The 54,163-nt window shown below is 73.7% G+C and carries 52 protein-coding genes (1 of these 52 only partly in view); 26 read left to right on the top strand and 26 right to left on the bottom strand.

Features of this window, described 5'->3' with window-relative positions; translation table 11 throughout:
- From ACGFZP_RS35390 to pdxH, 8 genes are all read right to left on the bottom strand, one after another.
- On the bottom strand, window positions 1-2,192 hold the 5' portion of the coding sequence (locus ACGFZP_RS35390) for an FxsB family cyclophane-forming radical SAM/SPASM peptide maturase (protein WP_392940792.1). Its footprint begins 199 nt before the window's first position; only the first 2,192 of its 2,391 coding nucleotides appear in the window; the start codon lies at window positions 2,190-2,192; the stop codon falls past the left edge of the window.
- 63 nt (window positions 2,193-2,255) lie between these two features.
- Window positions 2,256-2,387, bottom strand: a complete 132-nt coding sequence (locus ACGFZP_RS35385) for a hypothetical protein (protein WP_392940790.1) — start codon at window positions 2,385-2,387, stop codon at window positions 2,256-2,258.
- Between the two features lie 735 nt (window positions 2,388-3,122).
- Window positions 3,123-4,193 (bottom strand): aKG-HExxH-type peptide beta-hydroxylase, encoded by a 1,071-nt coding sequence (locus ACGFZP_RS35380; RefSeq protein ID WP_392940788.1) that lies wholly within the window; start codon window positions 4,191-4,193, stop codon window positions 3,123-3,125.
- A gap of 70 nt (window positions 4,194-4,263) precedes the next feature.
- The gene (locus tag ACGFZP_RS35375; RefSeq protein WP_392940786.1) at window positions 4,264-5,445 is read right to left on the bottom strand and encodes an FxsB family cyclophane-forming radical SAM/SPASM peptide maturase; all 1,182 of its coding nucleotides are present in this window, start codon (window positions 5,443-5,445) and stop codon (window positions 4,264-4,266) included.
- Window positions 5,446-5,502: 57 nt separating this feature from the next.
- Window positions 5,503-9,513 carry an FxSxx-COOH system tetratricopeptide repeat protein gene (fxsT, locus tag ACGFZP_RS35370; RefSeq protein WP_392940784.1) on the bottom strand — a complete coding sequence of 1,337 codons (4,011 nt, stop codon included), beginning with the start codon at window positions 9,511-9,513 and terminating at the stop codon, window positions 5,503-5,505.
- Window positions 9,503-10,891, bottom strand: coding sequence for a TIR-like protein FxsC (locus ACGFZP_RS35365; RefSeq protein ID WP_392940782.1), 1,389 nt, complete (start codon window positions 10,889-10,891; stop codon window positions 9,503-9,505). The genes fxsT and ACGFZP_RS35365 overlap by 11 nt, the downstream gene beginning before the upstream one ends.
- 132 nt (window positions 10,892-11,023) lie before the next feature.
- Window positions 11,024-11,221: an FxSxx-COOH cyclophane-containing RiPP peptide gene (fxsA, locus tag ACGFZP_RS35360; protein WP_392940780.1), complete on the bottom strand. Its 198-nt coding sequence runs from the start codon at window positions 11,219-11,221 to the stop codon at window positions 11,024-11,026.
- A 155-nt stretch (window positions 11,222-11,376) separates the two neighbouring features.
- Complete coding sequence (gene pdxH / locus ACGFZP_RS35355) at window positions 11,377-12,009, bottom strand: pyridoxamine 5'-phosphate oxidase (protein WP_392940843.1); 633 nt, start codon at window positions 12,007-12,009, stop codon at window positions 11,377-11,379.
- A gap of 417 nt (window positions 12,010-12,426) precedes the next feature.
- Between pdxH and ACGFZP_RS35350 the strand changes: the two genes are divergently transcribed.
- Both ACGFZP_RS35350 and serC read left to right on the top strand, forming a co-directional pair.
- Complete coding sequence (locus ACGFZP_RS35350; protein ID WP_392940778.1) at window positions 12,427-13,527, top strand: citrate synthase 2; 1,101 nt, start codon at window positions 12,427-12,429, stop codon at window positions 13,525-13,527.
- Between the two features lie 132 nt (window positions 13,528-13,659).
- A complete protein-coding gene (gene serC / locus ACGFZP_RS35345; protein WP_392940777.1) occupies window positions 13,660-14,778 on the top strand; it encodes a phosphoserine transaminase in 1,119 nt (372 codons plus the stop codon).
- A 191-nt stretch (window positions 14,779-14,969) separates the two neighbouring features.
- On the opposite strand, the gene ACGFZP_RS35340 is transcribed toward serC, so the two are convergent.
- Window positions 14,970-15,737 (bottom strand): SDR family oxidoreductase, encoded by a 768-nt coding sequence (locus ACGFZP_RS35340; RefSeq protein WP_392940775.1) that lies wholly within the window; start codon window positions 15,735-15,737, stop codon window positions 14,970-14,972.
- An 85-nt stretch (window positions 15,738-15,822) separates the two neighbouring features.
- Here ACGFZP_RS35340 and ACGFZP_RS35335 point away from each other — a divergent pair, with 85 nt between their 5' ends.
- Together ACGFZP_RS35335 and ACGFZP_RS35330 are read left to right on the top strand one after the other, a co-directional pair.
- Window positions 15,823-16,419: a TetR/AcrR family transcriptional regulator gene (locus tag ACGFZP_RS35335; RefSeq protein ID WP_392940773.1), complete on the top strand. Its 597-nt coding sequence runs from the start codon at window positions 15,823-15,825 to the stop codon at window positions 16,417-16,419.
- Window positions 16,420-16,530: 111 nt separating this feature from the next.
- Window positions 16,531-17,775 (top strand): hypothetical protein, encoded by a 1,245-nt coding sequence (locus tag ACGFZP_RS35330; RefSeq protein ID WP_392940771.1) that lies wholly within the window; start codon window positions 16,531-16,533, stop codon window positions 17,773-17,775.
- 41 nt (window positions 17,776-17,816) lie between these two features.
- On the opposite strand, the gene thpR is transcribed toward ACGFZP_RS35330, so the two are convergent.
- Window positions 17,817-18,404 carry an RNA 2',3'-cyclic phosphodiesterase gene (gene thpR, locus ACGFZP_RS35325; RefSeq protein WP_392940769.1) on the bottom strand — a complete coding sequence of 196 codons (588 nt, stop codon included), beginning with the start codon at window positions 18,402-18,404 and terminating at the stop codon, window positions 17,817-17,819.
- A gap of 45 nt (window positions 18,405-18,449) precedes the next feature.
- Here thpR and ACGFZP_RS35320 point away from each other — a divergent pair, with 45 nt between their 5' ends.
- Entirely contained in the window at window positions 18,450-18,968 is a 519-nt protein-coding gene (locus ACGFZP_RS35320) for a GNAT family N-acetyltransferase (protein WP_392940768.1), read from the top strand.
- 60 nt (window positions 18,969-19,028) lie between these two features.
- Here ACGFZP_RS35320 and ACGFZP_RS35315 read toward each other — a convergent pair whose 3' ends face one another.
- Together ACGFZP_RS35315 and ACGFZP_RS35310 are read right to left on the bottom strand one after the other, a co-directional pair.
- Window positions 19,029-20,612, bottom strand: a complete 1,584-nt coding sequence (locus ACGFZP_RS35315) for an MFS transporter (RefSeq protein WP_392940766.1) — start codon at window positions 20,610-20,612, stop codon at window positions 19,029-19,031.
- A 60-nt stretch (window positions 20,613-20,672) separates the two neighbouring features.
- Window positions 20,673-21,107, bottom strand: a complete 435-nt coding sequence (locus tag ACGFZP_RS35310; protein WP_387942234.1) for a MarR family winged helix-turn-helix transcriptional regulator — start codon at window positions 21,105-21,107, stop codon at window positions 20,673-20,675.
- A gap of 222 nt (window positions 21,108-21,329) precedes the next feature.
- Here ACGFZP_RS35310 and ACGFZP_RS35305 point away from each other — a divergent pair, with 222 nt between their 5' ends.
- Together ACGFZP_RS35305 and ACGFZP_RS35300 are read left to right on the top strand one after the other, a co-directional pair.
- Window positions 21,330-21,734, top strand: a complete 405-nt coding sequence (locus ACGFZP_RS35305; RefSeq protein WP_392940765.1) for a VOC family protein — start codon at window positions 21,330-21,332, stop codon at window positions 21,732-21,734.
- Window positions 21,735-22,091: 357 nt separating this feature from the next.
- The gene (locus ACGFZP_RS35300) at window positions 22,092-22,892 is read left to right on the top strand and encodes an MHYT domain-containing protein (protein ID WP_392940763.1); all 801 of its coding nucleotides are present in this window, start codon (window positions 22,092-22,094) and stop codon (window positions 22,890-22,892) included.
- Window positions 22,893-23,037: 145 nt separating this feature from the next.
- Here the strand turns inward: ACGFZP_RS35300 and ACGFZP_RS35295 are convergent, their stop codons facing one another.
- On the bottom strand, window positions 23,038-24,750 hold the full coding sequence (locus ACGFZP_RS35295; protein WP_392940762.1) for a hydrogenase maturation protein: 1,713 nt from the start codon (window positions 24,748-24,750) through the stop codon (window positions 23,038-23,040).
- Window positions 24,751-25,161: 411 nt separating this feature from the next.
- Window positions 25,162-26,085: a DUF4231 domain-containing protein gene (locus ACGFZP_RS35290; RefSeq protein WP_392940760.1), complete on the bottom strand. Its 924-nt coding sequence runs from the start codon at window positions 26,083-26,085 to the stop codon at window positions 25,162-25,164.
- Between the two features lie 131 nt (window positions 26,086-26,216).
- Here ACGFZP_RS35290 and ACGFZP_RS35285 point away from each other — a divergent pair, with 131 nt between their 5' ends.
- Entirely contained in the window at window positions 26,217-26,669 is a 453-nt protein-coding gene (locus ACGFZP_RS35285) for a VOC family protein (protein WP_392940758.1), read from the top strand.
- Window positions 26,670-26,831: 162 nt separating this feature from the next.
- Here the strand turns inward: ACGFZP_RS35285 and ACGFZP_RS35280 are convergent, their stop codons facing one another.
- Window positions 26,832-28,292, bottom strand: a complete 1,461-nt coding sequence (locus tag ACGFZP_RS35280; protein WP_392940756.1) for an NCS2 family permease — start codon at window positions 28,290-28,292, stop codon at window positions 26,832-26,834.
- Between the two features lie 223 nt (window positions 28,293-28,515).
- Between ACGFZP_RS35280 and ACGFZP_RS35275 the strand changes: the two genes are divergently transcribed.
- Genes ACGFZP_RS35275 through ACGFZP_RS35265 form a run of 3 tightly spaced genes read left to right on the top strand, consistent with a single transcriptional unit; the run spans window position 28,516 to window position 31,675 of the window.
- Complete coding sequence (locus ACGFZP_RS35275; protein WP_392940754.1) at window positions 28,516-28,875, top strand: DUF2530 domain-containing protein; 360 nt, start codon at window positions 28,516-28,518, stop codon at window positions 28,873-28,875.
- Between the two features lie 52 nt (window positions 28,876-28,927).
- On the top strand, window positions 28,928-31,444 hold the full coding sequence (locus tag ACGFZP_RS35270; protein ID WP_392940752.1) for an HAD-IC family P-type ATPase: 2,517 nt from the start codon (window positions 28,928-28,930) through the stop codon (window positions 31,442-31,444).
- 18 nt (window positions 31,445-31,462) lie between these two features.
- Window positions 31,463-31,675 (top strand): hypothetical protein, encoded by a 213-nt coding sequence (locus tag ACGFZP_RS35265; protein ID WP_392940750.1) that lies wholly within the window; start codon window positions 31,463-31,465, stop codon window positions 31,673-31,675.
- A gap of 96 nt (window positions 31,676-31,771) precedes the next feature.
- On the opposite strand, the gene ACGFZP_RS35260 is transcribed toward ACGFZP_RS35265, so the two are convergent.
- Both ACGFZP_RS35260 and ACGFZP_RS35255 read right to left on the bottom strand, forming a co-directional pair.
- Window positions 31,772-35,089, bottom strand: coding sequence for a sacsin N-terminal ATP-binding-like domain-containing protein (locus ACGFZP_RS35260; RefSeq protein WP_392940748.1), 3,318 nt, complete (start codon window positions 35,087-35,089; stop codon window positions 31,772-31,774).
- Window positions 35,090-35,411: 322 nt separating this feature from the next.
- Entirely contained in the window at window positions 35,412-36,293 is an 882-nt protein-coding gene (locus ACGFZP_RS35255; protein ID WP_392940842.1) for a DUF3027 domain-containing protein, read from the bottom strand.
- 586 nt (window positions 36,294-36,879) lie between these two features.
- Between ACGFZP_RS35255 and ACGFZP_RS35250 the strand changes: the two genes are divergently transcribed.
- The 4 genes from ACGFZP_RS35250 to ACGFZP_RS35235 all read left to right on the top strand — a co-directional run bounded on the left by ACGFZP_RS35250 (window position 36,880) and on the right by ACGFZP_RS35235 (window position 40,455).
- Complete coding sequence (locus ACGFZP_RS35250; RefSeq protein ID WP_392940840.1) at window positions 36,880-38,208, top strand: MFS transporter; 1,329 nt, start codon at window positions 36,880-36,882, stop codon at window positions 38,206-38,208.
- Between the two features lie 115 nt (window positions 38,209-38,323).
- Window positions 38,324-38,857 (top strand): hypothetical protein, encoded by a 534-nt coding sequence (locus ACGFZP_RS35245; protein WP_392940746.1) that lies wholly within the window; start codon window positions 38,324-38,326, stop codon window positions 38,855-38,857.
- 10 nt (window positions 38,858-38,867) lie between these two features.
- Window positions 38,868-39,617, top strand: a complete 750-nt coding sequence (locus ACGFZP_RS35240; protein WP_392940744.1) for a futalosine hydrolase — start codon at window positions 38,868-38,870, stop codon at window positions 39,615-39,617.
- Window positions 39,610-40,455, top strand: a complete 846-nt coding sequence (locus ACGFZP_RS35235) for a 1,4-dihydroxy-6-naphthoate synthase (protein ID WP_392940742.1) — start codon at window positions 39,610-39,612, stop codon at window positions 40,453-40,455. The genes ACGFZP_RS35240 and ACGFZP_RS35235 overlap by 8 nt, the downstream gene beginning before the upstream one ends.
- A 49-nt stretch (window positions 40,456-40,504) precedes the next feature.
- On the opposite strand, the gene ACGFZP_RS35230 is transcribed toward ACGFZP_RS35235, so the two are convergent.
- Window positions 40,505-40,888, bottom strand: coding sequence for a cold-shock protein (locus tag ACGFZP_RS35230; protein WP_392940740.1), 384 nt, complete (start codon window positions 40,886-40,888; stop codon window positions 40,505-40,507).
- A gap of 492 nt (window positions 40,889-41,380) precedes the next feature.
- Between ACGFZP_RS35230 and ACGFZP_RS35225 the strand changes: the two genes are divergently transcribed.
- Window positions 41,381-41,629 (top strand): hypothetical protein, encoded by a 249-nt coding sequence (locus ACGFZP_RS35225; protein WP_387942260.1) that lies wholly within the window; start codon window positions 41,381-41,383, stop codon window positions 41,627-41,629.
- Window positions 41,630-41,638: 9 nt separating this feature from the next.
- Here the strand turns inward: ACGFZP_RS35225 and ACGFZP_RS35220 are convergent, their stop codons facing one another.
- Complete coding sequence (locus ACGFZP_RS35220; protein ID WP_392940738.1) at window positions 41,639-42,286, bottom strand: HAD family hydrolase; 648 nt, start codon at window positions 42,284-42,286, stop codon at window positions 41,639-41,641.
- A 92-nt stretch (window positions 42,287-42,378) separates the two neighbouring features.
- Between ACGFZP_RS35220 and ACGFZP_RS35215 the strand changes: the two genes are divergently transcribed.
- The 4 genes from ACGFZP_RS35215 (at window position 42,379) to ACGFZP_RS35200 (ending at window position 46,413) form a co-directional block, all read left to right on the top strand.
- Window positions 42,379-43,449, top strand: coding sequence for a FecCD family ABC transporter permease (locus tag ACGFZP_RS35215; protein ID WP_392940736.1), 1,071 nt, complete (start codon window positions 42,379-42,381; stop codon window positions 43,447-43,449).
- On the top strand, window positions 43,446-44,519 hold the full coding sequence (locus ACGFZP_RS35210; protein ID WP_392940734.1) for a FecCD family ABC transporter permease: 1,074 nt from the start codon (window positions 43,446-43,448) through the stop codon (window positions 44,517-44,519). Before ACGFZP_RS35215 ends, ACGFZP_RS35210 begins: the two co-directional genes overlap by 4 nt.
- Window positions 44,519-45,355 carry an ABC transporter ATP-binding protein gene (locus tag ACGFZP_RS35205; RefSeq protein WP_392940732.1) on the top strand — a complete coding sequence of 279 codons (837 nt, stop codon included), beginning with the start codon at window positions 44,519-44,521 and terminating at the stop codon, window positions 45,353-45,355. The genes ACGFZP_RS35210 and ACGFZP_RS35205 overlap by 1 nt, the downstream gene beginning before the upstream one ends.
- Before the next feature lie 83 nt (window positions 45,356-45,438).
- Window positions 45,439-46,413 (top strand): ABC transporter substrate-binding protein, encoded by a 975-nt coding sequence (locus ACGFZP_RS35200; RefSeq protein ID WP_392940731.1) that lies wholly within the window; start codon window positions 45,439-45,441, stop codon window positions 46,411-46,413.
- Window positions 46,414-46,493: 80 nt separating this feature from the next.
- On the opposite strand, the gene ACGFZP_RS35195 is transcribed toward ACGFZP_RS35200, so the two are convergent.
- The gene (locus ACGFZP_RS35195; RefSeq protein WP_392940729.1) at window positions 46,494-47,231 is read right to left on the bottom strand and encodes a TetR/AcrR family transcriptional regulator C-terminal domain-containing protein; all 738 of its coding nucleotides are present in this window, start codon (window positions 47,229-47,231) and stop codon (window positions 46,494-46,496) included.
- A gap of 105 nt (window positions 47,232-47,336) precedes the next feature.
- Between ACGFZP_RS35195 and ACGFZP_RS35190 the strand changes: the two genes are divergently transcribed.
- Window positions 47,337-48,062, top strand: coding sequence for a DUF4386 domain-containing protein (locus ACGFZP_RS35190; protein ID WP_392940727.1), 726 nt, complete (start codon window positions 47,337-47,339; stop codon window positions 48,060-48,062).
- Between the two features lie 60 nt (window positions 48,063-48,122).
- On the opposite strand, the gene ACGFZP_RS35185 is transcribed toward ACGFZP_RS35190, so the two are convergent.
- Entirely contained in the window at window positions 48,123-48,569 is a 447-nt protein-coding gene (locus ACGFZP_RS35185) for a MarR family winged helix-turn-helix transcriptional regulator (protein WP_392940725.1), read from the bottom strand.
- A gap of 105 nt (window positions 48,570-48,674) precedes the next feature.
- Here ACGFZP_RS35185 and ACGFZP_RS35180 point away from each other — a divergent pair, with 105 nt between their 5' ends.
- From ACGFZP_RS35180 to ACGFZP_RS35170, 3 genes are read left to right on the top strand one after another with little or no spacing between them, the layout of a single operon-like run.
- Window positions 48,675-49,424: an SgcJ/EcaC family oxidoreductase gene (locus ACGFZP_RS35180; RefSeq protein WP_392940724.1), complete on the top strand. Its 750-nt coding sequence runs from the start codon at window positions 48,675-48,677 to the stop codon at window positions 49,422-49,424.
- Entirely contained in the window at window positions 49,421-49,888 is a 468-nt protein-coding gene (locus tag ACGFZP_RS35175) for an SgcJ/EcaC family oxidoreductase (protein WP_392940722.1), read from the top strand. The genes ACGFZP_RS35180 and ACGFZP_RS35175 overlap by 4 nt, the downstream gene beginning before the upstream one ends.
- Before the next feature lie 46 nt (window positions 49,889-49,934).
- Complete coding sequence (locus ACGFZP_RS35170) at window positions 49,935-50,702, top strand: SDR family NAD(P)-dependent oxidoreductase (RefSeq protein WP_392940720.1); 768 nt, start codon at window positions 49,935-49,937, stop codon at window positions 50,700-50,702.
- A gap of 42 nt (window positions 50,703-50,744) precedes the next feature.
- Here ACGFZP_RS35170 and ACGFZP_RS35165 read toward each other — a convergent pair whose 3' ends face one another.
- The 5 genes from ACGFZP_RS35165 to ACGFZP_RS35145 form a co-directional block, all read right to left on the bottom strand.
- The gene (locus ACGFZP_RS35165) at window positions 50,745-51,092 is read right to left on the bottom strand and encodes a DUF6879 family protein (protein ID WP_392940718.1); all 348 of its coding nucleotides are present in this window, start codon (window positions 51,090-51,092) and stop codon (window positions 50,745-50,747) included.
- A gap of 303 nt (window positions 51,093-51,395) precedes the next feature.
- Window positions 51,396-51,704 carry a hypothetical protein gene (locus tag ACGFZP_RS35160; protein WP_392940716.1) on the bottom strand — a complete coding sequence of 103 codons (309 nt, stop codon included), beginning with the start codon at window positions 51,702-51,704 and terminating at the stop codon, window positions 51,396-51,398.
- Complete coding sequence (locus tag ACGFZP_RS35155; protein ID WP_392940714.1) at window positions 51,701-51,940, bottom strand: hypothetical protein; 240 nt, start codon at window positions 51,938-51,940, stop codon at window positions 51,701-51,703. The genes ACGFZP_RS35160 and ACGFZP_RS35155 overlap by 4 nt, the downstream gene beginning before the upstream one ends.
- Window positions 51,928-52,188, bottom strand: coding sequence for a hypothetical protein (locus ACGFZP_RS35150; protein WP_392940712.1), 261 nt, complete (start codon window positions 52,186-52,188; stop codon window positions 51,928-51,930). The genes ACGFZP_RS35155 and ACGFZP_RS35150 overlap by 13 nt, the downstream gene beginning before the upstream one ends.
- Window positions 52,185-52,565 carry an ATP-binding protein gene (locus ACGFZP_RS35145; protein WP_392940711.1) on the bottom strand — a complete coding sequence of 127 codons (381 nt, stop codon included), beginning with the start codon at window positions 52,563-52,565 and terminating at the stop codon, window positions 52,185-52,187. Before ACGFZP_RS35145 ends, ACGFZP_RS35150 begins: the two co-directional genes overlap by 4 nt.
- A 306-nt stretch (window positions 52,566-52,871) precedes the next feature.
- Between ACGFZP_RS35145 and ACGFZP_RS35140 the strand changes: the two genes are divergently transcribed.
- Together ACGFZP_RS35140 and ACGFZP_RS35135 are read left to right on the top strand one after the other, a co-directional pair.
- Complete coding sequence (locus ACGFZP_RS35140) at window positions 52,872-53,738, top strand: helix-turn-helix domain-containing protein (RefSeq protein WP_392940709.1); 867 nt, start codon at window positions 52,872-52,874, stop codon at window positions 53,736-53,738.
- Window positions 53,731-53,934 (top strand): DUF397 domain-containing protein, encoded by a 204-nt coding sequence (locus ACGFZP_RS35135; protein ID WP_392940707.1) that lies wholly within the window; start codon window positions 53,731-53,733, stop codon window positions 53,932-53,934. The genes ACGFZP_RS35140 and ACGFZP_RS35135 overlap by 8 nt, the downstream gene beginning before the upstream one ends.
- The last annotated feature ends 229 nt before the right edge of the window (window positions 53,935-54,163 follow it).

The raw sequence follows: 54,163 nt of genomic DNA, 5'->3' as shown, positions 1-54,163 counted from the left end.
TCGGCCGCCGCGCCCGGCAGGCCGTCGTAGGCCAGGGTCCGGGCGCCCCAGAACTCGGTGACCGCCAGGTGCGCGTAGGTGCCCTGGAGCAGCCCTTCGAGCGGACGCGGGTCCGGACGCCAGGGGGCGAGGTACAGCGAGTCGTCCGCCGGGTCGTAGAGGTCCAGCAGGTCCAGCACCGCGCCCAGCTTGACGTGTTGGAACTCGTGGGCCAGCAGCAGCCCCAGGATCGGCGCGGTGGCGGGCCTGGCGATGCCGACCGCCCCGAAGGCCTGCCGGGCCGCCGCGCTGAGGTCCCGCCCGGCCGGTCCGGGCCGCAGCGGGGTCACCGTGGTCAGGCCCGCCCGGACGCCCTCGGCGTAGCTCGGCAGGTGGTGGCCGAGCAGCTCCCAGGCCTCGCGCAGCGCCCCCGTCCAGTTGAGGCGCTCGGCCTCGGACAGCCGCTCCTCGACCGGGTGGTCGTGGCTGTCGCGCTGCGGGTCGGTGTCCTCCAGGGCGACCGTCCAGCCGTCGGCCAGCCGGACCCGGTGGACGGGCTGCCAGCGCGGGTCGGCCCGGGTGATCACCTCACCGGAGGCGGTGCGGACCGTGAAACCGCCCGCCGCCCCCGTGACGACCGCCTCCCCGTCCGGGAGTCCCGTCAGCCGCCCCAGGGTCGGCAGTGCCAGCACCCCGCCCCGGACGGGCACGGCCAGCGCGTCCCCCTGCCCGGCCCGGACGGCGGCCGCGGCGGCCAGCGCGGCCAGCGGCCCGAGGCCCGAGCCGAGGTCCCCCGCGAGCCGCCGGGCTGCCCAGGCCCGCGCGTACGGGTGGGCCAGGACGGCGTCCAGGGCCGCGGGTGCGGTGCGGTCGAGGGTGGACAGCTGCTCCCACGCGGCCGAGTGGCGCAGGCCCGAGGCGCCCCAGGCGGCGGCCAGCATCGCCCTGGTCAGGGCGAGTTGGGAGCGGGCCAGGGCCAGGACGGTCTCCGTGCCGCCGTGGCCGCGGGCCAGTTCGTCGAGCTGTTGCCCGGTGAGCGCCGTCGGCACCACCGGCTCGGTTCCCTGCGCGGGCACGGCGGGCAGCGGGTTTCCCCGGCCGGCGATGCCGTTGATGAGCGTCATGAGGTCCCCGCAGTAGACGGAGGGATGGTCGAAGCCGCCGCCCTCATCGTCGTCGCGGTAGCGGTGGGCGTACAGACCGCCTCCGCAGGACCGCACGACGGGACAGCCGCGGCAGGTCTCGCTCAGGCCGTCGAGCCCCGCCTGCCGGACGGCGATGCCGGGGTGCCGGGCGACCTGGTCGAGGCTGTGGGTGAAGACGTCGAGGCCGGTCGCGGGCGCGCCGTCGTAGGCGGTCTTGAGGCTGTCCGCCTGTTCGAAGGTGCCGTCCGTCTCCAGCACCACCAGGTCGGACGGCTCCAGGCCGAGCGACTCGGTGAGGCTGGTCAGGCCGCGGAGCGTGCGGTGGACCGATTCGAACGTGCGGACGGCGAACGGGCGCCCGTCGGCCTCCCACCGGTCGTAGACGGCCAGCAGCCAGTCCGCGTAGGGGGCCTCCCCGGCGCCGGCCGGGCGTTTCGGCGGCTCGTCCCAGGTGGCGTGCGGCAGCAGGAAGTCGACGGCCGGGGGCTGGAGTTCGGCCAGCGCGCGGTAGACCGCGACCGGGTCGTTCTCGACGTCGATCGTGCAGAGCAGGCCGGCGAACAGGTGCCGGTACGCGGGCAGCCGCAGCAGGCCAACGGCCCGCAGCACCTGGGGGTGGCTGCTGCGGCCGTCGGCGTAGCGGCGGTGGCGGTCGTTGGCCGCGCGGTCGCCGTCCAGCGAGACGCCGACCTTCACGCCCAGTTCGCCGAAGAGTTCACAGAACGCGCGGTCCAGCAGCACGCCGTTGGTGTGGATCCGCAGGTCCAGGGCGCAGTCGGGCGCGAGCGCCGAGCGGAACGCCTCGACCGCACGGCGCAGCCGGTCCGGGCCGGCGAGCAGGGGTTCTCCCCCGTGCAGGACGACCCGGACGGCGGACAGCCGGTGCGTGGCCGCGTGCTCGCCGATGCGTTCGGCGGCCTTGGCCAGGACCTGGTCACCGATGACCTTGGGCCGCCCGCGCCAACTGGTGTCCGCATGCTCGTAGACATAGCAGTGATCGCAGGCTAGGTCGCAACGGCTGTGCATCTTGACCACGAATTGCGTTAATGGCTGCGGAATTCGCGTCATCACAGGATCTGATTCAATTGGATTCGCTCTGGGGAAACCCGGGCCGGTAAAAGAACGGGTCGGTCAGATCGAGGAATTGAAGGCCGCGACCGAGACCAGACCGGAGTCCGCCCCGGGCAGGGCGCGGCGCAGCCGGGCGGCGAGCTCCTCCGCGCCCAGCGCGGCCAGGTCGGCGAGCGAGGGGCGATCCAGCATGTCCTGAGGGTCCGTCAGTTCGCTGGTTGGCCGGGTGCTGGTTACCGGTGTCATATTCGTTCCTTCTGGCGCGGTTAGGCCCTGGCGAGGATGGGTAGCCTCGGTCGACCAATCTAGCTCCAGCAGGGCTCGCGCGATGCCCATGCGCGGCAGCTTCGCCGGGCAAGTTGGCATCCGCCCAGGAACTGGGCGCCTCGTTGCCCAAAATTCACCCGTTCAGCGGTCGCGCACTCGCCGTTCCACGCGCCGAGAGGCCTTCCGGGCCGATGGATCCGGCCCGGAAGCCCCCTCACTCAGTGCTGGCCGAGGTATCCCCAGGCCGCAGTGGCGACCTGGCTGCCCAGCGCGCCGGCCGCTCCGGCGCAGGCCGCGAGGACCATCGCCTCACCGATCCGGCGCAGCATCGTCGGCCGGCGCGGGCCGCCCGACGGCCCCGGTTCCGGCCCCGAATCCGGCCCCGAATCCGGCCCCGAATCCGACTGCGACTCCGACTGGTCGCCCCCGCTTGTACCCTGGTTCATTGGAGTACCCCTCCTGATAGAGACCGGTGCTCAGGGGGGCCCTGTGGCTGTCAGGCGGCAACCTGACCAGTCGCCAACAGGGCTCCCCGTTCTTTTTCCTGACGGGAAATGAGCCATTTCTTCGGTGACCGCGGCGCCGCGCTCCTCCCCCATTTTATCCGCCGCGGGCACCCCCCTGTCGTCTCGTCACCCGACCGGTGGACGCGACCACCACTCACTCGAACCCGCGTACGGTCCGCGCGAGTTCCGCGGTGAACTCCAGACCGGCGGCGGTGAGTTCCCCACAGCTCGCCAACGTGGCGGCGGCGATGCCCGTGTGCACCCGCCATAGGGCGAACTCCCGTTCGGCCCGGGCCCGGTCCGGCGTACCGGCGGCCAGCTCGCCCCGCCAGAAGTCCGCCACGCCCAGGTGCGCATAGGCGCCCTGCAGCAGGGCCCCGACCGGTCGGAGGTCGGGGCGCCAGGGGGCGTGGTAGACGGCGGCGCCGTTGGGCTGGTGGAGCGGTACGAGGTCCAGCAGGGCGCCGAGTTGGACGTGCAGGAACTCGTGCACCAGGGCCAGCGCCAGCAGCACCGGGTCGGCCGGGAGCGAGGCCGCGACCGCGCCGTACGCCCGTCGGGCCGCCGCGCTGACCGCCGACCCGTCGGGGGCCGGGTGCAGCGGCACGAGGGTGCCGACACAGGCCGCCACCGCCTCCGCATGCCGGCGGTGGCGACGCACCAGGATGCGCCACGCCTGCGCCAGCGTGGCTTTCCACTCGGCGAGTTCGGCCGAGGTCAGCGGCCCGGCGACCGGTCGACCGTAGCCCGCTCGGCGCGGTCCCGCATGGTCGATCACGGGCGTCCAGTGAAGCCCGTCGCACTCCAGCGGCACCGGCTCCCCCGCGGGCCCGCCCCGGACGAACTCGCCCAGCGCCGCGAGCGGTGCGGCCGTACCGGCCGCCAGACCGCGCAGGCAGTCGGCCGCCCAGGCGTCCAACTCCGGGCGCAGCAGGGCCCGCTCCCAGCCGTCCCGGTCCGTCGACCGCAGGGCACGCAGCTCGGCGTACGCCGCCGCGAAGGCGTCCTCACCGGGCGGCAGCGCCCGCCGCAGCGCCAGCAGCAGCAGCGCCCGCTTGCTCAACTGCCCGGCGCGCAGCAGCCGTACGGCCTCCGCTCCACCGCGGGCCGCCGCGATCGCCCGGAAGACCTCCCGGTCCACGCCGTGCCGCGGCAGCCCGGCCGCGGCTCTGGCGCCCGGCACCCCGGCCGCCACCACCTCGCCCGCACCCGTGTCCACACCCATCGCCCACACTCCCGTCCCTAACCCGTCCCGAATCAGCAGCGCGTCCCGAAGCGGCCCGCACCGGCCCGGCTCACCCAGCCGCCCCCGCCGCCGGGGCGGCGCCGAGACCGGCCACATCCGCCCGGAGCCGGGCCGCAATGTGGCGAATCAGCCGGTCCAGGTCCGCGCAGTACACCGAAGGCCGGTCGAAGCGCCCGTCCCCGTACCGGTGGGCGTAGAGGCCGCCGCCGCACACCGCCGCCAGCGGGCAGCCGGCGCAGACCGGGCCGAGGCCCTCCAGCCCGCGCTGGCGGGCCTGGAAGGCGGGGAGGGCGGCGGCCTGCGCGAAACCGTGCCGCCAGACGTCCAGGCCCGTCCCCGGCGCCCCGTCGTAGGCGGCCTTGAGGCTGTCGGCCTGCTCGATGGCACCGTCCGTCTCCACCACCACCAGGTCGACCGGCGCCAGCCCGACGGACTCGCTGGCGGCCCGGCCGCCGAGCAGCAGCACCGCCAGCTCCTCGAACAGCCGGATGCCCGTCTCCCGGCGCGGCGCGCCGTACCAGCGGTCGAAGGCGGCGATCAGCCACTCCCCGTACGGGGCCGCCTCGGCACCCGTCGGGGGCGCCGGCGGCGGTGAGCGCCGCACACCCGGCGGCTGCGCCTCCCAGGTGCCGTGCGGCAGCAGCAGGTCGATCCGGGGCGGCGCGAACTCCAGCAGCGCCTCGTAGGTGGCGACCGGATCCGCGGCGAGGTCCACCACGCAGAGCAGCCCGGCGAACAGCTCCCGGTGCGCGGCCGAGCCCAGCAGCCGGATCGCCTCGGCCGTCCGCGCCCAGCTGCCGGCGCCGGAGGGAAGGCGCCGGTGCCGGTCGTGGTCGGCGGCGGTGCCGTCCAGCGACACCCCCACCGCGACCCGGTACCGGTGCAGGACGTCCAGCAGCGCGGGCTCCGCCGACAGCCGCAGCCCGTTGGTCTGCAGGCTGAACCGCACCCGGGCCCCGGCGCCGCGGGCCAACTCGCCGAGCAGCGCGTCGAGGTGGTCGGCGCCGACGAGCAGCGGCTCGCCGCCGTGCAGGATCACCCCGACCTCGTCCAGCCCGTACCGCTGCGCGTGCTCGGCGATCCGCCGGGCGGTCCGCCGGACGGTGGCCAGCTCCATCCGCCGCGGCCGCCCGCGCCAGCTCTGGTCCGCCGCCTCGTACATGTAGCAGTAGTCGCAGGCCAGGTTGCACCGACTGTGGATCTTCAGCAGATACTGCCGGAACGGCACCATGCCGGCGAGCCTAGCGCCCCCCTGACGAGCCGCCAGGGGGGCTTCACACGGACGGCGTCACACGGACGGCGGTTCGATGTCCGAGTCCAGCCGCTGCCGCGCCTTCACCGCCACCGTGGTCGGGTGCTCCTCCCCCAGGGTCTGCCGGGCCCGCCGGACGCAGTCGGCGTGCAGCCGGGCGGAGCGCTCCCCCTCCCCCTCCGCGGCCAGCGAGAGGGCGAGGTTGGAGTTGATGCCGATGGTGTCGTAGTGGTCCGCGCCGAGGGTCGCGGCCATCATCGGCGCCCCCTGCTCCTCCAGCGCCAGCGCGGCCGGCCCCTCCCCCGCCAGCACCAGGTCGTTGGCGTGGTTCATCATCGCGATCGGGATGTACAGGTGGCTGTCGCCGAGCACCGCCCGGAACTGCCGCAGGGTGCGCGCCGACAGCTCCCGCGCCTCCACGATCCGCCCGGCCAGCCGCAGGTAGACGGAGAGGTTGTTGGCGCCGGCCAGGGTGACGGGGTGGTTCTCGCCGAGGTAGTCCCGGTAGCGGGCGAGGGCCCGCTCGGCGAGCTGGATGGCCCGGTCGGTGTCGCCGAGCGCGTTGAGGTCGCTGGCCAGGTTGGTGGCGGCGGCCAGGGTGTCGGGGTGCTCGGCCCCGTTGATGTCCAGGTAGCGCTGGTAGATGTCCTCGTCGATCTCCAGCGCCTCGTTGTACCGGCCGGCCCGGCGCAGCGCGACGGCGAGGTTCTTGCGGGCGCGCAGGGTGTCGGTGTGGCCGTCGCCGATGGTCTGCTGGTAGATCCGGACGGTCTCCTCCAGCAGGTCCAGCGCCTCCCGCAGCCGCCCGGTCTCGCGCAGGTCGCGGGCGTAGTTGCTGGCCGAGGACAGCGCGTACAGGCTGTGCGCGCCCAGTGCGTCGCGCTGCTGGAGGTAGTTGCTGCGGTGCCGTTCGAGCGCGGCCCGGCGGTCCCCGGCGAGGTAGTCGGAGACGGCCAGGTTGTTGGTGATCATGAGGGTGCGCGGGTGGTCCGGGCCCAGGGTGCGCCGGGCGGCGTCCAGGGTCCTGCGGTCCATCGCCCTGGCCTCCTCGTAGCGGCCCAGGAAGCGCAGGTCGGCGCCGAGGCTGTTGGCGACGGCGAGGGTGTGCGAGTGCTCGGGCCCGAGGGTGGCGGTGAAGCGCTCCAGGATGTCCTTGTCCATCTCGTACGCCTCCTGGAGGGCGCCCTGGGAGCGGCGGATGTTGCTCAGCTGGGTGCGCAGCATCAGGGTCTGGGCGTCGTTCTCGACGTCGAACCCGGAGCCGCCGTACCCGTCCTGGCGCCAGTGCTCCAGGGTGCGCTCGGCGAGCTCCCGGCCGGACTCGTGCAGGCTGCGCTTCCACTGGTAGCGGACCGAGTCGATGATCCACTGCCGGACGTCCTCGTCGCCGCTGCTGGCGGCGCCGGACGGCCAGAGGTGGGGCAGGAGTTCGGCGTACTGCGGCCAGTTGGCGGGGATGTCCGGGTCGCCGGGGTTGGCGGTGGCCAGCGCGGCGTGCACCACCGCGCGGATGTCGGCGCGCTGGCCGCCGGCGACCTGGTCCCGGAGCACGGCCTGGACCAGCCGGTGCACGGTGATGGTCTCGCTGCCCTGGTCGGTGCGGGCCAGGCCGTACCGGTTGATGGCGCGCAGGAACTCGCCGATCGCCAGCTTGTCCCGGGGCGCGCGCGGGGGCAGCCGCAGCGCGTGGGTGACGGCCCGGCTGTACAGCAGCCGCATCGGGATGGCGTCCGGGCCGAAGAAGGCGCAGATCTCCAGGATCTGGGCGGCGGGGGCGTTGACCCCGCGCAGCTCCTCGACCGAGATCCGCCAGGTCGCGGCGGCGGAGTGCGGGTACTCGGCGGGGCGCAGCCGGGTGCGTTCGAGCATCTCGGTGAGCGCGTCGTCGAGCAGTTCGAGGTAGGTGGAGACCGGCATGGAGGTCTCCTGGAGCCAGACGGCGGCCTGGCCGACGGCGAGCGGGAGGTCCCCGAGCCGGTCGGCGACCTGGTCGGCGTCGGCCTGGGCCAGACCGGTGTTGAAGCGGCGCAGCAGCCGGACGCTCTCCTCGCGCAGGAAGACGTCGACCTCGACCAGCCCGGCGTGCTTGGACCAGCCCTGGTTGCGGGAGGTGATCAGCACGTGTCCGCCGGAGGAGCCGGCCGGCAGCCAGGGCGCCAGCTCGTCCGGGGTCCCGGCGTTGTCGTAGACCAGCAGCCAGCGCCGGTACGGGTGTCCGCGGCGCAGCGCGTCGAGCACGGCGGCGGCGGTGTGCGCGACGTCGTCGCTGCTCTGGACCCCGAGCCGGGGAGCGAGCTCGGCGAGCTTCTGCGGGATGTTGGCGGCCTCCTCGGCGGGCACCCACCAGACCACGTCGTAGGCGGCCTTGAAGCGGTGCGCGTACTCGGCCGCGATCTGCGACTTGCCGGCGCCGCCGAAGCCGTAGAGGACCTGGCTGAGCACCGCGGTGGGCCCGGCGGTGAAGCGGTTGCGGAGCAGTTCGAGCAGTCGGCCTCGCCCGGTGAAGGAGGCGTTGCGCGAGGGCGCGTCCTGGACCTGCGGGGCGGTGCCGGGGAAGCGGGCCGGCGCAGCGAACTCCCCGCTCTCGGTGTCGGGTTGGCGACTGGCTCCGGGCGGCGGGCCCAGCTCGCTGTAGAGCTGGGACTCCGCGAGGACGGCGGAGGAGCGGACCAGGTCGGGGGCGGCCGGGCCGACGAACGGGCGGGGCACCGGCTCGTCCGAGCCCTGCAGCCGCAGGGCGACCAGCAGCGGTGAGCCGCTGGTGAGTTCGCGCCCGCCCAGGAGCTGCCAGACCTCCGCGGCGCGGGGCAGCGCGGTGTACTCGGGCGAGAGCAGGGCGAGCATCCGGCCCTGCCCGTCGAGCGGGCCGGCCGCCTCGGCGGGCAGGCCGCTGTACGGCTCGGCGGCGTTGTGCAGCGAGGTCTGGTAGCCGAACCCGGTGAGCGTGGCGGAGGCCCACTCGGCCCACATCCGGTCCTCGGGGGCGTAGCTGACGTACACCTGGCGTGGCATGGTGCGGGTGGCGCGCAGGTAGGCGCCGTACAGCCGGCGGCGGGCCTCGCCGCTGAGCGGCCGCAGCGCCCGGACCCGGCCGTCGGTGATCCACCCGGCCAGCCGTTCGAAGGCGTTGAGCAGGCTGCGCGCCTCCTGCGGCCGGTCGGCGACGGTGGCGGGCACCTCCTCGTAGGCGTAGAAGGGCTTGTACGGGACTTCGACGTCGCTCCAGTAGCCGGCCCGGCGCTCGGCGGGCAGCCAGCGGCCGAGGTAGGGGGCGAAGGCCTCGCGGGCGAAGTCCCGGCCGGCCTCCAGGCGCTCCTGCTCGGCGTCCTCGACCCGCATCGGGACGGGCAGCACCCGGATCGCCCGCTCCTCGGCCTCGGCGATGGTCCGGGCGGCGTCGACGCCGCCGCGGATGTTCTGGGCGCTGAAGGTGAAGCAGTCGACGACGGTGTCGGGCATCAGCACGGTGCAGATCCCGGAGGTGTCGCTGACCCCGGTGCGGCTGTCGATCAGCACGTAGTCGTAGCTGCGGGCCCAGCGTTCGCGCAGCTCGCGCAGGAACTCCCCGCCGCGGATGTCCCGACCGTGGTAGAAGCTGCGCCAGTTGAAGCTGGTGACGGCGGCGGAGTAGGCCGCGTTCTGCCGGCCGGCGGGCAGGAAGTCGAGCCGGCCGCCGGGCGGCAGGTCGAGGGCGAGGCCGCAGATGTAGCCGTCGAGGCGGCCGGGCTCGTCCAGCCAGGCGCCGGGGGTGACCCCGGACGGCCCGGCCGCGGAGGGCAGCGCCTGCTTGACGTAGGAGCGCAGCAGGTCGATCAGGCCGTCGGTGGCGTGCAGCTCCGGGTCGACCAGCAGCGGGTGGTAGTAGCGGTGCAGGCCGGGCGCCTCCAGGTCCCAGTCGACCACCAGGACCCGCAGGCCGCGGCTGGCGAGGATCCAGCCGACGTTGGCCAGCGCCATCGTTCTGCCGGTGCCGCCCTTGAAGGAGTAGAACGTGACGACCGAACCCGGTCCGGTCCGCTCCGACTCGACACCGGGCTCAGCGAACATCGTCCTGCTCCCCCCTCAGCGGCACGGCAGCGCCGTCCGGGCTGCGGCGCGGGCCTGGCGGCCACGCCGGGATGGCCAGCCCGGGCATCACCGGGCCGGCTTCGTCACCGCCGGGGCCGAAGCCGAAGGCAGCGCCGTCGACATCGTCCCCCCAATCGAAGTTGTCGTCCATCAGCTTGTTCTGAGCAACCGTCACCATGATGGTGAGCTGGTCGTCGAAGCTCTCCCGGGGCACCGCGACCCGGAACAGGTGCTCCGGATCGCTCCGGCGCAGCCAGTTGCGGCGGAACACGCCGCGCACGCCGGCCCACAGCGCGTCGCGCTCCGGACCGCCGCTCGGGTCGTCGCTGCCGGAGGGCACCATCACGCCGGTGACCGGGTGGTTCTGGTCGTCGTACTCGCGCAGCGCCGACCGGTAGCGGTCGCTTCCGGCCATCCACGGGTCCACCAGCAGCACGCTGATCTGGTTGTCCTCGCGGGCCTGGTCGAGCTTCTCGCCGAGGCCGGTGCCGATCTCCTCCAGGGTGGTGGTGTGCCCGGCCGAGGTGATCACCTGCTGGGCGCGGACCACCAGGGACGGCTGGGTCGGCGGGTGGTAGGGCGCCCAGTGCCAGGGCTTGGGGCCGTACCAGCCCCCGCGGTGGGCGCCGCCGCCCTCCGGCGCGCCCACGGCGGCGGGGACGGGCGGACCGACGGCCTCGGGGGCCCGTGCGGCGGGCACGTCCGAGGCACGGCCCGCCGCGACGAACAGCCGGACCATCCCGGCGGTGGGCGCGGGCCGGACCGGCGCCGCCACCGGGAAGTAGCCGCGGACCGCGCCGAGGTCGAAGTCGGGCAGCTCGGTGAGCCGGCGGGCGGCCGCGTCCCGGATCCGCTCGGCGACCACCCGGACGACCTGCCGGTACTCCGCCCCGAGCGGGTCGGTGCGCAGCAGGTCGCGCAGCCCGGAGCGGACGTAGGTCTCGCCCATGCCGAGCTGGACGTACTGGATCTTCAGGACCTCGTCGGGCAGTTCGTCCGGCAGGGACTCCCAGAGCACCGGGATCAGCGCCGGGACGATGTCGCCCGCCAGCTCCTGGTGGCGGCGGACCCGGCCGCGGAAAGCCGTCCACTCCTTGCCGCAGTACAGGCTGGCGAAGTACGCCGGGGAGTAGAGCGCGACCATCGTGCGGCAGCGGGCCAGCATCTGGGCCAGCTGCTGCTCCCAGTTGTCGCCCAGCCGCAGCCGCTCGGTGTCGCGGTACGCGAGCTCGTCGGCGCCCGCGACGGACTCGATCCGGCCGAGTTCGTCCCGCAGGTCGTTGAAGAACTGGTCGACGAAGGCGTCGCCCGCCTCGTAGTCCCGCCGCGCGTAGCTGAAGAAGAAGTACGGCCGCACTGCACCCCCCGGGCCCGTTCACGCTGCGACTGCGCTGCTGTCATACCCAGCATGTCGTGAAGTCAGCCGGTCGCGCCGGGGAGTTGGCGAAGACCGTGGCCAGTGCCCGGCCGCGGGGCCCGCCAGGACGTTCTAGAGCGCGGACTGGAACGCGGCGACCGGCTCCGCGCCGGGGACGAGGGCGTCGCCCACCACCCGGCGGAGCAGTTCGCCGAGGACGGTGTCGGGCAGCCCGTCGAGCCCGTCGAGGGGCAGCGCGGTGACGTCGACCAGGTCGGAGCCGAGCCCCGAGCAGGTTCCCGAGCCGATTTCCGCATCGGTGACGCCCATCAGTCCCTCACTCGGTCTCGCGGCCCAGCGGGCTCGGTTCGGATTCGGCCCGGTCCGCGACGCGCATCCTACACCTGACCGATCCTCAGAACCCCTGTCGCGCCGCGCTGCTGTCATCCGTCCAGCCGTCTCCTGCGCCGTTCCCGGGGCCCGGCTCACGGGCAGAGCCGCTCCACCCGCCAGCCCGTCGGGGCGGACGGGTCGGCGAGGTAGCGCAGCCGGTCGTGCAGCCGGTTCGACCGGCCCTGCCAGAACTCCACACTGGCCGGAACCACCCGGTAGCCTCCCCAGAACGGGGGCACCGGAACGCCCTCGCCCTCCGGGTAGCGCCGCTCCAGTTCGGCGTACCGCTGCTCCAACACCTCGCGCCCGCCGATCGGGCTGGACTGCTCACTGGCCCAGGCACCGAGCTGCGAGCCGTGCGGGCGGGTGCGGAAGTAGGCGGCGGTCTCGTCCCGGCCGACCTTCTCCACCCGCCCCTGGACGATCACCTGGCGGGCCAGCGCGATCCACGGGAAGAGCAGCGCGGCGTGCGGGTTGACGGCCAACTCGGCGCCCTTGCGCGAGCCGTAGTTGGTGAAGAAGACGAAGCCCCGCGCGTCGAAGCCCTTCAGCAGGACGGTCCGCGAGCTGGGCCGCCCCTCGGCGTCCGCGGTGGAGAGCACCATCGCGTTGGGCTCCACCACCCCCGCGTCGTCCGCCTCGTGGAACCAGCGGGTGAACTGGCCGATCGGCTCGGCGGTGAGCTGCTCCTCGACCAGGCCCTCATGGCTGTAGTGCTCGCGCATGACGGTGAGGTCCGGCCCGGGCCGGACCTCGTCGGCGAGGTTCCGGGTGGCGGGGCTCAGGGGCGTCGGGTGGGCGCGTTCCGGGTTCTGCACGTCAACATCATCCCGTACGACAAGCAACCGGCACCGCTACGTCCGGACAAACCCCGGTGGGAGATAAGGTGTCTCGCCACCGCTCGACTGTCCGCCGTACGGTGAATTGTCCGGAAGCGCGCCTTTGGTTCCGGAGAATTCCCGGGCTCGACCGGCCCTCGACGGAAAAGTCAAGCGGGCCCCGGGGAAACATCACCACGGTGGTGTATGGCGCAATGCACCCCGTGCCTGTCACTCTGGCACCGAGTGCCAACCACCCATCGGTCACCGGTGAACCGCCCCACCTCGGCGGCCCGCCCATCGCAGAACTGAAGGAGCCGTCGCATGTCCGACTTCGTACCCGGGCTTGAGGGAGTCGTCGCTTTCGAGAGCGAGATCGCCGAACCCGACCGGGAAGGCGGCGCCCTGCGGTACCGAGGAGTCGACATCGACGACCTGGTCGGCCACGTCTCCTTCGGCCACGTCTGGGGCCTGCTGGTGGACGGCAAGTTCAACCCCGGCCTGCCGGCCGCCGAGCCGTTCCCGATCCCGGTCCACTCCGGTGACATCCGGGTCGACGTGCAGTCCGCCCTCGCCATGCTCGCCCCGGTCTGGGGCCTCAAGCCGCTGCTGGACATCTCCGCCGAGCAGGCCCGCGACGACCTCGCGCGCGCCGCCGTCATGGCGCTGTCCTACGTCGCCCAGTCCGCCCGCGGCCAGGGCCTGCCGATGGTCCCGCAGAGCGAGATCGACAAGGCCGAGACGGTCGTCGAGCGCTTCATGATCCGCTGGCGCGGCGAGCCGGACCCGAAGCACGTCAAGGCCATCGACGCCTACTGGACGTCGGCCGCCGAGCACGGCATGAACGCCTCCACCTTCACCGCCCGCGTCATCGCCTCCACCGGCGCCGACGTGGCCGCCGCGCTCTCCGGCGCCGTCGGCGCGATGTCCGGCCCGCTGCACGGCGGCGCGCCGTCCCGCGTGCTCGGCATGATCGAGGAGATCGAGCGCACCGGCGACGCCACCGCCTGGGTCAAGAACGCGCTGGACAAGGGCGAGCGCCTGATGGGCTTCGGCCACCGCGTGTACCGCGCCGAGGACCCGCGCGCCCGCGTGCTGCGCCGTACCGCCAAGGAGCTCGGCGCGCCGCGCTTCGAGGTCGCCGAGGCGCTGGAGAAGGCCGCGCTGGAGGAGCTGCACAACCGCCGCCCCGACCGCGTGCTGGCCACCAACGTCGAGTTCTGGGCCGCCATCATGCTGGACTTCGCCGAGGTCCCGGCGCACATGTTCACCTCGATGTTCACCTGTGCGCGCACCGCCGGCTGGTCGGCGCACATCCTGGAGCAGAAGCGCACGGGACGGCTCGTGCGCCCCGCCGCGCGCTACATCGGCCCCGCCCCGCGCAGCCCGCGCGACATCGAGGGCTTCGACGCCATCGCGCACTGACACACCACCGCTGAGCAGCGGGTTCGGCCTTCCGCCGGACCCGCTGCCGGTGTGTCTCGCGGCCGTGGAGATCACATCTCAGCGGGCGGACTGCCGTTCCGCCCGCGCAATCGCGGCCGGTAGGCTGCGCCCGTGGCTCAGATCCAGATCCCCGCTGACATCAAGCCCGCAGACGGCCGTTTCGGCTGCGGCCCGTCCAAGGTGCGCCCCGAGGCCCTGAGTGCCCTCGCCGCGACCGAGACCTCCCTGCTCGGCACCTCGCACCGCCAGGCCCCGGTGAAGAACCTGGTCAAGCGCGTGCGCGAGGGCGTGAGCAGCCTCTTCTCCCTCCCCGAGGGGTACGAGGTGGTGCTCGGCAACGGCGGCTCCACCGCCTTCTGGGACATCGCGGCCTTCGGCCTGGTGCGGGAGAAGTCCCAGCACCTCGACTTCGGCGAGTTCTCGTCCAAGTTCGCCTCCTCGGTCAAGGCCGCCCCCTGGCTGGCCGAGCCGACCGTCATCAAGACCGCCCCGGGCACCCACCCGCTGCCGGTCGCCGAGGCGGGCGTGGACGTCTACGGACTCACCCACAACGAGACCTCCACCGGCGTCGCGATGCCGATCAGGCGCCCGGTCGGTGCGGACCAGGGCTCGCTGGTCCTGGTGGACGCCACCTCGGGTGCCGGCGGCCTGCCGGTCGACATCACCGAGACCGACGTCTACTACTTCGCCCCGCAGAAGTCCTTCGCCTCCGAGGGCGGCCTCTGGCTGGCGGCCTTCTCCCCGGCGGCCCTGGAGCGCGCCGCCGAGATCGCCGGCTCCGGCCGGTACATCCCGCCGTTCTTCGACCTGCCGACGGCCATCGACAACTCGTCGAAGGACCAGACGTACAACACCCCGTCGATCGCCACCCTGTTCCTGCTGGCCGACCAGCTGGAGTGGCTGAACGGCAACGGCGGCCTCGACTGGGCCGTCGCCCGGACGGCCGACTCCTCGGGCCGCCTGTACGGCTGGGCCGAGAAGTCCTCGTTCGCGAACCCGTTCGTGGCGAACCCGGCCGAGCGCTCCCAGGTGGTCGGCACGATCGACTTCGACGACGCGGTGGACGCGGCCGCCGTCGCGAAGGCACTGCGTGCCAACGGCATCGTCGACACCGAGCCGTACCGCAAGCTCGGCCGCAACCAGCTGCGCGTCGCGATGTTCCCGGCCATCGAGCCGTCGGACGTCGAGGCGCTCACCGCCTGCATCGACTACGTGGTCGAGCAGCTCTGACCGGGCGGCACACACACGGCTGAGGGCCACCGCCTGCGGGCGGTGGCCCTTCGTCCTTTTTCGGCCGTGCTACCTGTTGATCAGCGAGCCGATCACCACGACGGCCAGCAGCAGCACCAGGGCGCCGGTCACGATACGCATGCGAGTCTTGGGGTCCACGGTCAACGAGCGTACCCGCGCCCCGGCCGGGGCTAGACGCCGAGGTTGGACCCGCCGGTGGCATCGAGCTGCTGGCCGGTGATCCAACGGGCGTCGTCCGAGGCCAGGAAGGCCACGATGTCCGCCACGTCGGCGGCCTCGCCGACCCGGTCGAAGGCCGAGTACCCGGCCGCCTGGGCCCGCGCCGCCGGATCCGCCAGCCAGGGGTTGATGTCGGTGGCGACGATGCCCGGCAGCACCGCGTTGACGGTGATCCCGCGCGGCCCGAGCTCCTGCGCGAGGGTCAGCGTGAAGGTGTTCAGCGCGCCCTTGGTCATCGCGTAGGAGACGGCCGTCGGGAACGCCACCCGGGTGACCCCGGAGGAAACGTTGACGATCCGGCCGCCGTCCCGCAGCCGGCCGAGGCCCTGCTGGACGATGAAGAACGGCGCCTTGACGTTCACCGCGAACACCCGGTCGTAGCCCTCCTCGGCCACCTCGTGGACCCGCCCGCTCAGGCCGATCCCGGCGTTGTTCACCAGGATGTCCAGCCCGCCCCCGGCCCCGCTGCGGGCCAGCCCCTCGTCGAACGCCGCCCAGAGCGCCTCGGCGTCCCCCGGCACGCCGAGCTCGGCCCCGATCGCGAAGGCCCGCCCGCCGGCCCGCCCGATGGCCTCCACCACCTCGGCGGCGGCCGCCGCGTTGCCGCCGTAGTGGACGGCGACCAGTGCGCCCTCGCGCGCCAGCCGCTCGGCGATCCCCCGCCCGATCCCCCGGCTGCCGCCCGTCACCAGTGCCGTCCTGCCCGCAAGCGCGCCCATGGCCACGCCCCCTCATTTCTGTAGCGGTCGCTAATGAATGGAACCGTAGCACGCCTTCTGTAGCGGCCGATATAAAATGGTCCGCATGGCCACCAGCACCCCCCAGCGCGGACGACCCCGCTCCTTCGACCGCGACGCCGCCCTGGAGCAGGCCCTGCGGCTGTTCTGGGAGCGCGGCTACGAGGCGACCTCGGTCGCCGACCTCACCGCCGCGATGGGCATCCGCCCGCCGAGCCTCTACGCGGCCTTCGGGGACAAGCGCTCGCTGTTCGACGAGGTGGTCGCCCGCTACCGGGAGGGCCACGGCTCCTACGCGACCCGCGCGCTCGCCGAGGAGCCCACCGCCCGGGCGGGCGTGGCCCGGATGCTGCGCGAGGCGGCCGCCGAGGCCACCGACCCGGAGCACCCCTGGGGCTGCCTGCTGATCAGCTCGACGGTGAACTGCACCTCACCGGAGGTCGCCGAGGCCGTCCGCCTGCTGCGCAACGCCAACGTCCGGGCCCTGGAGTCACTGATCCGGGCCGACGTCGCGGCCGGCCGCGAGCCCGCCGAGACGGATCCGGCCGCCCTCGCCCAGTTCACCGCGACCGTCCTCCAGGGCATGTCCCAGCGCGCCCGGGACGGCGCCACCCGCACCGAACTGGAGCGCGTCGCCACCGACGCGATGCGGGTCTGGCCCTGACCGAACGCCTGCTGGAGGCCCCGGACTTATCCCGTTGACCGGCGCCGCGCGGGTGCCGCTAACATGCCCCCACGATCTAACGATCTTCATACCATTGGGGGACCTCCACACATGCGCGCCTCCCGCGCCGCGGCCTTCGCCGCGCTCATGCTCGCCGCAGTCACCGCCCTGCCCGCCGCGCCCACCGCCGCGGCCGCCACCACCGGCCAGGTCGGTCCCGCCGGCACCTGGTACTCCATGTCGAACTACCGGGTGCTGGACACCCGGGTGGGCAAGAACGTCCCGGTGGGCACGGTCGGCCCCGACAGCATCACCCGGCTCGACGTCACGAAGGTGCTGTTCGGCATCACGCCGACCGCCGTGGTGATGAACGTGACCGCGGTCGACGCGACCGACAACAGCTTCATCACCGCCTTCCCCGACGGCCAGGCCCTGCCGACGGTCTCCAACCTCAACGCCACCCCGAACCACCGGGTCACCTCCAACCGGGCGACGGTGCAGGTCGGCGCCGACGGTGTGGTCAACATCTACAACCACGTCGGCCGCGTCCACCTGGTCGTCGACCTCCAGGGGTACTACAGCGACCGGGACGGGGGCGGCGACGGCGGCCGCTTCGTCGTCGGCGAGCCCACCCGCCTGCTGGACACCCGCACCGCCATCGGCGGCCACCCCGGCAAGCTGGTCGGCGGCACGGCGGGCGTGATCAACCTGGACGCCTCCTCCGTCGGGTCCCCGAGCGACAACATGGTCGTCCAGGCCACCGTCACGGAGCCGACCGAGAGCGCCCACCTCACCATGTACCCGGCGGGACAGTCCCCCTGGAACACCTCCGACCTCAACTTCGACCCGGGGCAGACGGTCACCAACCTCTCCTACGCCTACACCACGGGCGACCGCCGGCTCGCGCTCTACGCCAACAGCGGCGAGGCCCACGTCGTGGTGGACTACATCGGCGGCTTCGTGCGACGCGCCAACGACAGCAGCAGCAGCGGCAAGTTCATCCCGGTGAACCCGGTCCGCGTGCTCGACACCCGCGAGGGGCTGGGCGCCGCGGAGGCCAAGGCCGCCCCCGGCTCCACCACCCGGGTGAAGGTCACCGGCCTGAACGGCGTACCGGAGACGGTCGCCGCCGTCGTCCTCAACCTGACCGGCACCAACGCCGGCGAGGACGGCCACATCACCGCGTTCCGGGCCGGGGCCGCGCGTCCGTCGACGTCCAGCCTCAACTACACCGGGAACGAGGACACCGGCGCCATGACGGTCGTCCCGGTGAGCACGGACGGCTACGTCGAGCTCTACAACCCGCACGGCAGCGTGGACCTCGTCGCCGACGTCCAGGGCTACTACAGCAGCTGATCAGGACGCCCCGGGGAGGGCCGCACCCTCCCCGGGGCGCCTCAGCTCCAGTCGGCCAGCGGCCAGGCGCGGACGGTCTCGTAGTGGGTGAGGCCGCCGTCGAGCTCGCTCTTCATCAGGTGCAGCTCGGCGGCGTCCCACTCCGGTCCGCGGTACTCCGCGAGCGCCGCGGCCAGGCCCTCCAGCTCCGCCGCCGCGACCCGCTGGACGGCCCGCCGGTGGCCCCGGGAGGAACCGGCCCGGGCGAGCGTCAGATGCGGGTGGAAGGTGAACGCGTCCACCTCCCCGGTGAGCTCGGCAGTGGCCTCGCCGACCGCCTCGGCGAGCCTCCGCAGGGCCCACGTCCGGCCCTCCACGCCCGCCCAGAGCACCCGGTCGCCGAACCGCCCGGCGCCCGCCAGCCGCAGCCGGTGCACCTCGTGGACCTCCGCCACCGCGGCCAGGCCCGCCTCCAGCTCCGGCAGCCGCTCGACCGGCACCTCGCCGAGGAACGCCAGGGTCAGATGCCACCCCTCGACGGTCGTCCAGCGCAGCCGGTCCGCCCCCGGCATCCCGCGCACCGGCGCCACCGCGTCGGCCAGCCCCTGCAACGCCTCGACCGGCGGCAGTACCGCCACAAACAGCCTCATGAGGCCATCTTCCCGCGCACGGCGTCCTGGGCTACAACGGATTTCATGAAGATCCGCAACGGTGGCCCCGACGACGCCGCCGACCTCCTCGCCCTGCTCGACGGCGCCGTGGCCTGGCTGGCCGCCCAGGGCCGCACCCGACAGTGGGGCGACCAGCCCTGGAGCAGCCGGCCGAAGGCCGTGGAGAAGGTCCACGACTACCTCGGCGAGGCCTTCCTGGTCCGGCTCGCGGTGGACGAGGAAGGCCGGACGGTCGGCTCCTGCGTCCTCGCCGAGGAGCCGCCCGCCTACGTCGCGCCGGCCGGCGAGCGCGAACTCTACGTGCGCAACCTGGTGACCGACCGGTCCCGCTCGGGCTCGGGGATCGGCGCCGCCCTGGTCGCCGACGCGCTGGACGAGGCCCGCCGCCGGGGCATCGGCCTGGTCCGGGTGGACTGCTACGCGGGCGGCGACCGCCGGCTGGTCGGCCGGTACCGGGCGCTCGGCTTCACCGAGACCGAGTACTTCGAGGCCGAGCAGCCGGACGGCGTCTGGGAGGGGCAGATCCTGGCCATCAGGCCCTGAGAGCCGGCCCGCCCCGTCGGTCACGGGCGGCTCGGGCCGCCCGTGACCGCTGACATGACATCAGCAGGCCGCGGCCAGCTGGGACTTGGCGCGCGCCGTGGTGCGCGGCACCACGGCCACCACCCGTCCGCCGCGGCCCGGGTGCAGGTCCACCCGCACCCGCAGGTCCGCACTGCGGGCCAGCACCAGGCCGACCACCCCGGCCGCCAGCGCCGACACCAGACCACAGGCCAGCAGCCCCAGCCGGGGCCCGTACGAGGCCGTCACCCAGCCGACGATCGGGGCGCCGATCGGCGTGCCGCCGGTGAACACCAGCACCAGCAGGCCCATCACCCGGCCCCGCATCTCGGGGTCGGTGGAGAGCTGCAGCATGGAGTTGACCGAGGTGTTGAAGCTGAGCCCGAACACCCCGATCAGGGTCAGCAGCACCGCGAAGGTCCAGTAGCCGGGCGCGAAGGCCGCCACCGCCTCCAGCGTGCCGAACGCCAGCGCCGCGCCGACCAGCCTGCGCAGTCGCGGCGCGCCCCGGCGGGCCGCCAGCAGCGCACCGGCCAGCGAACCGACCGCCATCGCGGTGTTCAGCAGACCGTACTGCCCGGCGCCGACCTTGAAGGTGTCGTACGCGAAACCCGACAGCAGCGTCGGGAAGTTGAACCCGAAGGTACCGATGAAGCCGGCCAGCACCATCGGCCAGAGCAGCTCGGGCCGCTCCTTCACGTACCGCAGCCCCTCCCTCAACTGCCCCTTCTGGCGGGCGATCGGCGCGGTCGGACGCAGCTCCGACGGCCGCATCGCGAGCAGTCCGCCGATCACGGCGACGAAGGACAGCGCGTTCACCGCGAAGGCCCAGCCGCTGCCGACCGCGGCGATCAGCAGGCCCGCGACGGCGGGGCCGATCAGCCTGGCGGTCTGGAAGTTGGCGGCGTTCAGGCTGACCGCGTTGGCGAGGTCCTTCGGTCCGACCATCTCGGAGACGAAGGCCTGCCGGGTCGGGTTGTCGACCACCGCGACCAGGCCGAGCAGCAGCGCGAAGGCGTACACGTAGTACGGGGTCACCACACCGCCGATGGTCAGGACGGCGAGGCCCGCGGCGAGCAGGCCCATCGCACCCTGGGTGTAGATCAGCAGCCGGCGCTTGGGCATCCGGTCGGCGAGCACGCCGCCGAAGAGGCCGAGCAGCAGCATCGGCAGGAACTGCATGGCGGTGGTGATACCGACGGCGAGCGGGCTGCCGGTGAGGCTGAGGACCAGCCAGTCCTGGGCGATCCGCTGCATCCAGGTCCCGGTGTTGGAGACCACCTGGCCGGCGAAGAAGTAGCGGTAGTTTCGCACCCGCAGGGAGGAGAACATCCCCCCGGGCCTGGTGAACTCGGCTCCGGTCGGGGACGGGGCCGCCGGGGGGCGGCCGGGAGCGGCGGGATCTACCGCCGCGGTGCGTTCGTCAGGGTCGTCGTCGCCGTTGCCGGGCAGCCCCGTGGGAGCGGGTGCCTGGGCGTCGGCGGCCGCGGCGCCTGCCGCTGCGGGTTCGGTGGTCGGGTCGTCGGTACGGATGGCGGCGCTGGCTGCGGCCGGCGGTGTCACGGTGCTCTCCCCTCGAGGCACGACGACCCGCTGGGGGGTCGTCGCGCTCCTGATGTCGGTCATTGGTCCTGCGGTGATGCGGTACTCCTTCGTCCTCCGGCGGCTGACCGGAACGAGTGGCCCTCAGAGATGTGCGAGCTTGTACAGCACGGGTGCGGCCTCCCTGAGGACGGCCCACTCGTCCTCGTCGAGCCCCTCGGCGAGCTCGGCGAGCCAGGCGTTCCGGCGGCGGCGGCTCTCCGCGAGGATCGCCTCCGCCTGCTCGGTGCTGCTGACGACCACCTGGCGGCGGTCCTCCGGGTGCGGCTCGCGCCGCACCAGGCCCTTCTCCTCCAGCATCGCGACGATCCTGGTCATCGAGGGCGGCTGGACGTGTTCCTTCCGGGCGAGCTCGCCCGGCGTGGCCTTGCCACACCGGGCAAGGGTGCCCAGCACCCCCATCTCGGTGGGGCTGAGCGACTCCTCGTCCCTTTGGTGGCGCAGTCGTCGGGAGAGGCGCATGGTGGACGACCGCAGCTGACTGATCGCTGCGAGGTCCCGCTCGGACATCTCGGGCATGTCCTTAGTCTATGTCATTACTCTCGCTAAGGAAAATTCATTCCGTCACCGGCGCACCGGCCGCCGGGCGGCACGCCCCGCGCGCGCCGGCGCCCGTCCCCACACCCCCCGGCGCGCCTGGCCGTGCCGGGCGGGACCGCCGGTGCGATGCTGGAAAAGGGTCATGATCCGATGCGCGCCAGCGCGCCGCCGACACCCCGCAGCAGAAGGGCCGACCAGACAATGTCCGACCTCGCCACCGAGCAGACCGAGCAGAACGACACCGGCTTCGCCCGGCTCGCCATGGTCACCATCGACTGCGCCGACCCGGTCGCGCTGGCCGCCTTCTACGGCGAGCTGCTCGGGTGGGAGAGCCGGCACGTGGACGAGCACTTCGCGATCCTGGACAACCCGGAGGGCGGCAGCCCGCTCGGGTTCGGGCGGGTCACGGGCTACCGGCCCGAGCCGTGGACCGAGCCGGACGGCGGCAAGCACTTCCACCTGGACTTCTACGTGGACGACCTGGAGGAGGCCACCGCCCGTGCGCTCGCCCTGGGCGCCACCGAGCCTCAGTACCAGCACGGGCGCACGCTCAAGGTCCTGATCGACCCGGCCGGCCACCCGTTCGGGCTAGCACCGCTGGAGTGACCCGCCGGCCCTGCCGGAGCACCCCGGGGGCACCCCGCGGGGCACCCGCAGCACGACTGCAACGCCTTGCGCAGGCGCGGTCAGGACTTGGTGCCGAGATCTTGCCCGTCCCGTGAAGACCGGCCCTGACCTGCAGTTTCACCAAATAGTCGAACATTGTCCGACTGGCCGGTAATGGTTACTGTCCCAGGTTGTCAGGGGCACCACACGCCAGGCTCCCCTGGGCAGGACCACGGCCCCGGCGCGGGCCTCCGCGCCCCCGAACACTCCATTCTCGGCCCTCACCGGCCGCTCCCGCCGACGTCGTCCGCCCGAACCCTGGCGTCAGTCCTCCCCAACCCGTCCAGGGAGATCCTCGTGGGTGAGATCCACCATGCCGTCTACGGCTGGGTGACACCGGCAGTCTCGTACTTCATCGCCTGTCTGGGCGCCTTCGTCGCCCTGCGCAGCACCCGCTGGGCGCTGGTCTCCCGGGGCCGCACCCGGGCCGGCTGGCTGTTCTTCGCCTCGACCTCGCTCGGTGCGGGCATCTGGTCGATGCACTTCATCGCCATGCTCGGCTTCGCCGTCACCGGGGCCGAGATCTCCTACCGCCCGGGGCTGACCACGCTCAGCCTGATCGTCGCCGTCGCGGTGGTGGGCCTCGGGATCTTCACCGTCGGCTACAGCCGCCACCGCGTCCCCGCGCTGCTGCTCAGCGGGCTGACCACCGGTCTCGGCGTGGCGACCATGCACTACCTGGGCATGGCCGCCATGGTGCTGCCCGGACACATCGCCTACGACCACACCACGGTGGCGCTCTCGGTCGGCATCGCGGTGTTCGCCGCGACGGCCGCGCTGTGGGCGGCGCTGAACATCAAGGGCACCGTCGCGGTGCTGGCCGCGGCCCCGGTGATGGGCGTCGCGGTGTGCGCGATGCACTACACCGGCATGGCGGCGGTCTCCGTCCACCTCGACTCCGACTCCCCGCACGGTACGCAGGGCGGGGTGATGGCGCTGCAGTTCATCTTCCCGCTGGTGGTCGGGCTGGGCTGCTACATCTTCTTCGGCTCGCTGGCCTTCGCGGTGTCGCCGAGCCGCAGCAGCGCCGCGCAGCCCGTCCTGGTGGGCCCGGCGGCCCCGCTCGCCCGCCGACGGGCGGCGGCGGGCGGGCGCTGACGGTCGGGCGGCCCGGCGCGATCCGCCAGTCGGGCAGTCAGGCAGTCAGGCAGTCAGGCAGGCAGTCAGGCAGTCAGGCAGTCAGGCGAGGACACCGCGGCGGGCTCGCGGTGTCCTCGCCTTCTTCACGGCGGTGCCGCCCGGTTCACTCCGGTCGGCCGAGCAGCCCGGTCAGGTGCTCGGGGGTGGCCACCGGGCAGACCTTGTGCACGAAGGCGCGCCGCAGCTCGTGGTACGGCTCGCCGGCCCGGTAGAAGTTGCGGTGCATCCGCAGCAGCTCCTCCGCCCGGTAGTCGGCCAGCGGCCGGAGCTCCTCGTCCTCGGCCCGGCGGCGCTTCTTCTCCGCCAGCCGGCCGGTCAGTTCGGGGGATCCGGCCAGCCGGGCCGCCTCCCGGGCCGTCCAGCGGCGGAACTCCGCCGCGCTGCCACCGGAGGTCCGGTCCACCAGGCCCAGCCGCTCGGCCTGCGCCGCGCCGACCGGCAGCGCGTCCCCGGTCAGCCGCTCGGCCTGCTCGGCGCCGACCCGGCGCGGCAGCGTGTAGGTCCAGTACTCGGAGCCGTACAGGCCCATCAGGCGGTAGTGCGGGTTGAGCACCGCGGACTCCCGGCACCAGACCTCGTCGGCGGCGATGGCGAGCATCAGCCCGCCGGCGGCGGCGTTCCCGGCCAGCGCCGAGACGGTCAGCTTGTCGGTGGTGGTCAGGACGGCCTCGACCAGGTCGTCCATCGCGTTGATGTTCTCCCAGGACTCCAGCGCGGGGAAGCTCGCGCCCTCGATCACGTTGAGGTGGATGCCGTTGGAGAAGAAGTCCCGGGCCGCACCGAGCACCAGCACCGAGGTCGGCCGGTCCGCCGCCTCCTGGTACGCCGCCAGCAGCCGGCGGCACTGCCCGGTGCTCATCGCCCCGCCGGCGAAGGAGAACTCCAGGAAGCCGACCTCGTCCTGCTCGCGGTAGCGGATCTCCGACCAGGTCTCCCGGTCGGCCGCCGCGGCCGGACTGACCGGCACCTCCCGGACCCGGTACAGGAACTCGCCCAGCACCGTCGCGGCGGGCAGCTTGAAGGTGACCGGACCGCCGGGCGTGCGGCGCGGGCGCAGCTGCGGGATCCAGACCGCGCCGTCCACGGTGGCCCGGCAGATCGCGCCGTCCCGGGTGGCGATGACCGCGCCCGGCCGGCCGCCGCGCAGCTCGTCCTCGGGGTGGCCGCCGTGCAGGAAGTACTCGCGCCCGTACAGCTCGTCCAGCACGCCGGGCTGCGAGTCGCCGGCGCGCAGCTTGCGCAGCACGGTGGCGGTGTCGTCGGCCTCCCAGTCGATCCGGCGGACGTCCTGGCGCAGCAGGGGGCGCAGCCGGCCGTGGACGTCCGGCCGGGCGTAGTCCAGCGGTTCGGGGGTGAACAGCTCCCCCTCGAAGCGGCGGACGGCCAGCAGGACGGCCTCCACGGCCGCGTCGGCCAGCTCGCCCCGGTAGAGCTCGCTCTTGCCGCAGTCGGCGACCGGGAGTTCGCCGGACGCCCAGATGTCCCCGGCGTCCATCTCCTCGACGGCCTGCAGCACGGTGACGCCCCACTGCTCCGCGCCCTCGGTGATCGCCCAGTCGAGCGAGGAGGGGCCGCGGTCGCCGGTGGGGCCCGGGTGCACGATCAGGACGGTCCGCTTGGACCAGATGTCCTCCGGGACGGCCTTGGTGAGCATCGGGCAGACGATCAGCTCGGGGTCGGTCCGGTCCACGGCCGCCCGCATCTGCTCGTCGCCGAGCGCGAGTTGGACGGCCACCTGGTGTCCGCGTTCGCGGAGTTCGGTGTGGACGCGCTGGGTCAGGCTGTTGAACGCGCTGGCGATCAGGAGAATGCGCAAGGGGGGCCTCCGGGCAGTGACTGACGTCGTGCGCGGAGGCGATGAAACCAGGGCATGGACACGTAATGATTACGGATCGGACTTCACCGGCCGACCCTCACGCACCTCGCACACCTGTGGTCCCGGCCACGCGTGAACCCCGCTCGATCTCCCCACGACCTCCCGATCCGCGTAGTGACAGCGCCGTGGGGGGGGGGGGGGGGGGGCCACCGCCCCCCCCCCCCGGGCGGCCAGGCAGTGCGGGGGAGGCCGGACCTGTGTCCACCCCGCGCGCGCGGCCGCGCCCCCCGGCGCCCCGCGCCCCCCCCCCCCCCACCGCCCTCCCCGGGGAGAGCGCGGGGGGGGGGGGCCCCCCAGCCCCCCCCCCCCCCCCCCACGGCGGTGCGGGGTGGTGCGCGGCGGTTCAGCGGTTCAGCGCGGGAAGGCCCGGCGGGCCCGCCAGGTGGTGTGCTCGCGCGAGACCGCGTCCTCGGCCTCGGCGGCCAGCCGCGCCCAGCGCGACTCCGCGTCCGGGGTCTTCAGGTCGAGGTCGGAGAGCTGGTTGCCGACGTTCTCCAGCTCGCGCGCGGCAAGCTGGTACGCAGCGGCCAGCGGGCGCAGCTGCTTGAGCTGGGTCCAGGCGATGACCGCGGCGGCCGCCGCCGAGCTGGCGCCGAAGATGTGCAGCGGCAGCGCGCCGACCGCCTGCGCGATCGCCGCCGCCGCACCGATGATGATCAGCGCGGCGATGCCCAGCCCCCAGGAGACGGCCTGCGACTCGCAGGACTCCGCCCGCGAGCGGTACCAGGTGCGCTGACCCTCCACCCGGGTGCGCAGATAGAGCGTCCGGCGCGCGACCAGGCTCTCGGCCCGCACCCGGCGCATCTCCGGGGTGATCTCCGGGACGGTGCCCGGCGGCACGATCTCCGGGTCCTCGAAGGCGTGCAGCACGTCCTCCAGCTGGAGCAGGTAGCCGCGGTCCACCTCCGCCGACCGGGCCTCGCCGTCGAACGGCCGGGCCCGCATCGAGTACTTCCAGGCGAGCGTCTTGACCGACTCGGCCGCCGCCCGCGCCTCGTACCACCGCCCCTGCGGGTTGCTGCGGCGCAGTCGCGACCAGAAGTAGCCGGCCACCAGGAACGCCACCACCGAGAAGAGCGGTGTGATGTCGCTGTCCCCCCGGTGTTCCGGCCCCGGCAGCGAGCCGACCACCGCGGCGACCACCAGCATCGCGATCAGCCACCGGTACCAGCGCAGCGTCTCGCGCTGGCCGTCCAGCGAGGCCTTGTCGGCCGTCCAGAACAGCTCCGGCAGGAGCTTCGCCTCGTCTCCCCCGGGCGGATCCTGTTGCACCATCGGTAGAGCCCCCTCCCCGTCTCCCGTCCAGGCAGTATGCCCACCGCCAACTGGCCTACACGACCCCCTTTTTGGCCCATCACGCCGGACGGTGATTGCCCGTCACCTCGGTAACCTATATAACGGGTTACATGACCACTCTGCACTGGAAGATCGTCATCGACTGCGCCGACCCGCACGCCCAGGCGGCCTTCTGGGGCGCCGCCCTCGGCTACACCGTCGAGGACCACAGCGTCCTCATCGGCAACCTGCTCACGGCCGGCGCGATCACCCCGGACCTGCTCACCGAGGTCGAGGGCCGACAGGCCTGGCGCACCCTGGCCGCCGTCCGCCACCCGGAGGAGCCGCACGACCCGGTCTCCGGCACCGGCCTCGGCCGCCGGATCCTCTTCCAGCAGGTCCCCGAGGCGAAGACGGTCAAGAACCGCCTCCACCTCGACCTCCACCCCGGCCCCGACGCCCGCGACGCCACCGTGGAACGCCTGAAGTCCCTCGGCGCCACCCCCCTGCGCCACGTCCGCGAACCCGGCGGCGAACACGTCATCATGGCCGACCCCGAGGGCAACGAATTCTGCGTCCAGTAGCCGCCCCGGCAGGCTCCCGCCCGAGCACGCCCCTCCCGCCGGCGCGGTCCCGACGGCGCGGGGCCGATCGGGCCCACAACGGATCGAGCCCTCTCCCGACCAGGGGAGAGGGCTCGATCGCTGCGGCGGCTACCGCGGGCTACCGCAGAACGGACGACCGGCTCAGAGCAGCCCGAGGGCCGGCATCAGGTAGTAGAAGGCGAAGACCGCCGCCACCGCGTACATCGAGACGGGGACGGAGCGGCCGCGGCCGGCGGCGAGGCGCAGGACGCAGAAGGTGATGAAGCCGATGCCGATGCCGTTGGTGATGGAGTACGTGAACGGCATCATCACCATGGTGAGGAAGGCCGGGATGGCGATCGTGTAGTCGTCCCAGTCGATGTCGCGCACCGAGTTGGCCAGGATCAGGAAGCCGACCGCGACCAGGGCCGGGGTGGCGGCCTGGGCGGGGACCATGGTGGCCAGCGGGGTGAGGAACAGCGCGGCCAGGAAGAACGCGCCGGTGACGATCGAGGCGAAGCCGGTCCTGGCCCCCTCGCCGACGCCCGCGGTGGACTCCACGAAGCAGGTGTTGGCGGAGGAGGAGGTGGCGCCGCCGGCGGCGGTGGCGATGCCGTCGACCATCAGGATCCTGTTGATGCCCGGCAGGTCGCCCTTGGCGTCCAGCAGGTGGGCCTCGTCGGCGACACCGAGGATGGTGCCCATCGCGTCGAAGAAGCAGGACATCAGCACGGTGAAGACGAAGAGGCAGCCGGTCAGCACGCCGACCTTGCCGAAGCCGCCGAACAGGCTGACCTCGCCGACCAGCCCGAAGTCGGGGGCGGCCACCGGGTTGCCCGGCCACTGCGGGACGGTCAGGCCCCACGCGAGGCCCGACAGGTCGGCGATCTGCTGGATCAGGACGGCCACGCCCGTCATCACGACGATGCTGATCAGGATCGCGCCGGGCACCTTGCGGATGATCAGCACCAGGGTCAGCAGCAGGCCGAGCACGAAGACCAGCACCGGCCAGGTCTGCAGGTGTCCGTTGCCGCCGAGTTCGAGCGGGACGGTGGTGTGGGCGGCGTCCGGGATCCGGCTGACGAAGCCGGAGTCGACCAGGCCGACCAGCGTGATGAACAGGCCGATGCCGATCGCGATGGCCTTGCGCAGCCCGAGCGGCACGGCGTTCATGACCCGCTCGCGCAGGCCGGTGGCGACCAGCAGCATGATCGCGAAGCCGGCCAGGACCACCATGCCCATGGCGTCGGCCCAGGTCATCTTGGGTGCCAGCTGGAGGGCGACGATGGTGTTGACGCCGAGGCCGGCGGCCAGGCCGATCGGCACGTTGCCGATCACGCCCATCAGCAGCGTGGTGAGGCCCGCGGTCAGCGCGGTGGCGGTGACCAGCTGGGCGCTGTTCAGGTGGGTCCCGTTCATGTCGACCGCGCTGGCCAGGATGATCGGGTTGAGCACCAGGATGTACGCCATGGTGAAGAAGGTGGCCACGCCACCGCGGATCTCCCGCGGCAGGGTGGAGCCGCGCTCGGAGATCCGGAAGTAGCGGTCCAGGGCGCCGGTCGGGGGGTTCGGCGCGGGCTGGGAAGGCTCGGGCGACTCGGTGGTCGGCTGGGCCGTTGGCATGCGGGCGTCCTCGGGTGGGGGCGGAGGAGGGTTCGCCGACCGGGGCGACGGTGGCCGGACGGGCCCGGCGGCGCGGGCGTGAACACAGGCGTCCTGGGCATGGCGCGGCCAACCGGAATCCTCAGTATGAATTCCCCGATCGCACACGCGCTATCTTCGCGCGTAGAACGAAAGCACCTCGTGCATCAGCGGACATCCGCCCGCAGACCCGTACGCTAGGCCCATGCCCAAGACGCCACTGCACCCCTCACCCCCGCCGCTGGAGGCCAACGACGTCGCCATCGTCGGCGGCGGCACGGTGCTGTGGTTCGTCGGCTTCCTGGTACTGATCCCCTTCCAGGGGACCCTCTCCGACCACGGCCACGGCAACTGGCCGTGGATCTGCCTGGCCGGCGCCGGCCTCGGACTGATCGGCCTCTGGTACTGCCGCGCCCGCCGCGACGCGATCGCCCGCGACCGCGCCGCCGCCGAGGCCGAGGCCGGGACTGGCACCGGGACCGGAGCAGGCGCCGGGACCACCGAACGGAGCCCCGAACGCGCCCCCGGCGAGAACGGCGCGGACCCGGCCACCCAGTCGGACTGAATAGTCCTTTAGTAGCACGCATCGGACATAAGGCGCCCGTAGAGTCGGTGCCATGACGCAGCCTGCGCACCCCGCGGAAGAGACGCCCGGCGACGGGCCCGACGGCGCCCATCCGCTCGGGCTGCTGCCCGGGCGGCGCGGCGGACTCAGCTCCGCCGAGGTGGCCGAGCGGGTCGCCCGCGGCCAGGTCAACGACGTCCCGGTGCGCTCCAGCCGCTCCACCCGGGAGATCGTCCGGGCCAACGTCTTCACCCGGTTCAACGCGATCATCGGCGTCATGTTCGGGATCATCCTGATCGTCGGGCCGATCCAGGACGGGCTCTTCGGCCTGGTCATCGTGGCCAACACCGCGATCGGGATCATCCAGGAGCTGCGGGCCAAGAAGACCCTGGACAGCCTGGCCCTGATCGGCGAGGCCAGACCCCAGGTCCGGCGGGACGGCACCGTCCAGCAGATCGCGGTCGGCGCCATCGTGCTGGACGACACGGTGCTGCTCGGCATCGGCGACAAGGTGATCGTCGACGGCGAGGTCACCGAGGCGGACGGCCTGGAGATCGACGAGTCGCTGCTCACCGGCGAGCCCGACCCCGTCCTCAAGCAGCCCGGCGACCAGGTGATGTCCGGCAGCTTCGTGGTGGCCGGAGCGGGCGCTTTCACCGCCACCAAGGTCGGCCGGGAGGCGTACGCGGCACAGCTGGCCGAGGAGGCCAGCCGGTTCACCCTGGTCAAGTCCGAGCTGCGCAGCGGCATCAACAGCATCCTGCGGTTCATCACCTGGCTACTGGTGCCGACCGCGATCGGCCTGATCATCAGCCAGCTCGCGGTCGAGGGCCGCGACTGGAAGGAGGCCGTCCGCCGGATGGTGGCGGGCATCGTCCCGATGGTCCCCGAGGGGCTCGTCCTGCTGACCTCCGTCGCCTTCGCGATCGGCGTCGTCCGGCTGGGCCGCAAGCAGTGCCTGGTACAGGAGCTGCCCGCGATCGAGGGGCTGGCCCGGGTGGACACCGTCTGCCTCGACAAGACCGGCACCCTCACCGAGGGCGGCATGGACGTCGTCGAGCTGCGCACCCTGCCGCAGTCGGCACCGGCCGACGGCCACCCGCGCCCGGACGCCCCGCTCGCCCGGCACATCCTCGCCGACCCGGCCGTCGTACAGCAGGCGCTCGGCGTGATGGCCGGCGCCGACGCCCGCCCCAACCCCTCGATGCAGGCCGTCATCGACGCGTACGGCACGGGCGAGGCGGGCGACCCCGGCAGCGCAGGCGGCACCGGCGGCGCCGTCAGCGGCTGGCGGGTGATCGAGGCGATGCCGTTCTCCTCCGCCCGCAAGTGGAGCGGCGTCCAGCTGCTGGAGCCGCAGGGTGGCGAGGCCAGCTGGCTGCTCGGTGCGCCGGACGTGCTGCTGCCCTCCGGGCACCCGGCGCTCGCCGAGGTGGACGAGCTGGGCGCCAAGGGCCTGCGGGTCCTGCTGCTCGGCCGCACCACCGTCCCGCTGGACGCCCCGGACCCGGCCGCCGAGCTCCAGCCGCTCGCCCTGGTGGTGCTGCAGCAGCGGCTGCGCGAGGACGCCGCCGACACCCTGCGCTACTTCGAGGGCCAGCAGGTCCAGGCGAAGGTGATCTCCGGCGACGCCGCCGTCTCGGTCGGCGCGGTCGCCTCCCACCTCGGCCTGCCCGGCGCCGAGCACCCGTTGGACGCCCGGACGCTGCCGGCCGATCCCGAGGAGCTCGCCGACACCGCCGAGCGGACCACCGTCTTCGGCCGGGTCACCCCGCAGCAGAAGCGCGAGCTGGTCGGCGCCCTGCAGTCCCGCGGGCACACCGTGGCGATGACCGGCGACGGCGTCAACGACGTGCTGGCGCTCAAGGACGCCGACATCGGTGTGGCGATGGGCACCGGCAGCGACGCGACCAGGGCCGTCGCCCAGATCGTGCTGCTCAACGACTCCTTCGCCACCCTGCCCTCGGTGGTCGCCGAGGGCAGGAGGGTGATCGGCAACATCGAGCGGGTGGCCGGGCTCTTCCTGGTGAAGACGGTCTACTCGGTGCTGCTCGCGCTGCTGGTGATCTGCACCCACTCGCCGTACCCGTTCCTGCCCCGCCACTCCACCGTGCTCTCCACCCTCACCATCGGCGTACCGGCCTTCTTCCTGGCGCTCGCGCCGAACAACGAGCGGGCCCGCACCGGCTTCGTCCGACGGGTGCTGCGACTCGCGATCCCCGGCGGCATCATCGCCGGCACGGCGACCTTCACCGCCTACGCGCTGGCCCGGGCGAACCACGCCACCGACCTGGAGGCCGACACCAGCGTGGCCACCCTGACGCTGTTCCTGGTGGCGATGTGGGTGCTGGCGATCGTGGCCCGACCGTACAACTGGTGGCGGCTGCTGCTGATCGCGTCGATGGGCGGGGCGTTCGCCCTGGTCCTGCTGGTGCCGTGGCTGTCGGACTTCTTCGAGCTCTCGCTGTCCGGCATCCGCGACCCGTGGATCGGCGTCGCGATCGCCGTGGCGGCCGGGCTGCTGCTGGAGGTGGTCTGGCGGATCATGCGGCGCAAGCAGGATGCTTGACCCCGAAGGGGGTGCCGGATGGCGCGCAGGGACGGAGACGTGGAGGCGTTCACCGCCTTCCTCGGCGGACTGCTGGCGGTCGCCCTGCTGGCCCTGGCGCTGGCCGGGATCGGCGCGCTGATCGACCCGGCCCCCTGGCAGCGGGGCGCGGCGCTGGTGCTGCTGGCAGCGGTCTGGCCGGGCACGACCGTCTGGATCTACCTCCGGCTGACCGGGAAGGCCTCCCGCTGAGCGGATCGCATCAGCAGGAGGCCGTCAGCCCGTCGGTCCCTCGAAGCCCGATCAGCCCGATCAGCCCGTTGAGCCCGCTCAGCTCCCGGACCCCGCTCAGCCCTCGAAGTCCCGGGCGGCGGAGAGCTCGTAGGCCCGGTCCGGCTCGGTGAGGGCGGCCAGCACCTCGAAGCGCCGGTGCCACTGGCCGACCGACCAGGCCAGGCCTGCCGCCAGGCCCTCCGGGGTGGCGGCGTGCAGCAGTCCGGGCGCCGGCGGCAGCTCGAACTCGTCGTCCTCGTCGGCCTCTTCGGCGGCGTCCGGGTCGTAGGGCGCCTCCGGGGCGTCCGCCGCGGCGTCCCAGCGCCAGTCCACGGCGGCCTCCTCGCCGTCCGGGCCGACCACCAGCAGCTCCTCGTGCTCCTCGTAGGCGACCGGGCAGCCCGGCAGCAACTCCCGCACCACGGCGGGGACCCGGTGCAGACTCCCCTCGGAGAGCACCCGGCCGCCGGCCACCTCGCTGGCGAGCGAGACGTGCAGCCGCTCGGCGAGGTCGGCGGCCAGCGCCGGGGCGACCGGCAACAGCGGGTACGAGTGCAGAAGTTGGACCAGGTCGGGGGCGTCCGCGACGACCGCCTCGGTGGCGTCCACGATCACCGTGTGCGCCGGGCGGCGGCCGGTCTCCCGGTCCAGCGGCGGCAGCGCCCGCACCACGTCCAGGGGCTCGATCCGCTCGACGTCGACCCTGGCCAACGCACTGTGCACACCGTGCAGTTGGCGGTGTCCGACGGCGGAGGCCGGATCGGTGAGGCGGTCCAGCAGCTCGTCCGGGCCGTGCGGTTCGGCGAGCAGCGCGGCCAGCGTGGTGCGCACCCCCAGCGCGTGCAGGAACTGCTCGTCCAGGGTGGTCCGCGCCTCGTCGTAGAGACCGCGCAGCAGCGGGTCCGCGCCGGCCGCGCGCAGGCCGGCCGGCTCGCGGCCGTCCAGTACCGGGTGGTCGCGCAGCCACCAGGCGGTGTACGGGGGCAGGTCCGCGTAGGAGCCGTCCGGCAGCAGGGTGCGGACGGGGTTGACCACCGCGTCGCGGTACGGCGGGCGGGCGAGCGCGGCGAGCGCCTGCGGCCAGGCGTCGTCGTCCACCAGGTCGAGGTCGCGGACGGCGAGCAGCTCGGCGGCGACCGGCGGCACACCGGCGGTGTCGACGTCGTCGGCGTGCAGCGCCTCCAGGGCGTCCTCGGCCCACTCGGCGAGACCGTCGGGCGCCTCGTCCAGCAGCCCGGTCGCACGGCCGCCGGCCGCGCGGTCGGCGGGGGCGCTCGGGTCGAGCCGCTCCAGGTCGTCCGGGTCGAGCACCACGTCCTCGGCGCGGACCAGCACGAATTCCGCCAACACGCCGGTGGCGGTGAGGACTTCGGGGCCCCAGCGCTCCAGCAGCTCGTCGTCCACCCAACCGGCGTCCTCCTCGCGGGCGAGCGCGGCGAGCGGGCTGTCCGGCAGGATCAGCTCGCCCGCGCGGGCCGGCTCGCCCTCGTCGTCCAGGAGCGCGAGACGGGCCAGCCAGGGGTGCTCGCCGACGCCCGGGGCGGCCGCCTTGACCAGGGCCAGCACGGAGTCGGCGAGGTCCACGGCGGCGTCGAGGTCGTCCTCGGCCAGCTCGTAGGAGCGGGCGACGGCGGCCCGCACCTCGGGGGTGTCCAGCACCCCGGCCGGGGTGGCGGTGGCGGCGCCGAGCTTGGCCAGCAGCGGGTGCGCGGCCTCCGGGTGGGCGAGCCGCAGGTCGAGCAGCGCGAGGGCGCCGGCCAGCGACTCGGGGTAGCCGGGGTAGGCGGCCCAGTCGGCGTCCTCCGAGGGCAGCAGGACCCGGCGCGGGCCGGTGACCGTCCGGCCGTCGGCGAGCGGGACGGGCAGCGCGCCGAGCGCCTCCGGGTCGGCCGCGCCGAGCGCCGCGTACAGGTTGCGCCACCAGGCGGGCTCGCGGTCCAGGCCGCCGAGCTGGTCGACCACCTCGGCGAGCGGCACCCGGCGCACGTTCAGCACCCGCAGCTCGGTGCGGCGCTCCAGGCCGGCCGGCAGCAGCCCGGGGAAGATCGGCGCCAGCGCCTCCACCACCGAGCCGTCCGCGCCCTCCAGCAGCGTGGCGTCCCGGGGGCGCAGCGCGGGCGTGCCCTCCTCGACCGGTGCCGGGTGCGGCAGGAACGGCGTACCGGGCAGCCGGCCGAGAACGGCGGCGCGCAGCGCGTTGTCCAGCGCGCCCTGGCCGAGCGGGCCGGGCACCAGGCCGAGCGAGCCGAGGTCGCCGCCGCGGGCGCGCAGCAGGTCGGCGTAGCTGTCGGCGGCGCGCTCGGTGAGGAAGTCGGCGAGCGGGCCGGGGGCGACGTGCCGCCGGGTGGAGTCCAGCGGGTAGGAGGCGATCAGCAGGGCGGGCAGGCCGAGCGGCTCGTCGCTGGGGGTGGGCGCGTGCAGCACGGGGGCGATCCCGGGCTGCTGCGGGGTGCCGTCGGCGGAGACCGGTACGGCCCAGGTCACCGTCCAGTACGGGCGGGCGCGCTCCTCGGTGGGGCGGTCGGCGAGCAGCGCGGCGTCCAGGGTGCCGGAGGCGCCGGCGGTCTGCCAGACGGTCTGCCGCAGCAGCCCGTCGGCGTCGTCGGTGACGACGACCTCGGTGACGGCCTCGGTGACGCCGTCGGGGCGCGGCCCGGTGGCGGAGCGGGTGAGGGTGCGGGTGCCGTCCGGGGTCTCCACCACGACCTCGGCGAGGCCGGGGAGGGTGAGCAGCAGGGCGTCGTCGATGCCGGCCAGCAGACGGCGCGTGAGGTCCTCGGCGGCGGCGTCGCGCAGCGGCAGCACCACGACGGTGTCGTACCCGTCGGGGGCCGGGCCCTCGGCGGCGAACGGCAGGCGCAGCAGCGGCACATGGCCGTCCCGGCGGCGCAGTTCGTCGGCCAGCGCGGGCTGCGCCTCGGCCAGCGAGCGGGCCTCCCCGAGCGACCAGCGCACACCGCCGCCGGCACCGAGCACGGCGGGCTCGTCGGTGACGGCGAGGACGGCGGCGAAGCCGACGCCGAACCGGCCGACGGTGGGCTGCTCGTCCACGCGCTTGGAGGACGCCCGCAGGGTGGAGAGCGATTCGACGGCGGCGGCGTCCAGCGGGGCGCCGGTGTTGGCGGCGGCCAGCACGCCGTCGGCGAGGGTGAGCCGCAGCCGGCCCGGGGCGCCGCCCGCGCGGACCGCGGCGTCGGCCGCGTTCTGCGCCAACTCGACGACCAGGCGGTCGCGGTAGCCGCCGAGGGCGAGCTCCTCCTCGGCGTTGGCGTCCTCCCGGAACCGGGCCGGGGAGGCGGCCCAGGCGTCCAGCACCCGCCGGCGCAGCCCGGCGCTGCCGAAGTGGTCCGCGAGGTGCTCGTCCGTGCCGCTGCCGATGATCCGAGGTTCCACTGGACCTGCCGCCTTCCGCCGCCCTGTACTTCGTACGGGGGCATTCTTCCTTGCCGGGGGGACTGCTCCCGACCGGGCCGCCCGGCCGCGGCCCGTCCACGGACCCGGCCACGGCCCGGCCGCAGACCCGGGCACCGGGCCTGCGCACCGGAAACGAACGCGGCACCGAAGACCGCTGCCGCCCGAAAACCGCCGCCGCCCCGGAAACGGACCCGGCGCCGGAACGGACACCGCACCGAGAACCGCCACCGCCCCGGAAACCGCCGCGGCCCGCCGCACCTGTCCGGTGGGCGGGCCGCGGGCGGTACCGGGCTCAGGAGGCTCAGGAGTGGCCGAGCTCCTCGGCAGGCGCGTCGGGCTCCACCGAGCCCGAGGTGCGGTCCGGGTGGAGCTGCAGCGGCTCGACCACCAGCTCGTCCAGGATCAGCTCGGACGGCGCCGGCGGAGCCGGGATGACGGCCGCCTCGGAGTGCCCGCCGCAGCCGTACGCAAAGGAGACGATCTGGCCGTCGGCGGGGCCGAACTCGTTGCCGCAGGCGCCGAAGGCCTGGCCGAGCGAGCCGCCGATCGGGATCAGGAACCCGCAGCTGGCGCAGGACGCCGGAGCGGCCTGGGCCATCGGGGTCTGCGGACCGTGCGCCTTCTCCCAGCGGTCGGCGGCCAGGTGCAGGCCGAGCCGGGAGAGCACCCGGGAACGCCCCAGGCCGAGCTCCGCGGCGATGGCGCCGATCTGGGCGCGCGCCGGAGCGGGCTGGATGTCCGGGTCGCTGACGACCACGTCCTCCTCGGCGACCAGCGCCACCGCGGAGTTCGGGGCCGGCTCGTCCTCGCCGGTCCAGCCGGGCTCCAGGCGCAGGTCGTCGGCGTCGGTGGGCAGCAGGTCACCCGGGCCCATGTCGCCCGGCTGCAGCCGCTCGCTCCACGGCACCCACTGCGGGGCCAGGACGGCGTCCGGACCGGGCAGCAGGACGACCTCGTCCAGGGTGACGTTCTTGGCGCGCGGCGCCCGGGCGACGGTGACGGCCCAGTGCCAGCCCCGGTAGGCGGCGTCCAGGCACTCGAAGGTGTGGGTGACGACGCGGTCGGCGTCCGCCTGGACGCCGAGGTGGGCCCCCACGGTCTCTGCTCCGACGGCCTCGTCTGCTGCCTGCCGGGCGATTCCGACGGCCTCGGCACAGAGCCGATCAGGGGTACGGCTTCGCATCGCAGCACTCACGGCGTCGATTCTCTCCCAGTTCTTCTGTTGCCCACGGCGTGTTGCCTGTCCGTCGCGGCGCGGTGTCCCTCGTCCATTCTGCGCGACCACGGGCCGCTGCGGGTACCGGCCGCGCCGCTCATCCGCTCCGGCCGGCGACCCGGCAGCGCTGAGGCGGACCCTGGGCAGGCTACCCGTCGGTCGGCCACCCGGCACAGTCCGGGGCGGCGGCCGGCCCGCGGAGGCCGCGCCGAGCGGAGCGGAATCCCGCGTTGCCGTCCCGATTCTGGGGCAGGATGGGCTTGTGGCGGACGAAAAACCGCCGCAGCACGCACTGCGTGCCTCGCAGGCCGGCAACCCCGACGAGGCGGGCGCCGTGCCGCGGCAGCAGCCTCCGGTCCACTCTGCGGGCGAACCGCAGCCGGTGGACGGCTCCGGGCCGCCCGCACCGGTCACCACCGGTCCCGCGAATCCCGTCGAACCGGTGGATCCCACCGGCCTGGTGGACCTCGTCAAACATCCGGACACGTCCCTCGACGCGACCAACGCGACCGACGGCCACGACGGGTCCGAGGAGGACGAGCCGCGCCGCAACCTGCTGGTCCGCACCGCCTCCGCCGCCGGCGCCCGCACCGGCCGGGTGGTGCACGGCACCGGCCGGCGGATCCGCAGGGCCACCTCCGCCGAGGGCGCCGGCGAGTCCGGTCTCGCCAAACTGATCGAGCTGCACGCGCTGAACTCCTTCGGCGACATGCTGATCACCATCGCGCTGGCGTCCACCATCTTCTTCTCGGTGCCCACCGGCGAGGCCCGCGGCCGGGTGGCGCTCTACCTGCTGATCACCATGGCGCCGTTCGCCCTCCTCGCCCCGGTGATCGGCCCGCTGCTGGACCGGCTGCCGCACGGCCGCCGGGCCGCGATGGCGATGTCGATGCTGGCCCGCGCGGTGCTGGCCTGGACGATGGCCGGCACGGTGTCCGGCGGCGGGATCGCGCTCTACCCGGAGGCGCTGGGCGTACTGGTGGCGTCCAAGGCGTACGGGGTGGTGCGCAGCGTCGTGGTGCCCCGGCTGCTGCCGAGCCGGCTGTCCCTCGTCAAGGCGAACTCCCGGGTCACCCTGGCCGGGCTGCTGGCCACCGGGGTGGCCGCCGGGGTGGGCGGGCTGCTGCACCTGATCGGCCCGGGCTGGCCGCTGCGCGGGGCCTTCCTGGTGTTCGTGGTCGGCACCCTGATGGCCTTCCACCTGCCGCACAAGGTGGACTCCGCCAAGGGCGAGGAGCGGGCCGTCCTGCACTCCGAGGTGCACGGCGCCCAGCCGCCGAAGGCCACCCTGCGCACGGTCGGCCCGTCGGTGATCCTCGGGCTGCGGGCGATGTCGGCGCTGCGCTGGCTGGTCGGCTTCCTGGTGATGTTCCTGGCGTTCCTGCTGCGTGACGACCCGATCGGCGGGCTCGATCCGACCGTGGCCCTGGGCCTGGTGGCACTGGCGGCCGGGACGGGCAACACGCTCGGGTCGGTGCTGGGCTCGTGGCTGCGGACCAGGGGCTCCGAGGTGATCCTGACCAGCATGCTGCTGCTGGCCACGATGGCGGCCACGGCCGCGGCGCTCTGGTACGGGGTGGTGACGGTGGTGGTGGTCGCGGCCGTCGCCGGGCTGGCCGCCTCGCTGGGCAAGCTGGCGCTGGACGCGGTGATCCAGCGGGACGTCCCGGAGGCGGTGCGGACCTCGGCGTTCGCCCGGTCGGAGACGCTGCTGCAGCTGTCCTGGGTGGTGGGCGGCACGGTCGGCATCCTGCTGCCGCTGGACGGCGCGCTGGGCCTGTGGGTGGCGGTCGGGGTGGTCGGACTGGTGCTGCTGTGGACGCTCCGCTCGCTGGTCAAGGTGGGGGTCCGCCGCCGGGCGGCCGCGCCCCGGGTCGCCTGAGGCGTCCGGTCCGCAGGCTCCCCGGCCGGCCGTCCCGGACCCGGCCGGGTGGGCACAACACGCGGTTGCCGACCCCCGCGTAGCGTGATCGGCAAAGCCCGGTAGCCTCTGACGCATGAGCCTCAGCACCCGTGTCATCGCCGCCCTCGGCGCCGTCGTCGTGATCGGCGCCGGCACGGTCGGCGGGTCCATCGCCTTCGCGACGGGCCAGGACCAGCCCAGCGACCACCGCGCGACCCTCACCGTCGGCACCTCGTCGACCGAGGTGGAGCCGTTCTGCTTCAACAACGGCCAGCCGCTCACCGAGGAGCAGCAGGACGAGTGCCAGACCAAGGCCGGCGAGGCCCTGGAGAAGGGCGGCCTGCCCACCTCCGACGTGGTCGCCAGCGACCGGATCGGCGTCGGCGTGACGCCGACCGTGGCGGACCGCGGCTGGTGGGCCAACACCAACGGCGGCGGCCAGGCCCAGGGCGGCCGCTTCATCCTCGCCCCGGCGGCCAAGGGCTCGACGTTCTCCGGTTCGGTGCCCGCGGCCAACGCGCTGAACGCCTCCGGCAAGACCGTGATCACCGTGGTCGAGTCGGACCCGAAGCAGCCGGACGCGATCTACGCGGTCTGGTACTTCAAGCTGAACACCCAGGTCGCCTGACGGTCCCCCGATGACCGTCCGCACCTTCGACGACGAGCAGTCCGGCCCCGAGCGGGCCGGGCTGCTCGTCGTCGTCGCGGTGCCCGCCGAGGCCCAGGCGGTGCTGCGCGGCCTGCGGGAGCCCGCCCGCGCGCTGCCGGTGCCGGGCGGGGAGCTGCACCGCGCCGTGCACGCCTCGGGCGTGCCGGTGGACGTGCTGGCCGGCGGGGTCGGCCCGGCCGCCGCCGCCTCGGCCGCCGCCGCCGCGCTGGGCGCCCGACGCTACGGCCTGGTGGTCTCGGCCGGCATCGGCGGCGGCTTCGCCCCGCACGCGCCGGTCGGCTCCACCGTGGTCGCCGACGCGATCGTCGCCGCCGACCTGGGCGCCGAGACCGCGGAGGGCTTCGCGGACGTCACCGAGCTCGGCTTCGGCACCGTCCGGCACACCCCCGCGCCGGCCGCGGTGGCACTCGCCGCGGACGCCCTGGGCGCCGTCACCGGCACCGTCCTCACCGTCTCGACCGTCACCGGCAGCGCCGAGCGCGCCGCCGCCCTCACCGCCCGTCACCCGCATGCGGTGGCCGAGGCGATGGAGGGCTTCGGGGTGGCCGAGGCCGCCGCCCGGCACGGCCTGCCGGTGTTCGAACTGCGCACCGTCTCCAATCCGGTGGGCCCGCGCGACCGGGCCGCCTGGCGGATCGGCGAGGCGCTGGCCGCGCTGGAACGGGCCTTCGGCGCGCTGCCCTGCCCGGAGCTGCTGAAGGAGGCCCGCCGTGGCTGAACGGCTGAGCATCGCCTACTCGCCCTGCCCGAACGACACCTTCGTGTTCCACGCCTGGGCACACGGCCTGGTGCCCGGAGCGGACGCGCCCGAGGTCTCCTTCGCGGACATCGACATCACCAACGGCCTGGCCGAGCGCGGCGAGCTGGACGTCCTGAAGATCAGCTACGGCGCGCTGCCCTGGGTGCTGGAGGAGTACACCCTGCTGCCCTGCGGCGGCGCGCTGGGCCGCGGCTGCGGCCCGCTCGTGCTGACCAGGCCGGAGGCCTCGGACGACCTCAGCGGGAAGACCGTGGCCGTCCCCTCCGAGCGCTCCACCGCCTACCTGCTGTTCCGGCTCTGGGCGGCCAGGGCGGTGCCCGGCGGTCTGGGCAGGATCGTGGTCCTCCCGTTCCACGAGATCATGCCCGCCGTCCGGGACGGCCGGGTGGACGCCGGCCTGGTCATCCACGAGGCCCGCTTCACGTACCAGCAGTACGGGCTGCGCAGCCTGGCCGACATGGGCGAGGCCTGGGAGCGGGAGACCGGTCTGCCGATCCCGCTCGGCGCGATCGTCGCGCGGCGCTCGCTCGGCGCCGAGCGGCTGCGGGCGATCACCGAGGCGATCCGGGCCTCCGTCCGGCATGCCTGGGCGGATCCGTCGGCGAGCCGGGAGTACGTGCTGGCGCACGCGCAGGAGATGGATCCGGCCGTCGCCGACCAGCACATCGGGCTGTACGTCAACGAGTTCAGCGCGGACCTCGGCGAGGAGGGCTACGCCGCCGTGCGCGCGCTGCTCACCCGGGCCGCCGCCGAGGGGCTGGTACCCCCACTCGACCCGGGTGCGCTGGACTTCTAGGGCCTTCGGACCGCTCCCCGACCGGTTCTCCAGGCCGGGACGAGCGGCGTCACACGTCGAACTGTTCCGCCACCGCGCGCAGCAGGACGGCCAGCTGCTGACCGGCCGGCTTGGCCGGGTACCGGCCGTGCTGCAGGCCCGGCAGCACCCCGTCCAGGATGGAGATCAGATCCTGGACGAGCGCCGCCATGTCGTCCGGGCTCTTGCGCTGGGCGGCGGCCACCGACGGCAGCGCGTCCAGCAGCTGCACGCCCATCGCCTGGTCGCCCCGGTGGCCCGCGACCACGCCGAACTCGACCCGCTGGCCCGGCTTCAGCACGGTGACACCGGCGGGCAGCGCCTTGGTGTGGACGAAGACGTCGCCGCCGTCGTCGCGCGACAGGAAGCCGAAGCCCTTCGTCTCGTTGAACCACTTGACCTGGCCGGTGGGCATCTCGAACAGTCCTCGATGTGGGTGTGAGGGATCCCGGCCCTGGCCGGGGATCTCTGGGTGGTGGGGAGGGCGGGCCGACCGCCGCTCCACCCTGGGAGCGCTCATGGTCAGCACGCTGTAGAGAGCAGACTAACGGTCCGTCACTGCCTCATCCGCGTTCCGCGGAAGATCCGTACGGGGCTCTGCCGGCCGCGGGCGACCAGGGACTGGCATGGCCGGGGCGCGACTTCGCGCTTTCCACTGGCTCACACCCCCGGTCTGAGGAGACGGGGCGCGGGTGTCGCGCCCCTCGGCACAGCCTGCATACCCCCGCCCAGCAGGGATCAAAACTCCCAGCTGCCGAGAAACTGCGCAACGTGACGACCCGCACGCCCGGCGGGGTCGTCGGCGGCGTCACCCCGGCGGCCCCGGTCGTCCGCGGCCCCGGTCGTCGGCGGCCTCTGCGAGACTGGACCCGCCCGTGGGGCAGACCGACCGCAGAGGAGCGACCCGATGAGCAGCCAGAGCACCGACCGCGGCGACGCCTACGTCAAGGCCGGAACGATCGTCTTCGGGCTGGGCGCGCTCGCCACCCTGGTCACCTTCGTCCCGCTGTTCCTGGACCTCACGCCGCTGCCGACGGCCGCGTACTGGCTGAGCATGCTGATGCCGCTGGGCTTCCTGCTGGCGCTGACCGGGCTGCTGCTCTCCGCCCGCGCCCAGCGCCGCCGGGTCCGCGCCCGGGCCGAGGCCCGGGCCTAGGACCCGTCTTCAGTTCGCCCTGGTCCGGTTCGCCGTGGCCAGGTGGCCGGCCAGCCAGTCCGGGAACTCCGTGAGGTCCGTCAGCACCACGTCCGCGCCGGCCGCCAGCAGCTCCGCGGCGCCGTACGGGCCGGTGGCCACCCCGACCGCGACGGCGTCGGCGTGCCGGGCGCCCCGGATGTCGCCGAGGTGGTCGCCGACGTAGACGCTCGCGCCGTGCTCGCGCAGTGCGTCGCCCTTGGTCTCCGCCCAGAGGTCGCCGACCAGCGCGTCCGCGTGCAGGCCCGCGTGCTCCAGGTGCAGCCGGGCGTTCGGCTCGTACTTGCCGGTGATCACCGCGATCCGGCCGCCGTGGGCGCGGACCGCGTCGACGGCGGCGTAGGCGCCGGGCAGCGCCACGGTGGGGGCGAAGGCGTGCTCCCGGTACAGCTCGCGGTAGCGGTCGGCGACCGCCGGCACCCGCTCGGCCGGGAACCAGTTCCGCAGCTCGTCCAGGAGCGGCGGCCCGAGCCGCGTCACCACCAGGTCCGCGTCGATGTACGTGCCGGTCTCGGCCGCCAGCGCGACGTACGTCGCCCTGATCCCGGGCCTGGTGTCCAGCAGGGTCATGTCGAGGTCGAAGCCGACGGTGAGCGGGGCATCCGGGGGCGTAGGCATACCGTCAGGCTATCCAACCGGGTCGGCAGGCGATTTGCCCCGGCTTCAGCAGGGAACTTAGGTTTGCCTGAGCTATCTGCGAGAGCGAGCCCATGACCGAGACCATCGCGCCTGCGCCCGTCCCCGGGCCCGGCCCCGCACCGGCCGCCGCGCCCGGCAAGCGGCGCCTGCTGCGGCGCCGAATACTGTGGCTCGCCGCCGCGCTGACCCTGCTGGTCGCCGCGGTGCTGCTGAGCCTGGCGGTCGGCAGCCGCACCATCCCGTTCAGCGAGACCGTCGACGCGCTGCTGCACGGCGGCGACTCCACCAACGCCGTGGTGATCCGCGAGCTGCGGGTGCCGCGCACGGTGGTCGGCCTCGCGGTCGGCGCGGCGCTCGGCCTGGCCGGGGCCGTGATGCAGGGAATCACCCGCAACCCGATCGCCGACCCGGGCATCCTCGGCGTCAGCCAGGGCGCGGCGGCCGGCGTGGTGGTGGCCATCTCCGGGTTCGGGATCTCCACGCTCACCGGGTACGTCTGGTTCGGCTTCGCCGGCGCCGTCCTCGCCACCGTGCTGGTGTACGGGCTGGCCGGGCGCGGCCGGGGCGGGGCCACCCCGATCAAGCTGGCCCTGGCCGGCTCCGCGATGTCCGCGTTCATCGCCTCGCTGAACACCCTGGTGCTCACCACCGACGCCGCCACCATGGACCAGTTCCGGTTCTGGCACGTCGGCTCGCTCTCCGGGCGGACCGCCGACGTGGCCTGGCAGCTGCTGCCGTTCCTGCTGGTCGGCACGGTGCTGGTGTTCTCGGTGGCGCGGGGCCTGGACGCGCTGGCGCTCGGCGACGACACCGCCAAGGGGCTCGGCGCCAAGACCGGGCTGGTCCGGGCGGTGGGCGCGCTCGGCGCCACCGTGCTGACCGGCTCGGCGGTCGCGGCGGCCGGACCGATCGCCTTCGTCGGCCTCGCCGTGCCGCACGCCGCCCGCGCGGTGGCCGGCGCCGACCACCGCTGGGTGCTCGGCCTCTCCGCCGTGCTCGGCCCGGCGCTGCTGCTGCTCGCCGACGCGCTCGGCCGGGTGCTCTTCCCGCCGTCCGAGGTGCCCGCCGGTGTGATGACCGCCCTGGTCGGGGTGCCGGTGCTGGTCGCCCTGGTCCGGCGCCGCAAGGTGGTGGCGGCGTGAGTGCGATCCCCCTGCGCGGCTACACCGTGCTGCGCGCCGGCCGGGCCTCCTTCCTGCTGCACCGCCGCTCCGCCCTCGCGGCGGGCGGGCTGCTGTTGGCGCTCGCCGCCACCGTGGTCGCCTCGCTCTGCCTCGGCGAGTCGACCGTCCCGCCCGGCGAGGTGCTGAAGGTGGTGCTCGGGCAGCCCAGCCCGCACGAGCTGGTGGTCGGCGAGTTCCGGCTCCCCCGGGTGGTGGTCGGCCTGCTCGTCGGCACCGCGCTCGGCCTGGCCGGCGCGCTGATCCAGACCGTCGCCCGCAACCCGCTGGCCAGCCCCGACGTGGTCGGGGTCTCCTGGGGCGCCACCTCCGTCGTGGTCGGCCTGATGGCGTACGGCGTGGTCGACTCCACCGGCCAGGTGCCGTACGCGGCTGTAGTGGGCGGTCTCGCAGCCGGCCTGCTGGTGTACGCGCTGGCCTGGCGGCGCGGCCTGCACGCCCAGCGCTTCGTGCTGATCGGCATCGGCATCAGCGTCGCGCTCTCCTCGCTCACCTCCGTCTTCCTCACCAAGGGCGACGGCTTCCAGGCGCAGGCCGCCAAGGTCTGGATGACCGGCAGCCTCAACGGCTCCGGCTACGACCAGGCCGGCTGGCTCGCCTGGGTGCTGCTGGCCTCCGCGCCGGTGGCGCTCTGGGCGGCGCGGGCCCAGCGCTCGATCTCCTTCGACGACGCCACCGCCGTCGGGCTGGGCCTGCGGCTGGACCGGATCCGGCTCGGCATGGCGCTGCTCGGCATCGTGCTGGCCTCCTGCGCGGCGGGCGCGGCCGGCCCGGTCGACTTCGTCGCGCTGATGGCGCCGCAGATCGCCCTGCGGCTGGCCCGCTCGGCCCAGATCCCGCTGCTCTGCTCGGCGCTGACGGGCGCGCTGGTGGTCGTGCTGGCCGACCTGCTGGCCCGTCGGCTGCTCGCGCCCACCGAGCTGCCGGTCGGCGTGGTGACCGGCCTGGTCGGCGCGCCCTACCTGATGTGGCTGCTGATCCGCTCCCGGACTCCGTCCGGGGGCAACCCCATCCGCCGTGGAGGTTCCTGATGTCCGCCCAGCCGACGGCCGCCCGCCCGGTGCCCGCCCCCCGTCTCGAAGCCCGCGGCCTGACCCTCGCCTACGAGGCGCGCACGGTCGTCGAAGGGCTGGACCTGGTGGTGCCCGAGGGCCGGGTCACGGTGATCGTCGGGCCGAACGCCTGCGGCAAGTCGACGCTGCTGCGGGCGCTCGGGCGGCTGCTGAAGCCGGCGCGCGGCGCCGTGCTGCTGGACGGCACCGAGCTGGCGCGCGTGCCCACCAAGCGGATCGCCCAGCGGATCGGGCTGCTCCCGCAGTCCCCCACCGCGCCGGAGGGCATCTCGGTGGCCGACCTGGTCTCGCGCGGCCGCCAGCCGCACCAGAGCTGGTGGCAGCAGTGGTCGGCACAGGACGAGGAGGCGGTGGCGGAGGCGCTGGAGCGCACCTCGACCGCCGAGCTGGCCGAGCGCAGCGTGGACGAGCTCTCCGGCGGCCAGCGGCAGCGTGCCTGGATCGCGATGGCGCTCGCCCAGGGCACCGACATCCTGCTGCTGGACGAGCCGACCACCTTCCTGGACATCGCCCACCAGGTGGAGGTGCTGGACCTGGTGCGCCGGCTGAACGTCGAGCGCGGACGGACGGTGGTGGCGGTCCTGCACGACCTCAACCAGGCCGCCCGGTACGCCGACCACCTGATCGCGATGCGCGACGGGCGGATCGTCGCCCAGGGGGCGCCGGGCGAGGTGGTGACGGCCGAGCTGGTCCGCGAGGTGTTCGGGCTGGAGTCCGTGGTCGTCCCCGACCCGGTCACCGGCACCCCGCTGGTCGTCCCGGGCGCGCCGTGGGCGGTGAAGACGGACGCCTAGCGGGCAATTCGGACATAATCGACGCGCCGACAGCCGTCCGCCCCTGTCCGAGCCCGCCGTCCGAACCCGTCGGAGGACCGTCGATGCCCCCGATCTCCCGCCGCACCCTGCTCGCGGGGCTCGGTGCAGCCGCCCTCACCGGGTGCAGCACACGGCACACCGCGCCTCCGCTCGACAGTGCGCCGCCCGAGGCCACGCCCAGCCCGACGCCCGTGCCCGACGTCACCGTCGTCGCGGCCACCGGGCCGGTCGCCGTGCCGGGTGCGCCGAGGCGCGTGGTCGCCCTGGACACCGCCGAGTTCGACTCGGCGCTGACCCTCGGCATCACCCCGGTCGGCGTCGCGCTGGCGGCGGCGGACTCCGGGTTCCCCGGGTACTGGCCCGCCTCGCGGCTCGCCGGGATCGCCCGGGTCGGTGACATCGGCGCCCCGGACCTGGCCGCGATCCGCGCCCTGCGACCCGACCTGATCCTCTCCAACCAGACCAGGGACGGCGCCCGCTACGACCAGCTGCGGGCGATCGCGCCCACGGTGCTGAGCCAGACCACGGGTGCGCCGTGGAAGGCGAACTTCCAGCTGCACGCCCAGGCGCTCAGCCGCCAGGCGGCGGCCGCGGCCTTCGTGAGCTCCTACCAGCGGCACGTCTCCCAGACGGTCCAGGCGCTGGCCTCCGCCAAGGCGGCCGGGCGCAAGGTCAGCGTGGTCCGCTTCGTCGAGGGCGCCCCGATCCGGCTGTACGGGCGGCAGAACTTCCTCGGCACGGTGCTCGCCGACGTCGGACTCGGCCGCCCGGACACCCAGAACGTCGACCAGTTCGACGTGGAGATCCCGCCCGACCAGATCGCCCGGGCCGACGCCGACCTGCTGGTGTACGCCACCTACGGCGACCCGGGCCGGGCCGGCACCCCCGGCGTGCTGGCGAGCCCCGGCTGGCAGGCGCTGGGCGCCGTCCGGGCCCACCGGGCGTTCGAGGTCGACGACCGGCTCTGGTTCCAGGGCATCGGCTACACCGGGGCCAACTTCGTCCTCGCCGAGCTCCAGCGGTTCCTGGGGGCCTGAGCGCGAGGCCTTGGGTGCGGGGCCTGAGCGCGGGGTTTGAGCGCGGGAGCTGGCCTCACCGCCGGAGGGGCCGGTCCGGCCTACCGGCCGACGGACGTCCAGCCCTGGTGGTGGAGCCGCTCGAACCCGTCCAGGAGCAGATCCAGGGCGAACTCGAACTCGAACTGGTCGTCGCAGCCGGGACTGACGGCGGAGCCCTCGCCGGAGCCCTCGACATGGGCGGCGGCGGTGGCCATTTCCGCGATGTGCGGGTACCGCTCCGCCATCGCACGGAGCGCGGCCTCCTGGGCGGCGGGATCCGCCGCGGCCGCCGCGTCGTCCGGGGCTCCCGGGGCGTCCGGAGCCGCGTCGAACAGCTCCTGGGTGAAGCCCAGCAGCCGGCTGCCGAGGGCGTGCATCACGTGGTGGGTGAGATCGGCGGAGAGACCGCCGGCCCGGAAGATCCCGATCATCGAGTCCAGGTACTCCAGCACGGCCGGGGTCGGCCCGGGCCGCGACTCGATCACCCGGGACGCCCAGCGGTGGCGGCGCAGCACCTGCCGGGCCGAGAGGATCCGGTGGCGGACCACGCTCTTCCAGTCGGGCCCGTCGAGCGGGGGGTCGATCCCGCCGACGACGGCGTCCACCATGCCGTCCAGCAGCTGCTCCTTGTTGGCCACGTGCTTGTAGAGCGCCATCGGCACGACACCCAGCTCCTGGGCGAGCCTGCGCATGCTGAGCGCCTCGATCCCGCTGTCGTCGGCGAGCGCGACGGCGGCCCGCAGCACCCGCTCCCGGTTCAGGGGGACCCGACGGGCGGTCTCCGCCTCCTGTGCCATCTCGACCTCTCCTCGTGAAGGGACTTGACGAGTGTACGGCGTACGCCTACCTTAATCACCAGGTGTACGCCGTACACCCGACGACGGACGGAGAGGAAACCGGCCATGGGCTCAGAGCGAAGGACCGCGATGGTCGCGGGCGTGTTGTTCCTGGTGACCGAGGTCGCCGCGATCGCGGGGGCCGCCCTCTACCGCCCGCTGCTCGGTGCGGCGGAGCCCGTCATCGTCCCCGGCGCCGACACCCGGGCCTTCCTCGGGGCGCTGTGCGAGGTGGTCCTGGCGGCGGCCGTCGTCGGCACCGGGGTCGCCCTGTACCCCGTCCTGCGGCGGCGCGGCGAGGCGATCGCGCTGGGCTACGTCTGCGGCCGCCTGATGGAGGCGGCCGTCATCGCCGTCGGCATCGTCGGCGTCCTGGCGCTGGTGACGCTGCGACAGGGCCCGGCGGGAGCGCCGGGCACCGGCGCAGCGCCCCTCGCCGCGGCCGACCGGGCCCTGGTGGCCGTCCACGACTGGACGTTCCTGCTCGGCCCCAACGTCGCCCTGGGCATGAACACCCTGCTGCTGGCATACCTGATGTACCGCTCGCGGCTGGTGCCCCGGTTCATCGCCGTGCTGGGGCTGGTCGGCGGCGCACTGATCTGCGCCTCGGCGACCGCCGTGCTGTTCGGGCTCTACGAGCAGGTCTCCGTACCGGGCTCGCTCGCCGCCCTGCCGGTGTTCGCGTGGGAGGTCTCGCTCGCCGTCCGGCTCATCGCCAAGGGCTTCGATGCGCCCGCCGCCGCCGCGCCGACGGACGCCCGGACCTTCGCCGCGGTGGCGGCCGCCCACTGATCCACCCGGCTCCACCGCACGTGACGGGCCCCTCGCCGATCGGCGAGGGGCCCGTCGGCGTCAGTCCTCGCCGCCGGTGCGCAGCTGCTCGGCCGACTCCCGGTAGGCCTCGGCGGCGCGGACGAAGTAGTCGAAGAGGGTTTCGAGCTGCTCGGGCGAGTAGCCCCCGAGGATCCCGCCGATCCGCCGCCGCGCGGGGCCCATGACGCGGTCGAGGTCGGCGGGCCCGCCGAGCGGCTCGACGATGACCTTGCGCCGGTCGCCGGGGTCGGGCGCGCGGCGCACGTAGCCGGCCTGCTCCAGCCGGTCGATCAGGCGGGTGGTCGGACCGGTCGTCAGGCCGGTGCGCGCGCTCAGCTCGCCGGGGGTCATCGCCCCGGTCAGCTCAAGGATGTTCAGCGCGTAGAGGTCGGTGGCGCCGAGTTCGCACGCCCGGGCGCTCGCGTGGCCGTGGAGCATCACCGCGCTCAGGTACCGGCGGTAGACCTCGCTCGCGTCGGATCGCATGGCAGGCGTTGACACGGGCTCCCCCTCTCCATAATCTCTTCCCCAGAGAAGAGAAATCTTCGACACAGTAACTTCTTCAAGGAAGTTACCACGGGAGGGACCACCATGCCTGTCACCACCGACGCTTCGAACGGGCCCGTCGAACCGGCCGAGCCCACTGCCGCCGGGGCGCCGCCCGCCGCCGACCTGCCGACCACCGCCCACCCGGCGCCCAGGCGCCGTACCGGCAGCCGCACCCGCCGCCGCACCGTCAAGCGCGTCCTCGGCGCGACCGCGCTGGCGCTGGCCGTGGCCGCCGGCTCCGGCTACCTGTGGCTCGACGCCACCTCCGAGGTGCAGAACCTCGGCCAGAGCGACTGCACCGCGGTCGCCCCGGCCGTCACCCCCACCCCCGCCGGATCGGCCGCGGCCGAGGACCAGCGGGCGGTCTGCGACACGCTGCACTCGCTGGCCGAGGCCTGGGGGGCCGGCGACGCCACCGCATACGGCGGGCACTTCACCGCCGACGCCACCTACACGACCTACGTCGGCACCCACTACCAGGGGCGCCGCGACATCACCGAGGCCCACCGGGCGCTGTTCGGCGGGTTCCTGAAGGACACCAGGCTGGCCGACTCCTTCCTCGGCATCCGCTTCTACGGCCCCGACACCGCGGTGGTCACCAGCCGCGGCGACACCTACACCGGCAAGCCCAAGAAGCCCGCCGAGCTGTCCAAGACGCAGTCGTACACGCTGGTCCGCCAGAACGACCGCAGCTGGCGCATCGCCGCCTTCCACAACACCCAGCGCCAGTCCGTCATGGAGCGCATCTCCTTCCTGTGGGACCCGTCGACCAGGCCGGAGGCCGAGAAGTGAGCACGCACACCCCCGCCACCCCCGCCCGCGAGGCCGACGCCGCCGCGATCCGCGCCCTGCTGGAACGCAGCCGCACCGCCTGGGGCCGCGGCGACGGCGCCGCCTACGGCGAGCAGTTCACCGCGGACGCCACCGACGTCACCTACACCGGCACCGTCTACCGGGGCGGGCCCGAGATCGGCCGCGCCCACCAGGCCCTGTTCGACGGCTTCCTCAAGGGCACCGAGCTGAGCCTGGAGATCACCGAGCTCCGCCTCCTCGGCCCGGACGCCGCCGTCGTCCTCACCCGCGGCGACGTCCACAAAGGCCGCCCGAAGCGCCTCGGCAAGCTCGCCACGTACACGGTCGTCCGGGAGCCGGGCGGCGAGTGGCGGATCGCCGCCGTCCAGAAGACCGGGCGCAAGCGCCTCCTGGAGGCCCTCTCGTTCCGCCTCCAGCCCGCCACCCGGCCGGCCGCGCACTGATCGGCCGGGCCTGCCGGGCCCACCTCTTGGAAGGAGCACCACCACGATGGCCGAAGCGAGTCCACCGGGGGCCGGCGACCCGCCACCGCGGCGCACGGCACTGGTGACCGGGGCGAGCACGGGCATCGGCCGCGCCTTCGCCCGCCGGCTGGCGGCGGAGGGCTTCCACGTCATCGCCGTGGCCCGCCGGGAGGACCGACTGCGCGCGCTGACCGAGGAGCTCGGTCCGGGCCACGAGTACCTCGTCGCGGACCTCGCGACCGCGGTCGGCCGGGAGCGGACCGCCGAGGTGTTCGCGAGCCGCCGCGTGCACCTGCTGGTCAACAACGCCGGGGCAGCGGCGGAAGGGCGCTTCACCGACGTGCCGCTCGCCCGGGCGCTGGAGGCGATGCACCTCAACTGCGACGCCCTGGTCGCCCTCGCCCACGCCTTCCTGGCCGCGGCCCGACCCGGCGACGCCCTGCTGAACGTGTCCTCCACGCTCGCGTTCGCCCCGGCCCCGGGGCTCGGGGTGTACAGCGCCACCAAGGCCTTCGTGACGTCGTTCTCGGAGTCGCTGTGGGCCGAGCAACGGGCCGCGGGGGTCTACGTACTGGGCCTCTGCCCGGGGATGACGGCCACCGAGTCGCAGCCGCATCGCGACGTGCCCGGCCTGCTGGTCCAGACGCCCGAAGGGGTGGTCGACGCCGCGCTCGCCGCCCTGCACCGGCGGCGGCGGCCCACGGTCGTCGCGGGCCGCAGCGCGCGGATCCTTGCGGCCGCCGCCCGGCTCCTCCCCCGGCGCACGGCCCTCGCCGCCCTCGGCCACGGCTGACGGACCGCACCGGCCCACGTTGTCGGCCCCCGCCCTCGGTGCTCACTCGGCAGGGGGTACCGGGCCGAGGAAGTCCGCGTGGAGCGTCGCGTGGTGCCAGGCGGCATCCCTGGCCTGACAGGCCCGGAGGACCTCCAACGGGTCGACCAGTTCCATCCCGACCGTCCGATCGCCCTCGAAGTGAAAGCGGGCCACCGTGCGGGAGTCGAAGAGCCAGAAGTCGGACAGTCCGGCCAGACCCGCCGCCTCGGCCTCGGAGCGCCACATGCAGCGGATGTCCTCGCCGGCCGCCACGTTCGTCCGGGCACAGGCCAGGAGGTAGCGCTGCCCCTCGGTCGGCGGGTCGTCCACCAGACGCACGCGCTCGAACCGCTTTCCCTTGCCGATCATGCGGCGTACGTTCCCGAACCAGGGGTGACCGACCTCCCCCGGCGGTGCCCCCCGTCCGCAGGAACACCGCGTAGGAGGGCATCAGCTGGTCGGACAGGTAGCCCGTCCTGGTCTCCAGCCGCCAAGCGGTGTGCTCGAAGCCGTCGTTGATGAATGCGGTGATCTTCTGCCGCGGAACGAACTCCGGCACTGACTTCTGCTCCTTCGGCGTGGGCCTCGTCATCGTTCACGTTGCCCGCCTTGCCGCCGCTCATGGCGGCGGGCCCTCGCCTCTGCGGCGGGGGCCCGTTGCCGTGGGTGGGGTCAGGTGGGTATGCGGTGGCGGCCCTTGGGGTTGGCGGTGTCGGTGGTGGTGTTGGTGGTGTTGCGGTGGTGGGTTTCGGGGCCGTAGTGGCCGGCCTGGCGTGCGATCCAGGCGTACTCGGTGGTGCCGTCGGGGAGTTGGCGCAGTTCCCAGCGGCCGTGGCGGGTGATCGGTTTCGGGGCGAGGGGCTGGGAGTCGTCGTTGACCTTGAGGGCGGTGAGGACGCCGAGGGCGACGGTGGCCAGGGCCAGCGCGAGGAGGGTGAGCAGGGCCGCGCCGACGAGGAAGCCGGCGGTGCCGGTTCTCATCGGCGGATCCCGATGACGCGGTGGCCGAGGTGGGCGGCGAGGGAGTGGAGGAGGTCGTGGGCCTGGTCGCGGGTGAGCGGGAGGGCGAGGTGCTCGCCGGGGCCCGCCTGGATGTCGAGGTCGACGGCCAGGCGGAGCTGGAGGGCGGCGTCGGGGACGTGCTCGACGGCGAGGTAGGCGACGGTGGTGCGCTCGGTGTGGATCGCCTCGGTGACGAGGGGGATCAGGACTCCCACGGCTCGTTCCTCCCGGTGTCGCGCAGGAGGTGGAGGAGGTTGAGGAGGGTGGCGACGGGGGCGTTGCCGAAGTCGATGAGGATGCGGCCGTCGACGGTGCCGCCCACGGTGGTGGCGGAGCCCCAGCGGATGCCGAGCGCGGATCCGCGGGTGTGGAGTTCGCCGAGGAGCGCGGTGATCTGGGCGTCGGTGTAGTCGCGCATCCGGGGATCGTCCGGGGCGATCGGCTCGCGGTGGGCGGCGCTCATGCGGCGCAGTCCAGCTCGAACCAGACGGCCTTGCCGTTCTTGCGGGGGCTGGCCCCGAAGCGGTCGGTCAGGGAGCGGACCAGGTGCAGGCCCCGGCCGGAGAGCTCGTAGGGATCGGCGGACGTGCGCGGTTCGGGGAGCTTGGGGCTGCCGTCCGCGACGGAGACCCGCAGGGTGCGGGTGGCGAGCAGGACGACGACCACGGTCGGCGCGGGGCTGCCGCCGTGGCGCCAGGCGTTGACGAACAGCTCGCAGAGGGCGAGTTCGGCGTCGCGGATGAGGTCGTCGGGCCAGGAGGCGGCGGCGAGGGCGTCGCGCAGCTCCTCGCGGGCGGCCGACCAGTCGGGCGGGACTGCGGGCAGGTTGAAGGCACACATGGGGAACCTCCGGAATGAGGTCAGTGGAGAGGGGTTCGTCGATCACCGGCGGATACGCCACCGTGAGCCAGGCCAGGACATGGCTGCTCTGCGGTGCGAGGGCAGCAGGCGCCTACTGCCCTGGAAACAGGCGTTACTGACGATCCGTCGGATCGATGTGAGAACGACCATAGCGCACGCCGCCACAAATTTGTGGCGGCGATCGGGAAGTTCCCCCTACCGTGGCTACTCTCGCGACCAAGACCCCGATAGACCCACGCGTCACCAGCGCGGCAGACTGGCACCAATACCCGCAGAGAGGACGTCATGGCACTCCGCCCCAACCCGACTCTTCGCCAGCGTCGCCTGGGTGCCGAGCTGCGCAGGATGCGAGAGCAAGCCGGCCTCGGGGGCAGTCAGCTCGCCCGCGCCATCGGAGTCGGCCCAGCCCATGTAACGCAGATGGAGGCAGGGAAGACCGGGATCAGCGCGGAACGCCTCCGCACTATCGCTGCAGTGTGCATGTGCACCAATCAGCCGCTGATCGACGCTCTCGTCGACATCATCGCGGAACGCGGGAAAGCCGGCTGGTGGGAGGAGTACGACGGAACCCTCTCGACGGACTTCCTTCACGTAGCGGAGATCGAGGGCCACGCGCGGACGATCTCGACCTACACGATCACGTTCATCCCGGGGCTGCTACAGACTGAGGCTTACGCGACCGCGGTATTCTCAGGCGCACTCCCGCCCCTGTCTCACCACGAGATCGACCTCAGAACAGCCTTCCGCATGCAAAGGCAGCGCATCATCCGCTCCGGAAAGACGCCATACACCGCGTTCATCCACGAGGCATCGCTGCGCATGCAGTTCAGTGGGGCAAGGGTCCAGGTCGAGCAGCTCGGCTGCCTCATTGAGGACTCCGAGAGTCCGAGCATCTCCGTTCGAGTAGTTCCATTCAACGTCGATGCTCCGCCCAGCGCCAGCGAAAACTTCACCTACGCAGAGGGTCCGATCCCCGACCTTGACACTGCACAGATGGACATGTCGCCCGGCTGCCAGCTCTTCGACGCCCCGGCCCACCTCGCGAGATTTCGCTCCACCCTCGCCCGGATGACTTCTACAAGCCTCCCCGAAGAAGAGTCCCGAGACTTCATTCGGTCCATCAAGCAGGAAATGGAAGGCAAGCATGCCTAGCTCTACCTGGCAGAAGTCCAGCTACTCCGGCGCGAATGCCGACTGCGTCGAGGTGCGCGTGGTCGACGGGCTGATCGAACTCCGCGAGTCCGACGACGGCAACATCATCATCCGCACCACCCCCGCCAAGTTCGCCAAGTTCCTCCAAGGCGCCAAGGCCAGCGAGTTCGACCACCACACCCACCCCACCACCTAAGACCAACAGCGGCCCCTCGCTCGACCCGAGCGAGGGGCCGCCTCGGAGTGGAAAGTCGGACCCACCGACTTCCCACTCCGCAGCTGTCAGCCGGCGCGGGGCGCGCGCCCCCCGGGCGGGGCGCGCCCCCCCCCCCCCCCCAAAAAAAACGGTGTGGGTGAGAAAAATATAATAGGGGTTTAGCCGTTAAGAGTTTATTGCCGGCTGGGGTGGGCAGCGAACCCCCGGG

The organism is Kitasatospora sp. NPDC048239 (assembly GCF_043202015.1).
In the GTDB taxonomy this organism is placed as follows: Bacteria; Actinomycetota; Actinomycetes; order Streptomycetales; family Streptomycetaceae; genus Kitasatospora.
Note: the sequence above shows the minus strand (reverse complement) of the source record. Positions and strands in the feature narration are given on the sequence as shown.

Excerpts from the sequence above, each read along its gene's own strand:
- fxsA (WP_392940780.1), bottom strand. The coding sequence starts at position 11,221 with ATGGGCGTCACCGATGCGGAAATCGGCTCGGGAACCTGCTCGGGGCTC.
- ACGFZP_RS35170 (WP_392940720.1), top strand. The coding sequence starts at position 49,935 with ATGGCCGAAGCGAGTCCACCGGGGGCCGGCGACCCGCCACCGCGGCGC.
- ACGFZP_RS35255 (WP_392940842.1), bottom strand. The coding sequence starts at position 36,293 with ATGCGAAGCCGTACCCCTGATCGGCTCTGTGCCGAGGCCGTCGGAATC.
- ACGFZP_RS35280 (WP_392940756.1), bottom strand. The coding sequence starts at position 28,292 with ATGCCAACGGCCCAGCCGACCACCGAGTCGCCCGAGCCTTCCCAGCCC.
- fxsT (WP_392940784.1), bottom strand. The coding sequence starts at position 9,513 with ATGTTCGCTGAGCCCGGTGTCGAGTCGGAGCGGACCGGACCGGGTTCG.
- ACGFZP_RS35290 (WP_392940760.1), bottom strand. The coding sequence starts at position 26,085 with ATGGTGCAACAGGATCCGCCCGGGGGAGACGAGGCGAAGCTCCTGCCG.
- ACGFZP_RS35330 (WP_392940771.1), top strand. The coding sequence starts at position 16,531 with ATGCGCGCCTCCCGCGCCGCGGCCTTCGCCGCGCTCATGCTCGCCGCA.
- ACGFZP_RS35195 (WP_392940729.1), bottom strand. The coding sequence starts at position 47,231 with ATGGCACAGGAGGCGGAGACCGCCCGTCGGGTCCCCCTGAACCGGGAG.
- thpR (WP_392940769.1), bottom strand. The coding sequence starts at position 18,404 with ATGAGGCTGTTTGTGGCGGTACTGCCGCCGGTCGAGGCGTTGCAGGGG.
- ACGFZP_RS35385 (WP_392940790.1), bottom strand. The coding sequence starts at position 2,387 with ATGCTGGATCGCCCCTCGCTCGCCGACCTGGCCGCGCTGGGCGCGGAG.
- ACGFZP_RS35135 (WP_392940707.1), top strand. The coding sequence starts at position 53,731 with ATGCCTAGCTCTACCTGGCAGAAGTCCAGCTACTCCGGCGCGAATGCC.
- ACGFZP_RS35165 (WP_392940718.1), bottom strand. The coding sequence starts at position 51,092 with ATGATCGGCAAGGGAAAGCGGTTCGAGCGCGTGCGTCTGGTGGACGAC.
- ACGFZP_RS35265 (WP_392940750.1), top strand. The coding sequence starts at position 31,463 with ATGGCGCGCAGGGACGGAGACGTGGAGGCGTTCACCGCCTTCCTCGGC.
- ACGFZP_RS35285 (WP_392940758.1), top strand. The coding sequence starts at position 26,217 with ATGACCACTCTGCACTGGAAGATCGTCATCGACTGCGCCGACCCGCAC.
- ACGFZP_RS35245 (WP_392940746.1), top strand. The coding sequence starts at position 38,324 with ATGAGCCTCAGCACCCGTGTCATCGCCGCCCTCGGCGCCGTCGTCGTG.
- ACGFZP_RS35320 (WP_392940768.1), top strand. The coding sequence starts at position 18,450 with ATGAAGATCCGCAACGGTGGCCCCGACGACGCCGCCGACCTCCTCGCC.
- ACGFZP_RS35185 (WP_392940725.1), bottom strand. The coding sequence starts at position 48,569 with ATGCGATCCGACGCGAGCGAGGTCTACCGCCGGTACCTGAGCGCGGTG.
- ACGFZP_RS35220 (WP_392940738.1), bottom strand. The coding sequence starts at position 42,286 with ATGCCTACGCCCCCGGATGCCCCGCTCACCGTCGGCTTCGACCTCGAC.
- ACGFZP_RS35380 (WP_392940788.1), bottom strand. The coding sequence starts at position 4,193 with ATGGGTGTGGACACGGGTGCGGGCGAGGTGGTGGCGGCCGGGGTGCCG.
- ACGFZP_RS35200 (WP_392940731.1), top strand. The coding sequence starts at position 45,439 with ATGCCCCCGATCTCCCGCCGCACCCTGCTCGCGGGGCTCGGTGCAGCC.
- ACGFZP_RS35205 (WP_392940732.1), top strand. The coding sequence starts at position 44,519 with ATGTCCGCCCAGCCGACGGCCGCCCGCCCGGTGCCCGCCCCCCGTCTC.
- ACGFZP_RS35160 (WP_392940716.1), bottom strand. The coding sequence starts at position 51,704 with ATGAGAACCGGCACCGCCGGCTTCCTCGTCGGCGCGGCCCTGCTCACC.
- ACGFZP_RS35145 (WP_392940711.1), bottom strand. The coding sequence starts at position 52,565 with ATGTGTGCCTTCAACCTGCCCGCAGTCCCGCCCGACTGGTCGGCCGCC.
- ACGFZP_RS35275 (WP_392940754.1), top strand. The coding sequence starts at position 28,516 with ATGCCCAAGACGCCACTGCACCCCTCACCCCCGCCGCTGGAGGCCAAC.
- ACGFZP_RS35230 (WP_392940740.1), bottom strand. The coding sequence starts at position 40,888 with ATGCCCACCGGCCAGGTCAAGTGGTTCAACGAGACGAAGGGCTTCGGC.
- ACGFZP_RS35305 (WP_392940765.1), top strand. The coding sequence starts at position 21,330 with ATGTCCGACCTCGCCACCGAGCAGACCGAGCAGAACGACACCGGCTTC.
- ACGFZP_RS35310 (WP_387942234.1), bottom strand. The coding sequence starts at position 21,107 with ATGCCCGAGATGTCCGAGCGGGACCTCGCAGCGATCAGTCAGCTGCGG.
- ACGFZP_RS35150 (WP_392940712.1), bottom strand. The coding sequence starts at position 52,188 with ATGAGCGCCGCCCACCGCGAGCCGATCGCCCCGGACGATCCCCGGATG.
- ACGFZP_RS35335 (WP_392940773.1), top strand. The coding sequence starts at position 15,823 with ATGGCCACCAGCACCCCCCAGCGCGGACGACCCCGCTCCTTCGACCGC.
- ACGFZP_RS35140 (WP_392940709.1), top strand. The coding sequence starts at position 52,872 with ATGGCACTCCGCCCCAACCCGACTCTTCGCCAGCGTCGCCTGGGTGCC.
- ACGFZP_RS35350 (WP_392940778.1), top strand. The coding sequence starts at position 12,427 with ATGTCCGACTTCGTACCCGGGCTTGAGGGAGTCGTCGCTTTCGAGAGC.
- ACGFZP_RS35240 (WP_392940744.1), top strand. The coding sequence starts at position 38,868 with ATGACCGTCCGCACCTTCGACGACGAGCAGTCCGGCCCCGAGCGGGCC.
- ACGFZP_RS35225 (WP_387942260.1), top strand. The coding sequence starts at position 41,381 with ATGAGCAGCCAGAGCACCGACCGCGGCGACGCCTACGTCAAGGCCGGA.
- ACGFZP_RS35190 (WP_392940727.1), top strand. The coding sequence starts at position 47,337 with ATGGGCTCAGAGCGAAGGACCGCGATGGTCGCGGGCGTGTTGTTCCTG.
- ACGFZP_RS35180 (WP_392940724.1), top strand. The coding sequence starts at position 48,675 with ATGCCTGTCACCACCGACGCTTCGAACGGGCCCGTCGAACCGGCCGAG.
- ACGFZP_RS35215 (WP_392940736.1), top strand. The coding sequence starts at position 42,379 with ATGACCGAGACCATCGCGCCTGCGCCCGTCCCCGGGCCCGGCCCCGCA.
- ACGFZP_RS35315 (WP_392940766.1), bottom strand. The coding sequence starts at position 20,612 with ATGACCGACATCAGGAGCGCGACGACCCCCCAGCGGGTCGTCGTGCCT.
- ACGFZP_RS35340 (WP_392940775.1), bottom strand. The coding sequence starts at position 15,737 with ATGGGCGCGCTTGCGGGCAGGACGGCACTGGTGACGGGCGGCAGCCGG.
- ACGFZP_RS35375 (WP_392940786.1), bottom strand. The coding sequence starts at position 5,445 with ATGGTGCCGTTCCGGCAGTATCTGCTGAAGATCCACAGTCGGTGCAAC.
- ACGFZP_RS35270 (WP_392940752.1), top strand. The coding sequence starts at position 28,928 with ATGACGCAGCCTGCGCACCCCGCGGAAGAGACGCCCGGCGACGGGCCC.
- pdxH (WP_392940843.1), bottom strand. The coding sequence starts at position 12,009 with ATGCGCGAGCACTACAGCCATGAGGGCCTGGTCGAGGAGCAGCTCACC.